The organism is Mycobacterium sp. DL440 (assembly GCF_011745145.1).
Taxonomy (GTDB): domain Bacteria; phylum Actinomycetota; class Actinomycetes; order Mycobacteriales; family Mycobacteriaceae; genus Mycobacterium.
On sequence record NZ_CP050191.1, the window covers coordinates 3,728,651 to 3,781,605 of the forward strand.

Consider the following 52,955-nt stretch of genomic DNA (forward strand, 5'->3'; position numbering starts at 1 on the left):
TCGTACTGCTTGCCGTAGCGCACCGACCCGGTGGGCGGCACCCCGGTCTTCCACGTCCACCGGGCCTCAACGACCTTGTCGCACAGGCTGCACCACGACGGCGGCCGGTGATCCAGGTCCGGTGTCGGAATCTTGGCGTCCCAGAACGCGATGTACAGCCGATCCCTGGACTGAGGCACCCCGAAGAACATCGAATTCAAGTACAGGACACGGCATTTGTAGCCGAGCGACTCGAACTGCTGGAGCCACCACCGGTAGGTCGAACCGTCGCCCACCTTCGCCTTGCCGGGCAGGGCCGGGCCCCACGAGCTGAGCTCAGTGGTGCACTCAATGAGAATCAGCCGCGGGTGATGCTGCGCGGCGTAGTGCAGCACACAGTTCGCCGTGGCGCGGTCACGCTCCGACCGGGTGACCCGCTCATCGAACTCAGGGTCGTCCAGATCGAACAGCGACAGGCCCTGCGCGTACGCCTTCTGTGTGTTGGCCTGGGAGTGGTTGACGCAGGACACCCCAGCGCACAGCAGATCAGCGGCCGGCAGGTCGCGGGCCGAGTGGTAGTCCGACGCTTCCTTGTTGACCAGGTCGGCAATCCAGTGCTCGGCCTCCGGGTGGTTGGCCTCGTGGACCTCGACCTTGTAGCGGTTGTGGTTGGCCGCCATGATCGTCTCAAACCCAGCCCGTTTGATCCCGGTGGTCAGTCCTCCGAATCCGGAGAACAGGTCGACGGCGACCAGGGAATCGTGCCGGAACCGACGCGGCTGCACCGCAGGCCTGTGCTCGGCGACAGCCGCGGTCATGCGCCGGCCTCATCGATCGCGCGGATGGTGGCGCACGGAAAGTTCCAGTGGCAGCAGACGCAGCCGCCCGCTCCGTTCGCCCGATGTAGTTCACGGATCTTGTTGAGCGCCTGGGTTTGCCGTTCCGCGAGCTGCTTGGTGGCCAGGATCTTGTCGCACTCGGACAAGAACCCGGTCACACCGGCATGCTCGATCGCATCCAGGGTGTCGAAGCCGCTCACGATGCCACCTCGAACTCGTGGTCCTCGTGGTCGGCGCACACCAGGTGGTCATCGGACTCGTAGGCGCGATCGGCTCGGCATACCTCGCACTTCTGGCACTCCTCGCACAACAGCTCGGCGAGTTCGGTTTCCGGGTATCCGGTGCAGGTCGTGCGGCCGGTCGGCACGTAGCGGGCGAACCATCCGGCGTCGGTGACCTGTTCGATTGGGGTGCCCGGGTCTCCGTAGGCAGTGAAGTCGCCGTAGTCGTCGCAGATGTGCCCGCACGTAGTGCAGCGCGCCTGGTAGTAGGTGACCTCGTGCACCGGCGCGAACTTCGGCGCCTTCGTGTCGATCGCTGGCGCCTCACCCATCGGCTCGTCGCCGTCCTCGGTTGCGTTCATCGTCACACTCCACTTGCTTGGGATTCAACGGATTTGACTCGGTCCAGCTCGCCGGCCCAGGTTTGCGCCGAGTCGAGCGTGGCGAATGCCTTGCCCTGGAATGGGATCGCCAGCATCGTGAGACCGTCGTGGCCGCGGCCCTGCAGGATCCACTCGGGCCCGACGCGCTGCACGCTGTACTCACCCTTGGCGCCGACCGACACGAGGGTGCCGATCATGTGTTCGTGGCTCGACCAATTCAGCATCAGCACGACTCCGCCCTATGCCCGTGCCTCTGCCCGGTGATCAGGGCCAGGAGGTCATCGACGGTCATGTGGGCCCAGTACTCGCCGGGGTTGGTGGTGCCGCGGCGTTTGGCCACCACCACCCCGACCAGTGCGCCGTCGTTGTTGGCTTCGGTGTGGGCCTCGCGGGTCCAGCCGGGAACATCGGGGCGGGCGCAGTCCTTGACCTCGATCACGACGCGCTGGCCGTGCGCCCGAACGTTGGCGATGTCGCCGCAGTCCTTCGCGCCGGTCTTCACCCTGCGGTCGATCCGGTCATCGTCGAGGGCCTGGGCGAGGTAGTCGGCCACCGCACGCTCGGTGCGGGAACCGGCTGCCCTTGCGCTCACGCGAGAACGGGTCACAGCATGTCTCCTGTCGCCGTGCGGGTTTCGATGTGCGGCCCGTGGATGCGGGCGCGGAGGATGTCGAGCTGGTCGCCGTCCGGGTGCTCGTAGTCGTCGTCGAGCAGGCCGGGCCACCACGGGGATTGGGCGAGGCGGGCGTGGATCTCGGCCAGCCGCAGCTTGAAAGCGACGTGAGGCAGCTTCGGCGCCACCTGCGGGTCGGCCTGCTCCAACTCGGCCAACAGCCGATCAGCCGCGGCATAGTGCTCGCTCGGGGTCCTCACTTCGCCCCGCCCATCACCGCGTCCCACTGCGCCCGCACCCACCGGACGTCACCCATCGCGGTGTGGCGCGGGAACTTGGTGGGATCGACACCGACCGCGGCTGACAGCAGATCCGAGGACAACGGCAGGGTCGTCAATCGGTCGATCTGGTCGCGTGGCGCGCCGTCCTCGTGCCGAACCGATCGCAGGTACCCGAACACGACGTTCTCCACGTCAATCAGGTGGTAATGCCATGGATCCAAAATCCCCCGCGGAGCGAGCAACTGGCGGCTGATTCGCTCTGTGTCGAAGTTCGGCACCGCGCCCACGATGAGCGGTCGGCCACCGAGGAATGAGGCGATGGAATGCGCCGCGCCCTGCCGGCTGAAGGCGTTCCCCTCGTCGAACCGTTCCCGGTAGTCGGCGGCCATGTCGGGCACCTGCTCCTCGAACGGCTCGATCCAGCCGTCGGGGTCGTGCTGGATGAACAGGTGTAATTCCTCTTCGATCCACGGGTCGTCACCGAACATCGACGGTTCGTCGGGATCGTTCATCCGCCGGCGGATCGCCGCGAACTCCCAGATCGGGGCATCCAGGTCGAGGCCCAGAGTTTCGGTGTCCATGAACACGATGTCGGTGGTCACTCGGCGGGCCCGTCGAACAGCGAAATGACCGCGACCGCCTCGTCATATGTCACATCCGCCTGGCGCGTCGCCTTCACCCCGGCCGCGTCACCCAGGTAGGAGAACCACTCGGTGTCGGAGTCGTACTTCTCGGCTTTCTGGATCTGCGCCAGGCGGGTGAGCTGCGCCTTCGTAGCCATGCGGACCTCGGTCGACTGGCCGTCAACGACCTGCTCGTAGTCAGCGGGCGGCGCAGCCGATTCCGCCGGCGACTCGTCCACCTCGCCCTCGATGTAATCGGGGGTCTTCTCGATCGCCGACGGCGATAAGTCCAGGCGCACACCCTCGTCCTGCGCGATCGCGTGCTGCGCCTCCGTCGACTTCGGCAGCAGCTTCATCAGCTTGCGCACCATCGTCTTGTGCGCCATCGCCTCGAAGTGATCGACCCACGGACCGAACACCTTGCCGTCACGGTTCTTCGCCGTGGCGTGCCTGTCCCGGTAATCCTCCATGTCGGCCACCGTCATCGGGTCGGTCATCGAGTAGCCGCCGTCGACGGTGCGGCCCACCGCATAGAACAGGACGGGCTTCCCACGGGGCCCGTCGATGCACGGCCTGTGAATCCACTTGTCCTCGGCGGCACCGTATTCGACCTCGAAGTAGTCGTTCGAGTAGACAGTGCGTGCATGGATGGAGGCGATGCGGCCGGAGCGGTGCGCCAGCTCGACATACCCCTGGTAGCCGATCACCAACTGGGCCTTCTGGCCGCGGGTCTTGGAGTCCCAGAACGGCAGCAGGTACGCCTGGCCCAACGCGCCGACACCAGGCCTGAGCCCGAGCTGGGCGCAGGTCATCAGCGACCCGAGCACCGACTTGGGTTCACACTCGGCGAGTTTCGGATTCACCGACAAGCAGGTCAGTGCGTCCCGGATCAACTGGGTGGCCTCGACACCGCGGGGCATGGCCAGCTGAAACTGCTGCTCCATCTTCTGGATCTGCCGCTGCAGCGACTCATCTTCACCGCTGCCCTGCTGCGCGACGGACTGGCGGGCACGGGTGGCCAAATCTCTTGCCATGAGGGTTACTTGCCTTTCGGGATGTAGATGGATGTGGACTGAAAACGGCGGTACAACTCGGGGTCCTCGGCCTTGAGGCGGTCCTTGTCGATCACCTCGACCTTGTGCAGCCAGGGCGCGTCGTCCTCTTCGTCGCGGAACGCCTTCTCGCGGAAGATGCCCCGCCGGAGCGCGACGAGCTTTCGACCAGACGCGTCGGCCAGCGCATCGGACCCCTGGAGCAGATCAGCCAGCACGTTGACGGCCTGCGACTTCTCCGACTTGGCTGACTTCTCGGCGTCCAACGCGGCCCGGTAGTCGGCGATGGCAGCCTCAACCTGGGGTAGGTGTTCGTCGTCGAGCACCTCGACCTCGTCATACCGGCGCGGCCAGCGCGCGGCGATCGCCTCGGCCGTCGCGTCCGACCCGTCGATCGGCGGCGCCTTATCCGGAACGATGTACGTGTCCCAAAGGTGCTGCTCAGCCTGGTTGATCGTGGCGATCAGTTCGTCGTCGCGTGGCACGTACTCCCACCGCAACCGGTTCCCGCCGACCAGGCCGGCGACGTACGCGCCGTCAGCGCCGGTGACCGCCATGCCGTGCTGGACCTGCAGCTCCGCGTGGTCCGGGACCTCGCCGTCCTCCCAATCGTGAGCGAGCCAGGCAGACGCGTTCTTGATCTCAACCAGGGCGTTCTGCGCCAGGATCAGACCGTCGGGGTTGTAGAGCTGCCATGGCCGCTCCAGTGATCGCAGCGTTGGGCATTCGACGATCTCGACGTTGAGGCGGCGGGCCAGCTCGGCACGGATGACCGGCTCCAGCAGGGTGCCCCACATCATCACCTCGGTCTCGTCGTCCGGCCGGGACTTGCCGGTCTTGTCGGCCCACACGGAGAACGCGGATCCGTACTTGCCTAGGCCCAGGACGGCGGAGCAATCAGACGAGCCGATGCCGGTGCGGCGCAACTCAAGCCACTCGTCGCGGTCTTTGTAGTGGCCGGCCAGTTCGGCGTGCTCGGCCCAGAACGGTGCGATGGTCACCAGCGGCTCATTTCGTCGAGCGCGTCCGTCCGGTCACCACACAGTCCGACCGCTGCGCGGGGAGCCTCGATGGCCTGGGCGCGGTCCGTTTCGGTCATGTCGTTGACGGCGCGCCTCCACTCGTCTGCTTCGTGCTGATACACGGGTGTCCTCCAAGTTGGTTCGGGTTGGACGCGGAAACCCCACGCCAGCCAGGTGAGAGCCGCCAGAATCGCTGTGGCGGCGAGCAGCTCGGCCGGCCCGGTGAACAGGGCTCCGACCGCGGCACCGGTGAAAACCCAAGCGGCCCAATACAGTGCGCTGGTCATGACGCGACGCCCGTCAGTCGGCGACCAACCCGCGTCTCCGTGATGGACTCCACGCGCGCCCACAGCGTGCTGGTCGACGTGTCAGGGTCCAGCCACGCGGCCAGGCACATGGTCACCTGCGCGGCTTTCGCCGGATGCTGCTGCGCCAGCGCCACCAGCTCCGAGTAGAGGCGGGCGGGGTCCTCGTCGCGGATCTTCTCCGCCATCCCGAGTGCGATCTCGGCGACCCTGTCCAGGTTGGAATCTGGGACCAGATCGACCACCGCGCGGCTCACCGGGCACCGCCCATCAGATCCTCGGTGGAGTAGACCAGCGGAGCGAGCGCGTCGAGGACCAGGCGCATTCCGTGCTCGACCTCGGCGTCTTCGTCCAGCGCGCCTGTGCACAGCTCCTGGTGCAGTTCGCGGATCGGCTTCAACGCCTCACGGGCAGCGGTCCGAGCCACCCGTCCACGCGATGCCTGATTCATGCCATCAGTGGTCAACCCAAGCGCCCGTTGCGCGGCGTCGATTACGGGATCGGCCATCATGCACCGCCGATCCACCGGGCGGGGACGACCGGGCCAACGATCGCCGCGACGCGTGCGTCGAACTCCAGTCGCCCGTACACCTCACCGAGCGGAACGGTGCGGGGGTGCCTGCTCGGCTGCACGGCACCGAGGTCAGCGACGCGGCGGCTGAACCTGTTGGCGCGGTGCCTGCCCCGCCTCATTCGTCACCGCCCGGCACCACTGGCCCGTTGGCGTCGTGCACGGTGAGGTTCTTCGCCCCGGTGTCGACGCCCTGCAGCCGTTCGCGGACCTCAGCGCGCACCTGCTCCATCGCGGCCGGATCGCCGGTCAGGTGGCCGCACAGCTTGTCTGCGAGCCGGTCGGCCGCCTCGTCGCTGTAGCCGAGAAGGAATTTCGACGTCGAGGCGACACCGCTGTTGAACCCGTCAAGCCAGATCATGATCAGGACACTGGAATCCAGTCGTTGCACGACCGCCTTTTTCGGGCTCATTCGGCACCGCCTGATACGAGGCGCAGGCCACGCTCACCGCGATGCTGGGCAGCGGCCCGAGCGGCCTGGCGGGCGTCGTGCGGGCACCACACCAGACGGGGCCGGTGCGGTGCCGGGAGCTCGTCGCACAACGCCTCCATCAACTCGCACGCCTCTTCAACCAGGCGGGAGTCGCCCGTCAACAGCAGTGAGATCGCCCGCGTTACACGCGTATCCGTCATCGTCACCGGATCACATCCGATCCCGTTGGCAGCCAACCCGGCTCATCCGGCAACACGTTGCCGTCGTTGACCGGATAGACCTCCTTGGCCTGCAGCGTCTCTTCGCGGTAATAGCCCTGCGAGCAGCTGCTGTAATAGGTGCCGAACGAGCAGTAGCCGCGCACCCATCCCGCTGGTGTCCACACCACCCGGGCACGCATCCATGAACCGTCCGCGAGGCGCGGCGTATCGCAGATGGTGCGGCGTTGCGAGCCGAGGAAACCCCACCGGATCGTTTCGCAGCCCACACCCGGGTCGGCCTTCGCCTCAGTGGCCCACAGGGTTCCAGTGCCTGCCAGGACCGCCCCGGCGGCCATCGCGGCGAGCAGCCGCTTGATGGAGATCATCGGGTCACCGCCGCAACGTGATAGGCGGCGATCGCCTGCACCGCGTACGCAGCTTCAGCGTGGGTGGGGACGAAGAACGGCGCCAGATAGTGCTGGCCGATCTGCCGGTACGCCTCACCCGCCGGGGAGACCATCCAATGCCCGTCGTCACCCATCGGGGTGGCGGACACGATGACCGTGTCTCCGAACGTGGCGCGGATCAGCGGTTTCGGCCTGTCCTCACACTCCAACAGGGTCTCGATCCGGGGTTGAGCTAACATCAGGGTTGACACTGGGTTTCCTCTCTGCGGGGTGTTACTGGTGTCGTGGCCCGCCCCGGCGCACACCGGGCGCGGGCCGCTTACTTTTTGGTGATGTGGGATTCAACTCCCGAGCACCCCTGCGCCCGGAGTTGCGTTGATCCGCTGCTGCACAAACCGGATGCGCTGCTGCAGCGAAAGCATCGGCACACGGCCAAACATCCGTATCGCCACCAACGCACTGAGCGCGACGTCGGCTAGTTCATCGACCACATCAGATTGCTGCGCGCACTTACCTTTACGCGGATTCATGCCGCTGTAATTCAGGTATATCTGTGCGGCTTCCCCGGCCTCCTCGGACACCTTCATGATCTGCGCCCACAAAGGGGTGTTGTGGCTGTCGATCCAGTCGGTTATCTCTGCAATCGCCTCATTGGTAGTGGTCATTCCTCAACACCACCCAGGTAGTTATCCAGCTCGTTTGCGCAGTTCCGGTATGCGTTTCGCACCGAGTTCGGTTGGGCTTCGTCAGCGGCGATCTGATACCACCGCTCCATGAACACCTCTAGTGGCGTGGGGGATTCACCCGCAACCACCGGAGGCACGGGAATGAGCTCGGCAGCGGCTTCGTCCTGGCACTGAACGCACCTGAAGTCGAACGGGCCAAAAGAGCCGGCATAGAAGCCGTGAGCGCAGGTTGGTTGCCCGGGGGGTGCCGACTGGGGAATGTCGGATGCACCCCCCGGGCCTTCATCACCCACCGTTGGCGCGGTTACGGGTGACGGGTCTGCCGCTGCGCTGACGGCGGCAGAGTCTTCAGGGCGGAACCGCCGCCGCATCTCGGCGAAGTAGTCGGCCCACATCGTTGATAACAGGCCCTCGTCCGCTTCGGCTTCGTCGCAGATGTCCTCAGCTTCGAGGGGGCACTGGGAATTCGGGCATGTGCACGAACCATCTATGCCCGCGGTGTCGAGGTAGTCGCCCGCCTCCCGCTCCGAGAACCCTGTGCGCTGCTCACGGATCGCATCCGAGACCGCGTCGATCAAATCGGCTGTGCCACGCAGAATGTTGGCCAGATCGCTCACCGAGTCACCGCCTGGCCCAGGTACGGCTCAACCGGGCGAGCGGCCAACTGTTCCTTCAGCAGCACGACCTCATCGCGCGCCGAATTCCGCTCGTCGGTGACCACCTCGACCTCGTCGCGCAACTCATCGACCCGCACCACCAGCTCGTCCCGCTCGTCGCGGATCCGGTCCTGATCCGACAGCAGATGCTCGAACTCGCGGGACATGGCCGCGTTCGCCTCGCACGCCGTCCTGAGCAGCGGGCCCAAGTTCCCGTGCTCGGCCAGAACGTCGTTCAGCTCCTCACGCGTCGCCTGCAACTCAGCCATCGCCTCGTCGTAGGTCAGTGGCATCGGCCAGTGCTCCGGCGACATACCCACGCGGCGCTGCGCAGGCCCAGTGAAGGCGCGGTCATGCGCGTCGACCGCCGCGGACAGATCAGTCGTGGACATCAGGCGCCCACCTCCGCCAGCTCACGGGGGGTTGACGTCGGCAGACCCGCAATGAAAGTCGCGATCTGCTCATCGGTGGAGAACCGCCGCGTCCCGATCAATTTGGACTCCAGAGCCCCGGACGCCCACAGCGCGAACACCTTCGCGCGGCTGATACCACCGAGCTTGGATGCCGTCGACTGCCAGTTGTTCAACCAGTTGTCGCTCATGCCGGCCTCACCCGGAACTCGGACGGGAATGCCCTGATGTGCGCACCAAGTGCGTTGTGCAGCTTCACGACCTCGGACGAGTCCAACGTGAACGGCCCGATCTCAACGGCAGGCCCGGACACAGCCGACAGGACCGAGCGCACCGGGATCGACACACACTGGTCGGTCCGGTCGTCGTGGGGCTCCAAGATGGTGGGCTGATCCACCACCTGGCGGAAGTCGTCGAACTCGCCGGTGCGATCAACCAACGGAAAGCGATGCAGTGTCCTCACGCGTCGCCGCCTTGCACCAGTCGCAATGCGGAATCAGCAACGACGTTGGCGTAGTGCTTGGCCCAAACCGAGTCGAACAATGGGCGGTCAGACTCGGTGTAGGCGTACACCTTGCGGACGGTGCCGTTCGGGAGCGTCTGGTGATGCTGTTCCGGTGCGCGGTCGTGCTCCACGATGTACCGGGCCTTGAGACGCCGGCCGAACCCGGACGCCTTCGCCTCGATGAGTGACCGCTGCAGGCCCTTGCTGGCGAGGTAGTCCGAGACGTACAGCGGCACGTCGGCCGGCTCAATCTCCGGAGCTTCACCGAGGGCGCGGGCCAGGACGATTCGCGCCTTGGACTCCAGGTGCTTCGGGTCGATCAGACCCTTGGCGAGTTGCAGGACCTCGATTTGGCCGCGAGCTTGCCGGGTGAGTCGGTCGAGCTGGTCCTCGGTGGCGCGCGGGTTGATCGCGCCGCCCTCGTTGAAATAGGCGTCGAGCGCGTCGGCGGCTTCGGCTTGGAAGGCGATCAGCACGGGGCGCGCGTCGGACGAGACCCGATTCTCGTCGATTCCGCCGAGCCACATCGTGAAGGTGCGGCGGTCGATCATTGTCATTTCGCGCGGCTTGCCGTCCTCGGCAACCGACACCTCCTGGGTGACGGTTGCCCAAGACCGAGCATTCAGCTTGCGGCGCTGCGAGTCCGTCGCAAGTCCGATCGCCTCGCAGGCATGGCGCAGGGAGACAATCTCGCGGCCGCTGACGCGCGCCGCCATGACCTTGCGGTCTGTTCCGGGGATTGCGATCTGAACAAGTTCGGCGGTCATCAGGCCACCCGCTCCCGTGACGACTTCAACGGTTCGGGCTGCCACACGTTCAGCGACGACAGTCCGAGCGCCTTGGCCCAGGCGGTCATAAGCGGGTTGCTGGCCCGCTTGTAGCCGAGTTCGACGTTTCGGATGGTGTCGGGGTGGACACCGTCGACTCCGTTTTCGGCGATTCGATCGATGAGTTGGTTCACGCTGAGTCCGTGCGCTTCGCGGAGATCCCGGATTCGAATCTGCGGACCGATTGGCCTGGCGCTGTCTTTATCGGGCATGGCGCTAACTGTAGCGACAGGTTCGGACAGGAGCAAGCATTTGGCGCTAGATCTGTCGATTTCTGTCCATTGACCTGCGGAATGACAGACATGTCATTACATGTCGGAACCGCTACCAAGCGCTAGACCTGTCAAACTGTCGCTAGACCTGTCACACCCTGTTGCGCAACACTGTTCCCATGACCGCAGAAGAGTGGGAACGGCTCGCTGATTTCGTGTCCGCACGAATAGACGAGCTCGACGTAACACAGGCGCAGATACAGCAGCGCGGAGGACCCAGCCCGGCCAAGGTCCGTGAAGTCACCTCACGCAGGGCAACGGCGATGAGCCCAAGTAAGCGACGTGATCTAGAACGCGCGCTCGAATGGGCGCCACGGAGTATCGATGACGTACTTGCCGGCGGTGATCCAACGCCGATGCAGCGCCCCACCGTTGCCGCCGAGGCTGAACCACCTCCAGCTATGGACCTCAGTCGCGGAGTAATCGACGATCTGATCAACACCGTTGGCCGGACCCGGGAATCGCCGCCGATCGACAGGGCCACGGAGATCTTCCGTGTGATCGCCAAGTCGGTGAACATCACCCGGAACACGTTGGTCCACGAGACCGGCGCCTCCGGCCGGGCGAATGCCATCAACTCGATATATGCAGCGACTAACGCGATCCCCTATATGCGGGACGCACTCGAAGAGATCAGAGGAGAAAGCCATGACGTGGAAACTGCGCCGGAATCGGATGCACAAACGGAAGGCCAGCAAGGCCAGGAGGCTGGCGTCGACGAAGCCGCTGATGCGGAGTCAGCCAGGCCGGCCGGAGACCACCACCCGCCATCAGGCACCGAGTCGCCGACGAAGCCGCGGCGACGAGACGCATCCCAGATTCAGGACCGGATTCCGAGATCGGCGAAGGCTGGTAAGCGTGGCAAGGACACGACGGGCTTCGATCAATGACCACTCAGTCGGGGGCATCACGTCCATCTCGGCGTGGATCAAATCGAATGTGGCACTTAGCTCGTCGTCGTCCATCAAGGTTTCCCCTCTTGTCCTGCTCAACTGCTGTGAGGAGGAGAGTAGATGGTTGCGCCGACAAACTTTTGACGACCCAGCAAATTACAGATGTGTCATTTGACCTGCACAAACAGTGAATGCTGGCTACTTAGAAACCCGTTACCCAACAGCCAACCTTCCCGAGTTAGCGGTGCCTTAAAACTGCGGGGGGGGGGCGTCTTTTGCGTAGTTGTTTTTCAAACGAACCCGCGGTGCAGGTATGTTTCGCCGCTTCGACCTGATCGATCGCGACACCCCACTACTGCACGCACCGCCAGTCAGAACACGCGTTGCCAGGTAGTCCACTGGCGAAATCTCAGCCGCGAAACTGAAAACATACTGAGGGAGAAACCGATGCCCCGTCAACGGCTCGCGCCGGGCGAGCACGGCAAGATCACCACGACCCGCAAGGACAGCACTTGGTATGCCACAACCTATGTGCGGCTGCACACCGGGAAGCTGCGCGAGCGAGAGGCCTCCTCAGGGAAGTCGGCAGAGGACGCGCGCCGCACCTTGTTGCGGCGGATCAAGACCGAGCTGGAATCCAACGCGCCGGCCGGGGTCATCGGGAACCGGACCACACTGTCCGAACTGTTCGAGGTGTGGATCGCAGCGAAGATCACCGAGGACGGGCTGAAGCCTCAGACCGAGGCCCAGTATCAGAGGGCGTGGCGGCTGCATGGAAGTGCGCAGCTCGGCGAGCTGCGGATCTCAGAGCTGACGACTAGCCGCGCGGACGCTCACCTCAAGGCATTGCCGGCGGGACCATCGACGCAGCTACGGACCGTGCTGGCCGGCATGTTCAGCCTGGCCGCCCGGTTCGACGTGGTGCGGCATAGCCCGATCGCTGAGGCCCGGGCCACGGCGGCAGAAAAGAAACCTGCCCGATCGTTGACCTCGGCAGAACTGGACCGAGTGCGTGAGGCGGTCAGGGTGTATTGCGAACTGAGTCCAGCTCGGGGCAAGCGCGCGGCGGGAGCGGGACGTCAGAAAGGCCCGATGTTGCGTGCGTTCGTGGAGTTGCTCGCCGCGACGGGTGTCCGCCCGGGTGAGGTGTTGGCTATCCAGTGGCCGGAGGTGGATCTGCTGGGTGACCCGCCGACGGTAACTGTGTCGGGGACGCTGCTCGATCACGGTGCGATTCCGGGCAAGCCCCTGCATCGGCAGGACTCACGGAAGAAGGATGCGCCGTCGCACACGGTGATCTTGCCGAAGTTCAGCGTCGAGGTGTTGACGGAGCTGTTCGGCCGGACGGGCAGTGTGGAGGATGGGCCGGTGTTGGCCAGTTCGTCTGGCGGCTGGGTGTCGCTGTCGAGCATCTCGAAGCAGCTTCGGGCGGCGCTCAAGCCGCACCCTGATCTTGCGTGGGTGACGCCGCACTCGTTCCGGCGGTCGGTAGCCACGGTGGTTCGCGACGGCCTCGGTATCGAGGCGGCACAAGCGCAGTTGTCGCACAGCCAACTGTCGACGACGGAACACCACTATGCGCAGCGGAGAACGATGGGACCCGACGCCCGGGCGGTCCTCGACAAGTGGGCAGGTCAACCAGGGTGATGTCTCAATTTACGGGGAAAATACGGGATTGGGCCGCCGAAGCGGCCCAATCGATCACATTTCCCCAGGTCAGAGACTAGTAGGCCATGAAGAGGATCATTTCCCGGTCGTACTCGCGCCCGGGGTGCTGCTGGGCCAGATGAGCCTGGGCCTTCTCAACAAGGTCGTCCTCATCGGTGCCGCTGATCGCTTCGCCGCACGGGCAGTTCAGATGTGTCTTCGCCATATGTTCACCATCGCATAGGACATCCGGGATTCAACCCCGAGTCTGCGCACAGATCGGAATTTCGCGCCTGAACGCGATCTCACCGCAGCGTCGATGCGGATCAGCTCTTGGCGACCTTGGCTTCTTTGGCTGCAGCCTTCATCTGTTTCTTGTACGTGCGCACCTTCTGCAACGACCCGGGATCGACCACGTCAGCCACCGACATGAAGCTGCCGGCAGTGCCGTAATCCCCCGCAGCCTCCCGCCAGCCCGCAGGCGCCACGCCGTACTGCTTGCCCAACAGCGCCAAGAAGATCCGGGCCTTCTGGTCACCGAACCCGGGCAGCCGCTTGAGCCGGCGCAACACCTCTTTGCCATCGGGGTCGCCACCGGTCCACAGCGCCGTCACGTCGCCGTCGTACTCGTCGACGATGGCGCGCGCGAGGTCCTGCACCCGCTTGCCCATCGACCCCGGAAACCGGTGAATGGCAGGGGTTTGCGATACCAGCGCGATGAAGTTGTCCGGGTTGTAGTCGGCGATCTCGCGAGCGTCGACGTCACCGAGACGGTCGGCGATCTTCTTGGGGCCGCCGAACGCGACCTCCATCGGAATCTGCTGATCCAACAACATGCCCACAAGAAGCGCGAACGGGTTGGACTCCAGCAGGGCGTCGGCCTCCGGATCTTGGACTAGCTGCAGTTTCGCCACGTCGCCAGTTTAGGACTAGACCCGTTTTTGACGTCTGTGTCGGCACAGTGTGCGAATGTGTACGCGATAACCGGTGAATATGCCCATAGGAGTTGGACATGAGACGCGTCGTTGCACCTCTTCTTGCAGCGGTGGTTACCGCGATCGCCTTGGCCGCCACGGCCAACGCCATCCCCGACCAGGGCACGCCGGAATTCGACAACTACATGCAGGGCCTGGACCGCAACGGATTCCACTTGAATCCCGACACCGCGTGGCGCGTCGCCCACCAGGCGTGTATGGGCGGCATCCCGGGATACATCGGATTGGAACTGGCTGCGCAAGGCGTTTTCGGCCCCGGCTCTGAGCAGCGGGTCTACGACGTGGCCAGGAAGTACGCCTGCCCCGTTCAGTAGGTGAGCTAGCTGCGGTTTCGCCGCACAGCAATCTAAAGTTGCCGCACGATGTCCGGTGAGGTTGCAGTCGCGCTGGCCCTTGCGCTGATCTTGGCGGCGGTCGCCGCCGTCGTCGTGGTGCGCACGCGACGGGTGGTGGCCACGCCCACCGAACGCGCCGTGCACACCGCGCTGCACACCGCGGCGCAGGCGGCCCGCGCGCTGCGCCAGGGGCTGGACACCGAATCCGCTCAGACCGCCGCGCCGTATCTACGCGAGTTGACCGGTACCGCGGGTTTGGCCCTGTTCGACGACGACGCGGTACTGCTGGCCCGCGACCACGACGATGAGGCCATCTGGCAGTCCGGGACCGTCGAGGCCTGTGCCGACACGGCGCGGGAGTCGATCAGCGCAGGCCGCCGCGTCTTGCGCACCGCACGGTCGACAGCTGTCGTGGCCCAGCCGCTGCTGACCGAGGGCGGCGAGGTACTCGGCGCGCTGGTGGTGCTGACCCCGGCCGGCCCCGGCCCGGGCATGCTCGGTGCGGTCGGCGAGGTGGCCCGCTACGCCGCCAGCCAGATCGAGCTCGCCGAACTCGACGCGTCACGCGCCCGGCTGGACCGAGCCGAGGTGCTGGCGCTGCGGGCCCAGATCAGCCCGCACTTCATCTACAACGCGCTCAACACGATTGCCTCGTTCGTCCGCACCGACCCGGACCGGGCCCGCGAACTGGTCCTGGAATTCGCCGATTTCACCCGCTACTCGTTCCGCGCGGCCGGGCAGTACACGACGCTCGCGGACGAACTGCGCAACATCGACCGCTACCTGACCCTGGAACGGGCCCGTTTCGGTACCAATCTGCGGGTGCGGCTTCAGGTGGCCCCCGAGGTGCTCAATGTCGTGGTGCCGTTCCTGGCCCTGCAACCCCTGGTGGAGAACGCGGTGCGGCACGGACTGGCCGACAACGGCGGCGGATCGGTGGAGATCGTCGCCCGCGACGCGGGCACCGAGTGCGTGATCACCGTCGAAGACGACGGCGCGGGCATGGATCCCGACACGCTGCGCGCCGGCCACGGCGACGCGCTGGCCGACCGCACCGGTGAATCCGCCCATGTCGGGCTGACAAATGTGGACCATCGTCTGCGCGCGGCATTCGGCAACGATTACGGTCTTGTGGTCGAGACAGCGGTCGGTGCGGGCACCAAAGTGGTGATGCGCGTGCCGAAGTTCCGATCAGGGGTCCGAGCCGGCGGAGGTGCGTTGGGGTGAGCTCCAACCTGACCGTGCTCGCCGTCGACGACGAGGCACCCGCACTCGACGAGCTGGCCTACCTGCTGGGACGGCACCCCGACGTCAGCGAGGTGCACACGGCGTCCGACGCCACCTCGGCACTGCGCGAACTCAACCAGCACACGATCGACGCGGTGTTCCTCGACATCAACATGCCCGGCCTGTCCGGCATCGAATTGGCCGGTGTGCTGGCCAATTACGCGACCCGGCCCGCCGTGGTGTTCGTGACCGCCCACGAGGACAAGGCGGTGGCGGCCTTCGACGTCGGCGCCGTCGACTATCTGCTGAAGCCGATCCGGCAAAACCGCCTGGACGAGGCCGTGCGCCGCGTTGCGGCGGCCGCACCGACGGCCTCGGCCGAGCCGGCCGGCGCGGCTGAGGCCGAGGACCAGGACTGGAATGTGGTCCCCGCCGAACTGGGCGGCATCACCCACCTGGTGCCCCGCGACAGTATCGGCTGGGTCGAAGCCGAGGGTGACTACGCGCGGCTGCACTCGGTCACCGGTGCCCACCTGGTGCGAATCCCGTTGAGCACCTTGGAGGCCCGCTGGCGTGACCACGGGTTCCAGCGCATCCACCGGTCGTACCTGGTGTCACTGCGGCAGGTCACCGGGCTGCGCACGGCGGACGGCGCAACGCTGGTCCGCTTGCGCGCCAACGGAACCTCCCCCGCCGTGGAACTTCCGGTGAGCCGACGCCAGGCCCGTGAATTGCGCGACCGTCTGGTCCGCGATCCGATGCGTTCCCTCAAACCGGCGGGCAGCGATGAGTGAACGACCTCAACGCCAGCGGGTGGTGCTGGCCCACCGCCGCGGTACCCGCATGGTCCGCACCCGCATCGAGGTGGCCGAACAGACACAGGTGGGCGACGCGCTGGTACGCGGTCTCGTGCGCACCCAGTTGGGACTCGCCTTGCGACTGGCCGCGGTGGTGATCACGGTCGTGGTCGCACTCGTGCTGCTCAATGCCGCCGTGCCGGATCTGGCCGCGCTGACGGTGTTCGGGATCCGGCTCAACTGGTTGATCCTGGCCGGCCTGCTCTACCCGCTGTTGTACGGCGTGGGACGGCTGTATGTGCGGCTGGCCGAGCAGGGCGAGCGGGACTTCGTCCGGGTCGTCGACAGCGAACCATGACCGGCGCACCGCTGACCGCCGCCGCACTGCTGGCCGCCGTGGTGGCCACCATCGCCATCGGGGCCTACGGAGTCCGGTTGTCGCGCACCACCTCCGACTTCCTGGTGGCCTCGCGCAGCGTCGGCCCGCAGTGGAATGCCGCCGCGATCTCCGGTGAATACCTCTCCGCTGCCTCATTTCTCGGGGTGGCCGGGTTGATCGCGAAGTACGGCGCCGACGCCCTGTGGTATCCGGTCGGATTCACCGCGGGCTATCTGGGCGTGCTGTTGTTCGTGGCCGCACCGCTGCGGCGTTCGGGGGCCTACACCGTCCCCGACTTCGCCGAGTTCCGGCTCGGCTCGGCCCGTCTGCGCAAGGTGGCGATGCTCGTCGTCGTGGTGATCTGCCTGTTTTATCTGGCCCCGCAGTATCAGGGGGCCGGGCTCGCCCTGAAAACGCTTCTGGGCGTTCCCGTCTGGATCGGGCCGCTGCTGGTCGCCTCGATCGTCATCATCAATGTGGTGGCCGGCGGCATGCGGTCGATCACGTTCGTGCAGGCCTTCCAGTACTGGCTCAAGCTCACCGCCATCGCAGTCCCCGCCCTGGCGCTTCTCGGGTTGTTCATCAGTGACCGCGGCGAATTGGGCGGTCCGCTGCCACCCACCGTGCAACAGCAGACCACCGTGCAGATCGACACCGCCGTCATGGTCCAGGTGATCGACCCGGCCGGCATCACCGTGTCCGGCGATCTGGACGGCCGCCACGTCGAGTCCGCCCGGATCGACGCACCCGGACAACACACCCTCGGCGCGGGCACCACGCTGACGCTGGAGGCCGGCGCCGCCACGCCCGTGGTGGCCGGCACCCCGGGCACCGGCAGTGAGTGGATCGCCTCGGGCGGAGGCCTGGGGGGCGAACATCCGCTCTATCAGGTGTTGTCCATCATCGTCGCGACGTTTCTGGGCACGATGGGCCTGCCGCACGTCCTGGTCCGCTTTTACACCAACCCCGACGGACGCGCCGCCCGGCGCACCGCGCTGGCGGTGGTGGCACTGCTGTCGGTGTTCTACTTCTTCCCAATCCTGCTCGGGGTGTTCTCCCGGTTGTACGTCCCGCAGTTACTCATCACCGGAACTGCCGACGCTGCAGTACTTTTGGCTCCGGGCGCGGCCGTCGGTGGAATCGGCGGCCAACTGCTGGCGGCACTGGTGGCCGCCGGGGCGATCGCGGCCTTTTTGGCCACCTCGTCGGGGCTGCTGATCAGCGTCGCCGGCGCCCTGGCCACCGACGTGCTACGCGGCCGCGTGCGCGATTTCCGGATCGCCGCGGTGGTCGGCGGGGTGATCCCGATTCCGTTGTCGCTGATGGTGTCCGGGCTCGAGTTGTCCCGCAGTGTCGGATTGGCCTTCGCCGTTGCGGCGTCCACGCTGTGCCCATTGCTGGTGCTCGGGATCTGGTGGCGCGGACTGACGGTTGTCGGCGCGGCCTGCGGGCTGGTGGTGGGCGGGTGTGTGTGCGGCGGCGCGGTGCTCGTGGCGATCAGCGGCGGAGTCGACGACGGAGTGCTCGGCGGATGGCCCGCGGTGATGGTGGGCTACCCAGCGGCGGTCAGCGTGCCCATCGCCTTCCTCACGATGATCGTCATCAGCTTGTTCACCCGGCCCACTCCCGGCGTCGCGCAGATCTTCGCGCGCATGCACGTGCCGGAACGCCTGGGCCTGGGCGTCGAGCGGGTCCCCGCCGGCTGACCCCGCTGCCCGACAACCCCTCGGCGAGCAGACGCGGAGGTACCCGAAAACGGCGCCTGCGGGGTACCGCAGCGTCTGCTCGCCGGAGAAACGTGGGACACCGCTCAACGGATGCAGCCGACCGTTCAGCGCAGCGACCGCCGAATTCGGCGTATCGGCGCCGATACGCGTCGCATGTGACCCACCTCTCAATTAGGTTCAGTGCCCAACCCGCACGCACAGCCAACTGTCAGGAGCCCTCGGGTGACCGAAACCGACCTTCCCGAGAGGGTTGCCCCCACCGGGGAGCAGTTCCTCGCCATGCAGGCAAGCCCTGAATTCCAGGAACTGCGTACGCGCCTGCGCCGCTTCGTCTTTCCGATGACCGCGTTCTTCCTGGTCTGGTACGCCCTGTACGTCGCCCTGGGCGCATTCGCCCACGACTTCATGGCCATCCGGGTGTTCGGCAACGTCAATGTCGGCCTGCTGATCGGGCTGGGCCAGTTCCTCACCACGTTCCTCATCACCGGACTGTATGTGCGCTTCGCGAACCGCGAACTCGACCCGCGCGCCACCGCCATCCGCGAAGAACTGGAAGGCGCCTGGTGACCACCACCTACCTCGCCGCCGAGACCGTCGGCAATCCCGCCGCCAACATCGGTATCTTCAGCCTCTTCGTCGTCGTCACGATGATCGTGGTGATCAAGGCCAGCAAGCGCAACGCCACCGCCGACGAGTTCTTCACCGGCGGCCGCGGTTTCTCCGGCCCGCAGAACGGCATCGCCATCGCCGGTGACTACCTGTCGGCGGCCAGCTTCCTGGGCATCGCCGGGGCCATCGCGGTCTACGGCTACGACGGCTTCCTCTACTCGATCGGCTTCCTGGTGGCCTGGCTGGTGGCCCTGCTGCTGGTGGCCGAATTGCTGCGCAACACAGGCAAATTCACCATGGCCGACGTGCTGAGCTTCCGACTCAAGCAGCGGCCCGTTCGCCTGGCCGCGGCCATCTCGACGTTGACGGTGTCACTGTTCTACCTGCTGGCTCAGATGGCCGGGGCCGGCGGCCTGGTCGCGCTGCTGCTCGACGTCAACAGTCGGACCGGGCAGTCGATCGTGATCGCCGCCGTCGGCATCCTGATGATCGTCTACGTCCTGGTCGGCGGGATGAAGGGCACCACCTGGGTACAGATCATCAAGGCGGTCCTGCTGATCGTCGGCGCCGCCCTGATGACGGTGATGGTGCTGAGCAAGTTCGGGCTGAACTTCTCCGAGATCCTCGGCTCGGCGCAATCGGCCATCTCCCAGGCCACCACCAAGGGCGTCTCGAGCCGCGACGTGCTGGCGCCGGGCGCACAGTACGGCGGATCGCTCACCTCGCAGATCAACTTCATCTCACTGGCGCTGGCGTTGGTGCTCGGCACCGCTGGCCTGCCGCATGTGCTGATGCGCTTCTACACCGTGCCCACCGCCAAAGAGGCGCGGCGGTCGGTGGTCTGGGCGATCGCACTGATCGGCGCCTTCTACCTGTTCACTTTGGTGCTCGGGTACGGCGCAGCCGCACTGGTCGGCCCGGACCGGATCCTCGGCGCGGCCGGCGGCGTGAACTCCGCGGCCCCACTGCTGGCGTTCGAACTGGGCGGGGTGATCCTGCTCGGGGTCATCTCGGCGGTGGCGTTCGCGACCATCCTGGCGGTGGTGGCCGGTCTGACCATCACGGCCTCGGCCTCGTTCGCCCACGACATCTATGCCTCAGTGCTCAAGTCCCACAAGGTGACCGAGCAGGAGCAGGTCCGGGTCTCGCGCATCACCGCGGTGGTGCTGGGTGTCTTCGCGATCGGGCTGGGCATCCTGGCCAACGGCCAGAACGTCGCATTCCTGGTGGCTCTGGCCTTCGCGGTAGCGGCCGCGGCCAACCTGCCGACCATCGTGTACTCGCTGTACTGGAAGCGGTTCAACACCCGCGGTGCGCTGTGGAGCATGTACGGCGGGCTGATCTCGACCATCGTGCTGATCGTGTTCTCCCCCGCCGTGTCGGGATCCACGACCGCGATGATCCCCGGTGCGGATTTCGACTTCTTCCCGCTGGCCAATCCGGGCATCGTGTCCATTCCGCTGGCCTTCGCGCTCGGCATCATCGGCACGCTCACCTCGTCCGACACCGGCGACCCGGAGCTCAACGCCGAGATGGAAGTGCGGTCGCTGACCGGGGTGGGTGCCGAGAAGGCGGTCAGCCACTAGACACCACTTCGCCGAAACGGCATTCCGGCAGAAAAGCTGCGAGTAGCGGCCTGCTGGAATGCCGTTTCGGCGGAATACGAAGTTGAGTGCTTCTACCTAGGGACTACGCAGCCGAAGGGCCATAGCGTTCTAGCCATGACCGTTGCTGCTGACCCAGCTTCCAAGACAGCCCCCGCGAAAGCCGGGCTATTCCCCTCCCCTGCAGAGGTCGAGGCGCAGACGCCGCCCGACCGGGACCGTGCCATCGACGTCATCCGGATCGTCTCGCTCGTCGGTGTGGTGTTCGGCCACACCGTGATGGCCACCAGCACGATCCGCGACGACGTGTTCATCTGGAGCAACCTGCTCACCGCGTCTGTCGTCTTCCAGGCGCTGACCTGGGTGTTCCAGATCATGCCGTTGTTCTTCTTTGCCGGCGTAGCCGCCTCTGTGCAGTCCTGGAAACCCGGCTCGTCGTGGGGCGGTTGGCTGCTGCGACGCTGCACCCGGCTCTACCGCCCGGTGTTCTACTACCTGGCCTTCTGGACCGTCACCCTGGCGGTGTTGCGGTTCGTCCTGCCGGAGCATGTCTACGAGCCCATCGCCGGGATCTCCATCCAGCTGCTGTGGTTCCTGGGCGCCTACGTCCTGGTGTTGGCGGCGGTGCCGCTGCTAGCCCGCATCACCACGACCGCGCAGATGGCCGGCACGATCATCGGCACCTACACGTTCATCGCCGTCATCGACGTAGTCCGCATCAACTTGGATGGCTACGCCTCGCTCGGCTACCTCAACACCGTGGTGTGGGTGGTCCCCGGCGTATTCGGTGTCGCCTACCGACGGAACCTGCTGTCCAGCGGCGCCGCGCTCAAGATCGGGATCGGCATGCTCGGGGTCAACCTGGCCTTGCTCTACTTCGGCCCCTACGAGCTGAGCCTGGTCGGCATCGAGACCCAGCACCTGAAGAACATGACGCCGCCGTCACTGCTGCTGGCCGGCCACGCAATCATGATGTGCGCGTTTGCGATTGCGGCCGCGCCCGCCATCAACCGGTGGGCGCAGCGGCCGCGGGTGTGGTGGCTGACGGCGATCGGGAACTCCGGTGCGATGACGCTGTACCTCTGGCACATGCCGCTGCTGCTGGGCCTGCACCTGGTGTTCGACTACGTCGGCTTGGACCGCTACGACCCGTCCGCCCCCGGATTCCTGGCCCTGTCGGTGCTGCAGTTGGCGTTGATGGCTGGATTGGTCGCGATGGCGTTCGTCGCGCTGCGGCCGCTGGAGAACTCACCGCTGCCGCTGTGGGACGGGGGCGCGGTGGCCGGCACCGGCATCCGCAGCGCCGCGGTCGGCTGGCTGCTGTGCCTGGCCGGTGCGGCGACGCTGACCTCGGTCGCTTGGGGCCTGAAGGATCAGGGTGTGTACTGCGTGGCGGTCATGCTGGCCGCCCTCGTCGCGGCCCGCGCGCTGGCCCGCGACTGACACATCGAAACTGCGCACAGATCGCGAATTTCCACCACGGAATCGCGATCTGTGCGCAGTCTCGCTTCAGGTCTACCCGCTGACTATCCGCTCTTGCGACGGAATTCCCGCCGGTTCTCCACCGGGCCGTGTGCCCGCGGTTGGCCGCGGCCGCCGTCCTTGTGCGCAGCGCCCCCGGACGACTGCGCCTTCTTGCGCTCCAGGGCCTCCCGGAATTTGCGCTTGTTGTCGTCTTCCGGTGTGTCGTCAGCCATACGCCGCAGCGTAGTCCCACTCGTACGCAATCGTCACGCGCATTGTCGCCGCGTTACCGACGGCCCGGCGGCATCCCGTATACGTGCGTGATCGGCAGGGTCAACAACACCCGGCGATCATCGACCATGGCGCGCCGGTAATCGTCCCAGTCCGGATGCTCTCCGGCGATGTTGCGGTACAAGCCAATCAGCCCCTCGACCGTATCGTCGTCGGGCGCCGCGGCAGGTGGGGTGAGAATCGCATCGCCCTCGGCGACCGCATACGACCAGCCGTCGTCGGAGCTGACGTGGATGGAGGCGCGTGGATCACGGCGCAGGTTGCGGGTCTTGGCCCGGGGCTCGGTGATGGACACCTGGATCTGCACTGCCCGCGGATCGAAATAGTAGGAGACATTCGACAGCTGCGGACGACCGTCCTGTTTGATCGTCGCGAGAACTCCCATCGAGTTGCCGCCGATCAAGGCCAAAAGCTTGTCGTCGAAAACCTGGCGCCCCATGTGACGAGCGTACGTCTTTACCATCGGTTCGATGAGTGTGATTGACGGCAACACCCTCGACGGTGTCTCGGCGACCTCGTTGTGGACCCTGAGCAACCGCGGACTCGAGGCCAGACGTTCCGACGGCGTGATCCGCGACCCGTGGGCGGTGGCCCTGCGCGACTCGATCGACTACGACTACGACAAGTTCGGCAGGCCCACCCAGGCCCACGCCCTACGGGCCCGCGCGTTCGACGTCGAGACCCGCGACTATCTCTCGACGCATCCGAAGGCTGCGGTGGTGGCATTGGCCGAGGGCCTGCAGACCAGTTTCTGGCGCCTCGATCAAGCCGAAGTGGCCGGCGAATTGACCTGGTATTCGGTCGATCTGCCGCCCGTCATCGCGATCCGGGACAAACTACTGCCTCATGACGACCGCATGGTCGCGCTGGCCCAGTCAGCGCTCGACCGCAGTTGGATGGACCGGGTCGACGCTGAAGGCGGCGTGTGCATCACCGCTGAGGGCCTGCTGATGTACCTGGAGCCCGCTGACGTGCGCACCCTGATCGCCGATTGCGCGGCGCGGTTCCCCGGCGGGCGAATGGTGTTCGACTCGATTCCACACTGGGTCAGCCGGCACACCCTCAAAGGTCTGCACCTGTCCAACCGCTACACCGCGCCGCCGATGCCGTTCGCGCTGACCGCCGACGAGGGCCTGGCCATGGCGGGGACGGGACCGGGCGCCATCGCCGGGGTGAGGTCTGCCCGTGACGTGCCCATGCAGGCCGGCCGCGGCCTGTTCAAGCTGGCCGCCGAACCGTGGCTGGACCGGATCGGCGCAATCCACCGCATCAGGCCGTCCATCACGGCGCTGGACTTCTGACCCGCAGGATCGAGAAAGAGACGACTGTGCTGATTCCTGGACTGCATCGCCGGCCGTACCGGCGGGCGCTGATCGTGCTCACCGTCTTGCTCGTCGCCGGTTTCACGCCGTCGTGCGCGACCCAAGCGACGGAAGCAAAGATGGAGAAGAGGTCTGCTGAAGTCGCGGTGGTTCCCGAGGCACTCACCCTGCACGACGTGACCGTCACCCGCTTGCACTACCTGTCCGACACACGCCCCACCGGCCGGTACCCCGACCAGAACTGGGCCGACCTGTACCTGCCCGCCGGCGCGCATGCGTTCAATTCGGTCCCGCTGGTGGTGCTCATCCACGGCGGCGGATGGCAGAGCACGATGGGCGCGGGGGTGTTCGCAGGATTGGCCCGCGAGCTCACCAGCCGCGGCATGGCCGTCTACAACATCGAGTACCGCAGGCTGGGATCGGGCGGTGGGTGGCCGACCACTTTCGACGACGTGGCGCGCGCCATGGATTACGTTGCCGAGGTGGCCCTGCGGTATCCGCAACTGGCCATTGACGACGCGCTCGTCGTCGGCCACAGTGCGGGAGCTCAGCTCGCAGTATGGGCCGGCACGCGACAGGACCTGCGCGGTGACGAGGTCGGATCCCGGCCTCGCTTCCGGCCCACCAGGGTCATCTCGCTGGCCGGTCCGCTCGACATGGTCTACGCCGCCAACCATGGGGACAAACGCATCGTCGCGGTGCTCGGAGGCCGCCCGGCAGAGGTGCCGCAGCGGTACGCCTCGGTCGATCCAATCCAGAACCTCGACCCGAATGTGCCGGTGATCGCGGTGCACGGGACCCTCGACACTGTTGTGGCACCGGACAATTCGCAGCGCTATGTCGCAGCGCTCAAGAAGCGCGGCGGCCGAGCCAGCCTCGAATTGCTCCCCGGTGAGAATCACACGTCGATCGTGTCGACGCACTCCCCCAGCTTCCGACGGGTGCTGCACCTCATCACCGCCACCGCGAAGGCCCAACTGGACCAGCTGCCGGTGAAGTGACTGATTAGGCTGGAGCTGTGACCCGCTACATCGCGTTTCTGCGTGGCATCAACGTCGGAGGCGTCAATCTCAAGATGGCCGACGTGGCGAAAGCCATGGAGGCGGCCGGGTTCACCGAAGTTCGGACCATTCTGGCAAGCGGAAATGTCCTGCTGGACAGCACTTCCAATGCCGCGAAGGTCCGCACCGCGGCTGAGCGCGCACTGCGCGACGCATTCGGCTATGAGGCATGGGTTTTGGTCTACGACGTGCCCACCCTGCAGAAGATCTCCGGCGGTTATCCGTTCGAGCGGGAGGTCCCCGACCACCACTCCTACGTCACGTTCGTGAGTGACCCTGAATTGCTCGACGAGCTCGCCGCCCTGACCCCGGGAGACGACGAGAAGGTGCAGCGCGGGGACGGGGTGCTCTATTGGCAGGTGCCCCGGGCCGCGACACTCGACAGTGCGATCGGCAAGACCATGGGCAAGAAGCGCTACAAATCCTGTACGACCACCAGAAACCTGCGCACCCTGGACAAGGTGCTGCGTTGACGCGTCACCCGCGCGCTCGTCGCATCCATCCCAACCCTGCACTGGTGCCGGCAGCGGGACGATACTCACAGCCCACCCAGCCCTGGTAAGCGGTCTCATCGATGATGGCGAGCAGGTAATCGATCGCCAGCTCGCCGCTGTCCGGTTCGTGCCGATCGGGGACTCCCGCAATCTGCAGGTGCCCGACGCGACCGGTCGGAATGTCCGAGCGCAGCCGGACCGTCACGTCGCCCTCGGTGATCTGGCAGTGGTAGAGGTCGAGTTGCACCTTGAGGTTCGATGCCCCGATCCCGTCCACGATCTGGTGTGCCTCGTTCTGCCGGCTCAGCAGGTAGCCGGGCATGTCGCGCTGGTTGATCGGCTCGATCAGCACGTCGACGCCACGGCCCGCGGCCTGATCGGCGGCCCAGGTGAGGTTGTCGCGGTACACCGCCAGCCGCGCCTCGCGGTCGGCGCCGGCCGGGAGGAGGCCGGCCATCACGTGGACCCGTGGACAATTCAGCACCTCGGCGTATCCCAGTGCGCGGGCGAAACCGTCCCGGAACTCCGCCTCGCGGCCGGGCATTGAGGCGATACCGCGTTCCCCCGCCTCGAAATCACCGGGAGGAGCGTTGAACAACGCCTGACCCAGACCGTTGGCATCGAGCCGCCCGCGCAGTTGCTCGGCCGGGTAGTCGTACGGGAAGAGGAATTCCACCGCGGTGAACCCGTCCGCCGCCGCGGCGGCGAAGCGGTCGAGAAAGGTGTGCTCGACGTACATCATGGACAGATTGGCCGCAAAGCGTGGCACGGCAGACTCCTTCCAGCTGAGCCGATCAGCGGTTGAGGCCATCTTTGCGCGTGCGGCCGACGGGGTTGGCACCGGCCGACCGAACGCGGGTACATTCGCGCCCATGACGGGAACCTCAGGCAAGGTGAGCGGCAGCGCGCTCACCGGTGTGTCCGAGACAGCACTGATGACCCTGCAGGTGCGCGCGCACGAGGCGCGCCGCCCGGACGCCCTGATCGACGATCCGATGGCAGTGCAACTGGTCGACTCGATCGATTTCGATTTCGCCAAGTTCGGCTACACCCGCCGCCAGGACATGGCCCTGCGGGCGCTGCTTTTCGACAGGATCACCGGCGACTACCTTCGTGAGCATCCGAAGGCCACGGTGGTGGCACTGGCCGAGGGGTTGCAGACCAGCTTCTACCGCCTGGACGCCACGGGTCTGGGCCATGAGTTCCGTTGGCTGTCAGTTGATTTGGAACCGATGATCGAGCTCCGCAATAAACTGCTGCCGAAGCCGGACCGCGTAACGCAGTCCTCCCAGTCGGCACTGGACTTCAGCTGGATGGACCACGTCGACACCAGCAACGGCGTGTTCATCACCGCCGAAGGCCTCCTGATGTACCTGCAGCCCGAGGAGTCCATGTCGCTGATCCGTGCCTGCGCGCAACGCTTTCCGGGCGGACAGATGTTGTTCGACCTGCCGCCGGCGTTCTTCGCCTTCCTCACCCGGAGGGGGATGCCGACGTCGATGCGTTATCGGGTGCCCCCGATGCCGTTCAGCCTGTCGCCGGCCGAGCTCGCCGACCTGGTCAACACCGTCCCCGGAGTGCGGACGGTGCGCGACCTGCCGATGCCGCCCGGTCGCGGCAGGATCTTCAACGCCCTACTGCAGACACAGCACCTGCCGATCTTCGACCCCGTCCGCCCGCTGGTGGGCCTGTTGGAGTTCGGTTAGACCGCCGAGTCAGGCTGTCACCAAAGATTTTTCGAACCTGAGGTGCGCGTCCTCGACGGGCCCGTTACGCAGGGTCTCGGCGTCCACCGTGTAGTTCATCGTCATCTGCCATGGTCCGTCGACGCCCTGGCGGGGGATCTCGTCGATCGAACGCTGCACGTATCCGGCACCGAAGTCCAGGAGCGGACGGGTCTGACCGCCGTCGAACTCCGGCTGGACGGCGTCAAAACCATTGTCGTCCATGTGCTTCAACAGTCGGCAGAAGTGCTCGCAGAGCAACCCGACTTTGAGCGTCCATGACGAGTTGGTGTAGCCGAAGGCGAACGCGAAGTTCGGCACGCCCGAGAGCATGATGCCCTTGTAGGCGACGGTGTCCGAAAGATTCGCCGGCTGACCGTCCACGGTCAACGACATCCCGCCGAACAGCTGAATGTTGAGACCCGTTGCGGTGACGATGATGTCGGCATCGAGCTCGCGCCCGGACTCCAGCAGGATCCCGTTCTCGGTGAACGTCGCGATGCGGTCGGTGACCACCGAGGCGCTCCCGTTGCTGATGGCCTTGAACAGGTCTCCATCGGGCACCGCGCACAGCCGCTGGTCCCACGGGTTGTAGCTGGGCGCGAAGTGCTCGTCGACGGGGTACCCCTCGGGCAACTTGCCGGCGTTGATCTTCTGGATCAGCCAGCGGGCGGCGGTCGGGTACTTCTGGCACAGCGTGTAGACGGAGCGCTGCTTGATGATGTTCTTGCGCCGGGCCGCTGCATAACCCAGGCGATCGCCCAGCACCCGTATGGCCGTATTGGCGAAGGCGTCCTTGGCCGGGACGGGAAGCACATAGGTGGGTGAGCGTTGCAGCATGGTCACGTGCCCGGCGGTCGGTGCCATCGACGGCACCAGCGTCACCGCGGTGGCACCGCTACCGATCACGACGACCTTCTTACCGGTGTAGTCGAGGTCCTCCGGCCAGTGCTGGGGGTGCACGATGCGCCCGGTGAACCGCTCCTGCCCCTCAAAACGCGGGGTGTAGCCCTGGTCGTAGCGGTAGTAGCCACCACCGCAGAACAGCCAGTTCGCCGAGATCTGCACGAGTTCGGGATCCGCGCCGTCACCGCCGGTCCGCTCGGCGTCCACGGTCCAGGTGGCCGTCGCGGAATCCCAGGATGCGCCGAGCACCTTGTGGTGGAACCGGATGTGGCCGTCGATGCCGTTCTCGGAGACGGTCTCACGCAGGTAGGCCAGGATCTTGTCCGCGGTGGCGATGGCGTGCACGTCGCGCCACGGCTTGAATTCGTACCCGAAGGTGTGCAGGTCCGAGTCCGATCGAATGCCCGGGTAACGGAACAGATCCCACGTGCCGCCGGTGGCGCCACGGGCCTCCAGGATCGTGTAGCTGCGGTGCGGGTGCTCGCGCTGCAGGTAGTAGGCGGCACCGATGCCGGAGATGCCGGCGCCGATGATGAGTACGTCGACGTGTTCGGTGTGGGTCATGTCTCAATGGTCGGGGTTAGACAACGGTCTCCCAAGGTCGGAAGTGCCAAACATTGCCGATCCGATGGTGCACTTTGCACCATCGCCCTACCCTGGGGTGATGGTGTGGCAGCCAGCTTCACAGCGGGTGCAGGATCTGATTCGGCAATGCGCGCAGACTGTCCTCAACCCCCGCCCGGAATGGCTCGACGAATTCGACGCCGCAGTGCTGGCCGCCAGTCCGACGATCGCGTCCGACCCCGAACTCGCCGCCGCGGTCGTGCGCAGCAACCACGCCAACCTGTTCTTCTGGGGTACGGCGAATGTGCGCGATCCGGGCGCCCCGGTACCGCCGAATACCGGACCGGAGCCGCTGAGCATTGCGAGAGAGCTGGTGCGCCGCGGCGTCAGCGAGTTCCCCCTCGATGCATACCGGGTTGGCGAGGGAGTGGCGTGGCGTCGCCTCATGGAGATCGCCTTCGAGCTCACGTCCGACCCTGCCGAACTGCACGAGATGTTGGACGTGTGCTCACAGTCCATCAGCGCGTTCGTCGACGCCACGCTGGCCGGGATCGCCGCCCAGATCGACCTGGAACGCGACGACCTGACCCGCGGCACCCACGCCGAGCGGCGCGAGACCGTCGCACTGTTGCTCGAGGGCGCCCCGATCCCCAGGCAGCGTGCCGAGGCGCGCCTGGGCCACGCGCTGACCGGAACCCACACCGCCGCGGTGATCTGGAGCGAGGACTCGGCGGGCGATCTGTCCGGGTTGGACCGGGCCGCCGAGGCCTTCGGCCAGGACTGCGGTGACCCGCGGCCGTTGAGCGTGTTGGCCAGCACCGCCACCCGCTGGGTGTGGGCGACCGGTAGCGCCGACATCCAGCACGGTTTCCAGACGCTGAGCCGTGCCGCCGGAGACCTCGACGGTGTCCGGATCGCCATCGGCCCGGCAGCCGACGGTCTGGATGGGTTCCGACGCAGTCACTTCGATGCGATCACCACACAGCAGATGATGGCGCGGTTGCACTCCACACAGCAGATCGCGCGGTTCGCCGATGTCGAACTGGTGGCACTGACCACCGCTGACCCCGATCGCGCCACCGAGTTCGTCAACCGCAACCTTGGCGACCTCGAGACCGCCGACCCTGAATTACAGGAAACGGTAAGAGTATTCGTCAACGAACAATGCAACGCCTCGCGCGCCGCGGCGCGGCTGTACCTGCATCGCAACACTCTGCTGCGCCGGCTGGCCCGCGCCGACGACCTCCTGCCCCGTCCGCTGGCCGAAAACAGCGTCGCGGTAGCCGTCGCCCTGGATGTGCTCCGCTGGCGCGGCAGCCGGGCCGGTTGAATCCGACACGCCCGATCAGTCGAAGGCAGTGTCCAGATAGCGCAGGGCGTCGGTCTTGCCGATCCCCAGCGCACGGGCGGCCTCGGCGAACGAATGCGCGGCCGCGGCCATCGCGGCATCGGCCGGATCGGCCCGTGCCACGAACGTGCCGTACCGCCCCCGGGTCTCCAACACCCCCGCCGACTCCAGCTCGCGATAGGCCCTGGCCACGGTGTTCACCGCGAGCCCGACCTTTCCCGCCAGTTCACGCACCGTCGGCAGACGGGTTCCCGGCGTCAGGCGCCCCTGCCGAATGCCCTCGATAATCTGGATCCTCAGTTGATCGAACAAGGGCTTGTCCCCGCTCGAATCAACCAGAACCCAATCCCCCAACTCGACCACATGCTCAGTATCACCCAAACCGACTACGTTGGTGATGTGCAAGTGACTGTCCTGTCCGGCGCCGGGATCTCGGCAGAGAGCGGTGTACCCACGTTCCGCGACGTCGAGACGGGCCTGTGGGCAAAGGTAGATCCCTACGAGATCTCCAGTGTCGAAGGCTGGCAGCAGCATCCGGAGAAAGTCTGGGCCTGGTATCTGTGGCGCCACTACATGATGTCCCACGTGCAGCCCAACGACGGGCATCGGGCCGTGGCGGCCTGGCAGGACTTCGCCGACGTCCATGTCATCACCCAGAACGTCGACAACCTGCACGAGCGCGCCGGAAGCAGCAACGTCTACCACCTGCACGGAAATCTGTTCGAGTTCCGTTGCGATGCTTGCGGTTCGAGGTTCGAGGGTGAGCTGCCCGCGATGCCGGAGCCGGTCGAGACGATCGACCCCCCAATGTGCCCGTGCGGCGGCCTGATCCGGCCGAGCGTGGTCTGGTTCGGCGAGCCGCTGCCCGATGACGCTTGGCAACGATCGGTGCTGGCGGTCAGCAACGCCGATGTGGTGATCGTCGTGGGCACCAGCTCGGTGGTCTACCCGGCGGCGGGACTGGCCGAGGCCGCCCTCGCCGCCGGCACCGTGGTGATCGAGGTCAATCCGGAGCGCACGCCACTGTCCGACAGTGCGACGGTTTCCCTGCGTGAGACCGCGGCCGGCTCGCTGCCGAACCTGCTTCAGCGGTTGCCCGCGCTACTCGGTAGTCGCGACGCCGGTTAGGCAGGTCTGACCGCGCGCCCGATCGCGAACTCCGTCACCGGCAGCGGCACCCAGGCCGGCATCGCCAACTCGCGGTGCGCAACCTCAACCTGGAACCCGCTGCCCGCGATGGCCTGCTCGGTGTGCCGATGGGTGTGGCAGTTGCCGAACAACCGCGGCCAGATGGTGGCATCTGCCGCGCGCTGCATCCCGGCCCGCCAGCCACTACCGGCGACATGCTCCAGGTACCGCAGCTCCCCGCCCGGCCGGACAATGGAAAACAGCTGGCGTAGAACCGCATCCGGCTCGTCGATCGAGCACAACACCAATGAGCAGACCACTGCATCGAATGGCTCTGTGCTGCTGAACTGCTCGGCGGTGTCGCTGGTGACGGTCACGGGCACCGGAGCCGTCGCTGCCGCGCTGCGGGCTACTTCGGCAAGGTGACGTTCTGGCTCGATGGCGACGACTTCGGTGACCGTCGACGGATAGAAGGCGAAGTTCGTCCCGGTGCCCGCGCCGATCTCCAGGACCCGCCCGCTGAGTCCGGCGAGGTTGTCACTGCGCAGCCGGCGCAGCGCCTTCGGCTCCGAACTCGACAGCGTCTTCCACACCCGGGCGAAGAACGGATTGTCCACGGTCTTGTCAGTCACTGCTGTTGCCCTTCGTCGGCGTGATCCCCGGCCATTCCCTTCAACCGGGCGATGGTCTCCATGGGTTCGAGGTCGGTTCCGATGATCCCCGAGACGATCTGACCGGTGCACACCGCACGCAGCACGCGATCGGTGAACTCCTCGACATCGCCCCATGGCAGATACGGCTTGGAGATCAGCATCGCGACCACTCCGTGCGCCGCGGCCCACAGTTCGAGGGTCATCGTGGTGGCATCCCCGGGCGGGTAGATCCCGTCGGCCATCAGCCCGGCCACAGAGGCGCGCATGTGCTGGAACGCTGAGCTGTTCAGCGCGGTGTCGACGTCGCTGCCGGGCCGGCCCTCACCCATCGTGGCCAATCGGTACAACTCGGGTGTGCGCCTGGCGAAGTTCACATAGGCGTGGCCCTGCGCGCGCAACACCTCGATGGTCGAGGTGTGATCGGCGGCAGCGCGCTGCATCTCCTCGTCGAGTTTCTCGAAGTACCGCGAGCACACCGCGTCCAGCAACGTGTCCTTGTCGGCGAAGTGCAGGTAGATCGACGGCGGGGTGACCCCGACGCGCTGGGCCACCGACCGGATCGACACGGCCTTGGCATGGCCGGTTTCCAACAGTAATTCGGTTGTGGCGTCAAGGATCTGATCACGCAGCAGCTCTCCGGAACCACGCGGGGCGCGGCGCCGTTTACGCGGTTGGATCACCACGCTAACCGGCGTCCGTCGCACCGGCGTCCGCGCGTTCACGTTTGCCGTCATCCCCGGAAACGTCACCGGGGCCGTCAGGGTCCAGTTCGTCCGGACCCGACTCACTGATGCCGATTCGCTCGTGTAACCGGGCCAACGGTGCTGGCGCCCACCAGTTCCACTGCCCCATCAGATGCATGAATGCCGGCACCAACAGCATCCGCACCAACGTGGCGTCGACGAGAACCGCAATGGTCAGGCCCAGGCCGAACATCCGCATGAAGGCCACCTGCGCGGCGATCAGTGCGGCGAACGAGATCGACATCAGCAGCGCCGCGGCCGTCACCACCCGGCCGGTGCGGGCCAGACCGAGCGCGACGCTCTCGTCGTTCCGCTCGCGCGGGGACATTTCGGTGCCGTCGGGGCGGGCCAGTCCGGGTGTCAGCCAGTACTCCCGGATCCGCGAGACCAGGAACACCTCGTAGTCCATCGACAACCCGAATGCGATGCAGAACAACAACACCGGCAGGTTGGCCACCAAGGTGCCCGTCGATGTGGTGCCGAGTGCACCCAGGTGACCGTCCTGGAAGATCCACACCAGCGCACCGAACGCCGCCGACAGGGACAACACGTTGAGCACCAACGCTTTCAGCGGAAGCACCACGCTGCCGGTGAGCAGGAACAGCAGCACGAAGGTGATCGCGGCAATGATGCCGAGCACCAGCGGCAACCGGGAGGTGATCGCGTGTGAGCTGTCCCGGTTGACCTGCGCGATGCCGGTGAACTTCACCTCGGCCGGCGCAGGCACGGCGTGCAGCGCGTCGAGCTGGGCCTCAGAGGCGTCGCTGAACAACGGCACATGGCTACCGACGGTGAGATATGCGCTGCCGTCGGCTATTCCGGTTCCCGAGGTCGGCGGTCCGACCCGGCGGCCGTCAACGAAGGTGCCTCCGGGTGCCGATACGGAGACACCGTCGGCGGCCCGCGACAGATCTCCCGCGTAGCGGTCGAGGCCGGCGGGCAGCAATCCGTTGACGTCGGGTAGCACCACGGTGACAGCGGTCGAGGAGTCGACGGCGAAATCATTGCGCAGCTCGTCGCCGAGCTGGCGGGCCGACGCCGAGGACGGCAGGACACGGTCGTCGGGGAAGCCCCACTTGATGCCGAGGAAGGGCGCACCCAGCATCAGCAGCAGCGCGATGACCGCAAGCCCGATCGGGACCGAGCGGCGCATGACACGCTTGGTCATGCGGTACCAGAACGTCTGCTCGACGGCCTTGTGCACGGGCTCGGGCCGGCCGAGGACCCGGCGGATGAACCGGCGCACGTCGTAGGCGTCCAGTCGGTCACCCAGCAGCGCGATGGCGGCGGGGGCCACCACGATGGCCGCGAATGCCGCCAGCGCCACCACCGCGATGCCCGCGTAGGCGAACGACTTGAGGAAGTACATCGGGAACAGCACCATCGCCACCATCGACAGCGCCACCGTCATGGCCGAGAACAGCACCGTCCGGCCGGCCGTGACCATGGTGCGCACCAGCGCGCGGTCCGGATCGACGCCATCGGCCAGTTCGTCGCGGTACCGGCTGATGATCAACAGGGTGTAGTCGATGGCCAGCGCCAGCCCCATGGCGACGGTCAGGTTGAGCGCGAAGATCGAGACGTCGGTGACCATGGTGAATCCGCGCAGCACTGCCAGAGATCCGAGGATCGCGAAGCCGCCTACCGCGAGCGGTAGGGCGGCGGCGAGCAATCCGCCGAACACCCACACCAGCACGACGAAGCTCAGCGGAATCGCGATGGATTCCATCATCAAGAGGTCTTTTTCGCTCTGCCCGTTGATCTGGACGTAGATCATCGCCTCGCCACCGGCCCGCACGGTCACGCCGTCACGATCGTGCACGAGTTGGTCGGTGAGTTCCTTGGCATGTTTCTGCGCGCCGCTCTCCCCGCCGGTGATTCCGGCCAGGATGAGCCCGGTCTTGCCGTCCTTACTGATCAGCGTGGCCGCCGCGGGCGCGGGCACCGTCCAGGTCGAGCTGACCTCGGTCACGTATGGCGATGCCTTGAGCTGGGCGGCAATGTCGGTGCCCGTGACCCGTGCCGCGGGACTGTTGACCCCAGCCGCCGAGTCGTCGGTGACGCTGATGAGCAACTGCATGTCGCCGCGGGCGAATTTGTCCGAGAGCAGCCGTGTGGCCTGCGCCGATTCCGAAGTCGGGTCCTGGAATCCGCCGGCTGACAGGCTCTTGGCAACGGGAATGCCGAAGATGCCCGCAGCCACCATCGCCAGCGCGGCCACCACGAGGACACGTCGCGGTGCGGCGAGAGCGAGATGGGCGATTCTGTGCAGCACGTGGTGCCCTTCTGCCGGAGAGTATCGGCGTTAAGTTAACAACGGTAAGTTTCCGGCGTCAACATGTTCCTCGCCGTATACACGGACCCCGGCACCGAAGGGTTCAACTCGACACCACGCGGGACAGAACTGGCCAACCTACCTATTAGTAGGTAGGTTGAGTGGCATGGCCGCACCAGCTTCCACCGCCGACGCGATCCTTCGCTGCGCACGCTCGTCGATCGTCGCCGCCGGCTACAACGGCTTCAGCTACGCCGACATCGCCGCCGTCGTCGGCATCCGCAAAGCGAGCATTCACCACCACTTCCCGACCAAGGTCGACCTCGTACGCACCTTGGTGAGGCAGTACCGCGACGAGGCCGAAGCAGGGCTCGCCGAGATCGAGCGCCACGTCGCCGACCCGCTCGACCAGCTCCGCAGCTACACCGGGTACTGGGAGTCATGCATCAGCGAACCCGAAACCAGTTACTGCGTATGCGCATTGCTCGCCACCCAGATCCCGGTTCTCCCCGAGGAGATCGTGGTCGAGGTGCGGGCATATTTCCGGGCGCTGTCCGCCTGGCTGACATCAGTCCTCGAGCGCGGTGCCAGCGCGGGCACCATCACCCTGACCGGCGAGGCGTATTCCGAGGCTGAGGCATTGATGGCCACGGTTCATGGCGCGATGTTGTCGGCACGGGCATACGGCGACCCGACGATCTTCGCCGCCATCACATGGCCCGCGATCGACCGCCTTCGACCGCCTTCCAACACAACGAACGACCACGACCGACAGATAGGAGCACGCGGTGACGATGACGACGAATAACCAAGCGCGAGAGGATGTTCAGGGCACCAGTTGGTTGAAGCGTTACTACTTCACCCGAGCGGCATTCTCCATCATGTGGGTGTGCGCCGCCGTCGGCCTGGCCGGTAACACGACCGCCGCGGCCGCGCTGCTGCTCGTCTATCCCGCGTGGGACGCGATCGCCAACCTTGTTGATGCACAACGCAATGGCGGGCTTCGTCGCAATCCCACACAGGCCGTCAATGCGGGGGTCAGCCTGGTGACGACGATCGCCGTCGGTGTTGCGCTCACCCAGAGCACGAACGCAGTGCTTGGCGTATTCGGTGTGTGGGCCGTGCTATCGGGCCTTCTCCAGCTCGCGACCGGCGCACGCCGCCGGCGCAGCTACGGCGCGCAATGGCCGATGGTTGTCAGCGGCGTCCAATCGGCCCTCGCTGGTGGCATGTTCCTGATTCAGGCGAACGCGCCCGAAGCGCCACAGGTCACCGCCGTCGCCCCTTACGTGGCCTTCGGCGCGTTCTATTTCCTCATCTCGGCAGTGTGGCTGACCGTAAATGAGGCTCGCCGCCGAACCACCCCACTTTCCCAGCAATGAGTTCTGCGACATGGCAGGGTCTAGATCGCTATGACCACCACCACCGTCACCGGAACCGCGACCACCCGTATGACCGATACCGGGTTACTCATCCTGCGCATCGCTACTGGCGCGACGATGCTGCAGGCAGGCCTGATCAAGGCATTCGACTTCGGCACCGCCGTGGGATTCATGGAATCCAGCGGTTGGCGGCTGCCCGCGTTCGGCGCGTTCATGGTGACCGCGGCCGAAACCCTCGGCGGCATCGGCCTGCTGTTCGGGATCCTCACCCCACTGGCCGCGTGCGCGGTAATCGGCGCGATGGTCGACGCCTGGGCCGTGAACGTCTCGACCGACGCCTTCTGGTCTCAGCCGTTCAACGTCCCGTTCCTCGCCGCATTCGCCGCCGCGGCGCTGCTGTTCACGGGCGCCGGCGCGTTCTCGATCGATGACCGGGTGTTCGGCCGCTCCCGCGTCTCGGCCAAGGCTGCGGTGGGCCTGTTGGTGATCGGTGTTGCCGCGGCGATAGTGACCTGGATCGCGCTGAACCCCAGCAACCCCATCCACATCACACGGCCTACTGGCTGAAACCGTTTCGCTTGGTGGCCAGCTCGTCGATTTCTACGCCAGGGCTGTGGCCAGCGTCGTGCTCAAGCGACCCTGCAGTCGATATCGGCGCAGCCACGCAGTACCCGCCCGCGGGTTACTGGCTAGAAACCTACCGAAAAGTAGGATTGCCATCATTTTCCGAACCGTGACTCAATGATTCCTTAATGGTGACCCATACGCTCAGTGTCATGTGGATCGACGACACCAGTGCCGATGTCATCAAGGTTGACTTCGAGGCTCTCTACCACGGCGATGTCCTGGTCGAGGGTGAGACCTCCGAGCAGTTTGACGACTACCAAGAACTGCCCACCGCTGTATGAGAAAACGCGCGCCTCGCGGCGCGCGTTTCCCATCTTGAGTTTGCCGTGACTTTGCCTGTCACGGGCCGCAGTCCTCGCTTCAGGCGAGGACTGCTTCTTTCTCCGGCTCGGCCTCGTCCGCGCCGATCATGTTCGCCAGGCGCCCGCTGATCAGCAGCGCAGCCTCCGACACCATCCGCGAGACGAGTTCGCCACAGGTGGGGATGTCGTTGATCAGGCCCATCGAAGTACCGACCGACCAGATGCCTGCGTCGAGATCACCGATCTCATAGACCTTCACACCGCGTTTGCCGGCCACCAGATCCTTGACGTCCTCGAACTGGCCGCCGTCCTTGAGGATCTGCACCACCTCACGCGAGACCGTGTTGCTCGCGACCCGCGCGGTATTGCCCAGGCTGCGGAAGATCAGCTCGGTGTCACGCTCGGTGCCGGCCACGATCGCTTCCTTGACCTTCTGATGAATCGCCGATTCGGCCGTGCACATGAACCGCGAGCCCATGTTGATGCCGTCGGCGCCCAGCGCCAGCGCGGCGACCAGGCCACGCGCGTCGGCGAAACCACCCGAGGCGATCATCGGGATGTCGATCTTCTCCGACGCGGCCGGGATCAGCACCAGGCCCGGGATGTCGTCTTCGCCGGGGTGACCGGCGCACTCGAACCCGTCGATGCTGATGCCGTCCACACCGAGGCTCTGCGCCTTGACCGCGTGGCGCACCGAGGTGCACTTGTGCAGCACCTTGATGCCGTTGGCGTGGAACATCGGCAGGTGCGGTGCCGGGTTGGAGCCGGCGGTCTCGACGATCTTGATGCCGGAGTCGACGATCACCTGGCGGTACTCGTCGTATGGCGGCGGGTTGATCGTCGGCAGGATCGTCAGGTTCACCCCGAACGGCTTGTCGGTGAGCTCACGACACCGCTCGATCTCCTTGGCCAGATCGGCCGGAGTGGGCTGGGTGAGCGCGGTGATGAACCCGAGTGCCCCAGCGTTCGCCACGGCCGCAACGAGTTCGGCCCGGCCGACCCACTGCATGCCACCCTGCACGATGGGATGCTCGATCCCGAACGTCTCGGTGAACTTCGTCTTCAATGCCATAATTTTTCCCCCTCGTATCTAACGCGGCGCCATGCGGATCGCGCCATCCAGACGGATGACCTCGCCGTTCAGCATCGGGTTCTCGATGATGTGCACGGCCAGGGCGCCGTACTCGTCGGGATCGCCCAGCCGGGCCGGGTGCGGCACCTGCTGGCCCAGCGACTTCTGTGCCTCTTCGGGCAGCGAGCCCAGCAGCGGGGTCTTGAACAGACCCGGCGCGATGGTGCAGACCCGGATCAGCTCACGCGAGAGGTCACGCGCGATCGGCAGGGTCATGCCGACCACGCCGCCCTTGGATGCCGAGTAGGCGGCCTGGCCGATCTGACCGTCGAACGCCGCCACCGAGGCGGTGTTGATGATGACGCCGCGCTCTTCATTCTTGAGGGGCTCGGTCTTGGCGATGCGCTCGGCACTCAGCCGGATCACATTGAACGTGCCGATCAGGTTGACCTCGACCACCTTGCGGAACCCGTCGAGCGGGAAGGCGCCGTTCTTGCTCAAGGTCTTGATCGCATTGCCGATACCGGCGCAGTTGACGTTGATACGCACCGGGCCAAGCGACTCCGCGACGTCGAGCGCCTCGGACACCCCCGCCTCGTCGGTGACATCGGTGGCGACGAACTTGGCCCGGTCACCCAGCTCGGCCACCACCTCTTCACCCTTGAGGTCGATCACGACCACCTGAGCACCCGCGTCCAACAGGCGCTTGGTGGTGGCCAGGCCCAGGCCGGAGGCACCGCCGGTGACGACTGCTACCGCGTCTTTGATCTCCACTTACCGCATTCCTTTCCGGCCGGCGTTGCGCCGGCCCACTGATGTGGTTGAACTGAACGGTGAACTAAACCCAGTCCCGCAGAACGGCTTCCGTATCGGCCCCACGCGGACGCGGCGGAGTCGGCTCGGCCGTCGTGCTGCGCGAGAACCGCGGTGCCGGCATCGGCTGCAGGTTGCCCTCATCGTCGAAGAACGTGTCCCGCTCGGCGATGTGCGGTTCGGTGAGCACCTCGGCGAAGGACAGCACCGGCGTCGCACACGCATCGGTACCGGCGAACACCTTGGCCCAGTGGTCCCGGTCCTGGGCGGCGAACGCCTTGGTGAAGGCCTCACGCAACTCGGGCCAGCGAGCCATGTCGTTCTGGGCCGGCAGATCGGCGGTGTCCAGGCCCAGCCCCTTGAGCAGCTCGGCGTAGAACTGCGGCTCGATCGCCCCGATGGCCATGTAGCGACCGTCGGCGCAGGTGTAAGTGTCGTAGTAGGGCGCGCCGGTGTCGAGCATGTTCGTGCCCCGCTCGTCGGACCAGAGGCCGTTGGCGCGGAATCCCCACATCATCTGCATCAGCACCGACGAGCCGTCGACCATCGCCGCGTCAATTACCTGGCCCTTGCCCGAGGTCTGACGCTCGAACAGAGCCGAGAGGACGCCGACGAGCAGGAACATCGACCCGCCGCCGAAATCACCGGCAAGGTTCAGCGGTGGCACCGGGCGCTCGCCCGCGCGACCCACGGCATGCAGCAGGCCGTTGAGGGAGATGTAGTTGATGTCGTGTCCGGCCTGCAGGGCCCGCGGACCCTCCTGACCCCACCCCGTCATCCGGGCGTAGATCAGCCGGTCGTTGATCTTGGCGCAGTCCTCGGGGCCCAGTCCCAGGCGTTCGGTGACACCGGGCCGGTAGCCCTCGATCAGCACGTCGGCCTTGGAGATCAGGCTGAGCACGAGCTCGCGGCCCTCGTCGCTCTTGAGGTTGGCTGCCACCGAGCGGCGGTTGCGGAGCATCGAATCCCGGTCACCCGCGGGTACTCCCCCGCTGCGGCCCGGACGCTCGACGCGCACCACGTCGGCGCCCAAGTCGCCGAGGATCATCGCCGCGTGCGGGCCTGGGCCGATCCCGGCCAGCTCCACAACGCGTAAACCTTGCAGTGGTCCTGCCATGCTCTTCCGCCCTTCGCGTGTTAGGCCTTGGTTGACCGGTGACATAGCTTACTTGTATAACCTTCTCGACCCGGTATGGCCATAGCCGCCCCCGCCCGGAGCGGGCCTCTGGCCCGCCAGACTTAAGGTGCATAGATGACCGTGACCCGCGAATACCCCGACCTCAAAGATGTATCCGTGTCCCGCGAGCAGGGCGTGCTGTCGGTGACGCTGAACCGGCCCGACAGCCTCAACTCCCTGACCCAGGGCATGCTGGTCGCGATCGCCGACGCCATGGAACTGGCCGCCACCGACCCCGAGGTCCGAGTGGTACGCCTGGGTGGAGCGGGCCGCGGATTCAGCTCGGGCGCGGGCATCAGCGAGGAAGACCAGAACGCCGACAGCCACGACGCCGAAGGGGTGCTCGACGCCGCCAACCGCGCCGTCGCCTCCATCGTCGCGCTGCCCAAGCCGGTCGTGGCCGCGGTGCAGGGACCCGCCGCGGGCGTCGGGGTGTCACTGGCCCTTGCGTGCGACGTGGTGCTCGCCTCGGAAGCGGCCTTCTTCTTGTTGGCCTTCACCAAGATCGGGCTGATGCCCGACGGCGGCGCGTCGGCTCTCGTCGCCGCGAACATCGGGCGGATCCGGGCCATGCGCCTGGCGTTGCTGGCCGACCGCCTCACCGCCGCCGACGCCTACGACTGGGGTCTGATCAGCGCCGTGTACCCGGCCGACGAGTTCGACGCCGCGGTGGACAAGATCGTCGGCAAGTTGCGCTCCGGTCCGGCAGTCGCCCTGCGTGAGACCAAGCAGGCCGTCAACGCGGCCACGCTCACCGAGCTCGAGGGCGCCTTCGCCCGCGAGCGCAAGGGGCAGCTGCAGCTGCTGGTGTCCAACGACTTCCGTGAGGGCACCAAGGCCTTCCAGCAGAACCGGCGCCCGGAGTTCACCCAGCAGTAGGCGCACGCTCGGGCCCCGCAGCGAAAATCGTTGGACTCAACCCACTCCGGGTAGGCACCATCGAATGTTGTGAGCATGCAGCCCGATATCACGACGCCGGTTGGTCAAACCGACGGCTGGCGTGTGCTCGCCCCCTTCCGCATCCGCGAATACCGGTTGCTGATCGCCGCGGTCACGTTGTCGATCTTCGCCGAAGGTATGTGGTCGGTGGTGATGGCGTTGCAGGTCATCGCGATCGACAACAATCCGACCTCGCTGTCACTGGTGGCCACCTGCATGGGCGTCGGCTTGGTGGCGTTCGTCCTCGTCGGCGGTATTGCCGCTGACCGGATCAACCAGCGCACGATCATCATCGCGGTGGAGACGGTCAATCTGGTGACGGTCTCGACGGTCGCGGTGCTGGGTCTGCTCGACGCGCTCAAGATCTGGCATCTGGCCGTCGCGGCAGGCATTCTCGGCATCGCGGCGGCGTTCTTCTTCCCGGCTTACAGCGCGCTGCTGCCGCGCATCCTGCCGCCCGAACAACTGTTGGCAGCCAACGGCGTTGAGGGCGTGGTGCGCCCGGTGTTCCAGCGTTCGGTAGGTCCGGCGGTAGCAGGCATGGTGATCGCCGCGACTTTCCCCTCACTGGGCGCGGTCGTGGTGGCGGCGTTGTTCGGCCTGGGCCTGGCCCTGCTGGTCGCCACCCGCGGAACCACGGATCTGGTTGCGGCACAGGATGACAGCCAGCGACCGCACGTATTACGTGATCTGCGTGACGGTTTCGCTTTTATGGTGCGCACCCCATGGCTGCTGTCGACGCTGCTGTTCGCCAGCATGTTCGTCCTCGTCGTTCTCGGACCGATCGAGGTCCTGCTGCCGTTCATCGCCCAGGACCGGTTCGCCGACGGGGCCAGGGCCTACGGATTCATTCTGGCGTTCTTCGGATTCGGCAGCGCGCTGGGAGCATTGACGGTGTCTTCACGCCGGATGCCGCGGCGCTACCTGACCACGATGATGTTGATGTGGGGACTGGGCTCGGTCCCGCTCGTGGTCGTCGGCGTCACCTCGTCGTTCCCGTTGATGGCGGCGGCGACGTTCTGCATCGGCGTCACCGACGGTGCCGGGATGGTGATTTGGGGAACGCTGCTGCAGCGGCGGGTGCCGACGGAGATGCTGGGCCGGGTCTCAAGCCTGGACTTCTTCGTGTCGCTGGCCTTCATGCCGCTGTCGTTCGCGATCGTCGGCCCGCTGTCGAAGGTGGTTTCGATGGAGTCCATCTTCCTGGTGGCCGGGCTGCTGCCGGCCGTGCTGGCCGCAGTGGCCGTGACAGCAGCCCGGATGCCGCGCGACGAGCTGGCGCACCCGCTGCGTTAGGCGGCGGGTTACTCCGCCTCTCGGTGCAACCCGGTGAGGTGCGTGTAGGCCGCGGCATTGAGCTGGTTGTGGCCGACCTCGTCATCGCTGAGCTCTCGGCGCACCTTGGCGGGCACACCGGCCACCAGCGAGCGCGGCGGCACCACCATGCCCTGCGGCACCACCGCGCCGGCCGCCACCAGCGAGCCGGCGCCGATCACCGCACCGTTGAGCACCACCGCGCCCATGCCGACCAGGCTGTCCTGCTCGACGGTGCAGCCGTGCAGCACCACGTTGTGGCCCACCGTCACCCCGGTGGCGATCCGGCATGGGAAACCCGGGTCGACGTGGACGGTCACCCCGTCCTGGATGTTGCTGCCCTCACCGACCTCGATGGGCTCGACCTCGGCGCGCAGCGTGGCGCCGTACCAGACGCTGGTACCGGCGGCCAGCGAAACCTGGCCGATCACACTGGCATTGGGTGCAACCCAGGCGTCCGGGTCGATCTGCGGGGTATGACCGGCGACGGAGACGATCAGCGGCTCTGGCATGCCGGTCATGGTAGACAGCCGACCGGTCGGCTCGCGCGCCCTGGTACACCTTGCGGTAGCTCGACGGGACATGCCGATCCCCGGATTCCAGCAGTTCGCGGGCCAGGCCCAGCCTGCGGCTGCGGGATCTGAACGACGATTACGACCTGGCCTTCCAGCTGGCCGCCGGGCTGTGTTTCGTCGCCACAGCACTTTGCCTCAGTATCCGAAAAGCCCCGGTCAAAGGCCCCGCGTCGGCCCGGGTAGACACTTCGGCTTTGCCGTAACCGCTTCGTTACGCATACCATCCGATGCGGCGCCGCGGGGAACGCTGAGGTTGTTGTGTTCGTGGTTGCTCGCCATCGTCGCGCCGGGAACCGTGTAACGCGTCACCGGCAGCCGACGACTACAGGCTAGGCATGAGCGGGAGGAAAGACCCACCGATGAAAACTCGCACGAAGACTCTGGGCGTTGCTGCGGCCGTCGCCGCGATCACGGCGTCGCTGCCGTTGGCGGTCACCGCCTACGCCGACCCAGCGCCGACGACGACCGCCGCTCCGGTGGTGGAGATCCCCGACCCGCAGGGCTCGGGCTGCGACAACTTCAAGAAGGCCATGCCGGATTGGAAGAGCCTCGCAGATCTGCCGACAGGCAAGGTTCTGGCCAGCATCCCGGACATCAGCACGTTCAACGCGGCGCTGTCGGGCGGGCTGAACCCGGACGTCAACATCGTGCCGGTGCTCGACAACGGCCCGTACGTGATCTTCGCGCCGACCAATGACGCGTTCGCCGCCATGGAGCCCGGCAAGCTCGACGCATTGAAGGCCGACCCTGCCGCACTGACGAGTGTGGATTACTACCATGCGTTTCTCGGCCAGCTCGGCCCCGACGACGTGAAGGGCCAGCGGCCCACCCAGCAGGGCGCCGAGGTCAAGGTGACCGGCAAGGGTGGCGACATCAAGGTCAACGACACCGCCAAGCTGGTCTGCGGCCCCATCCAGTCCCAGACCGCCCGGATCTACCTGATCGACACCGTGCTCGATCCCAACGCCCCGCCGGAAGCCATCGTGCCGTCGGGCTCCAGCACCACCACGACCACGACGAAGGCCCCGGAAGCCACCCCGGCCGCTGACGCGCCGATCGGCTGATTTCTTTCTGCGCGAGCAGTCCCCCGCAAGCGGGAGGTGCGCGAGCACACGCAAAACTGCCTCTTTCCACGTGGAAAGAGGCAGTTTTGCGTCTGGTCGACGTGATTACACGCCGAGCTCGCGGCCGATGATCTCCTTCATGATCTCGGTGGTGCCACCGAAGATCGTCTGGATACGACCGTCCACGTAGGCACGTGCCACGCGGTACTCCATCATGTAGCCGTAGCCGCCGTGCAGCTGCACGCAGTTGTCGATGACCTTCTTGGCGACCTCGGTGGCCCACCACTTGGCCTTGGCCGCCTCGACCGCGGTCAGCTCACCGTCGACCACGCCCTGCAGGCAGCGGTCGAGGTAGTTCTCGGTGACCTCCAGCTCGGTGTCCATCTCGGCGAGCAGGAACCGATTGTGCTGGAAGCTGCCGATCGGTTGGCCGAAAGCCTTGCGGTCCTTGGCGTACTGCAGCGTCTCCTGGAAGACCGCCCGCGCACCGTAGATCGCCGAGATGGCGATCGAGAGCCGCTCCGAGGGCAGGTTGGTCATCAGGTGGTAGAAACCACGACCTTCCTTGCCGAGCAGGTTGGCGTTGGGCACCCGGACGTTCTCGAAGTTCAGCTCTGAGGTGTCCTGGCTGTGCAGGCCCATCTTGTCGAGCTTGCGGCCGCGAGTGAAGCCCTCCATGCCGCGCTCCACCACGAACAGGGTGAAGCCCTTGTGGCCGGCCTCGGGGTCGGTGCGGGCCACCACGACGCACAGGTCGCAGTTGATGCCCGAGGAGATGAACGTCTTGGAGCCGTTGATGATCCAGTCGTCACCGTCGCGCACCGCCGAGGTGCGGATACCGGCGAGGTCACTGCCCGCGCCCGGTTCGGTCATCGCGACCGCGATGATCGTCTCGCCGCTGGCGATGCCGGGCAGCCAGCGCTGCTTCTGCTCGTCGTTGGTGAGGTCCTTGAAGTACGGGCCGACGACGTCGTTGTGCAGGCTCAGCGCCGGGCCGTGCACGCCGGCCTTGGCGACCTCCTCGTCGATGATGGCGTTGAATCGGAAGTCATCCGAGCCCCCGCCACCGAACTCCTCGGGCATGTTGAAGCCGATGACGCCGTACTTGCCGGCGGCCGTGTAGGCCGACCGGTCGACGATGCGCTCGGTTTCCCACTTCTCGGAGTTGGGCACGAGCTCACGCTCGATGTATTCCTTCACCGTCTCGCGAAACGCCTCGTGTTCCCCGGTATAGATCGTTCGCTTCATGGCTTATTTCGCCTTCCAAACAGGTTCACGCTTCTGCGCGAAGGCCAGCGGTCCTTCCATGGCATCCTCGGTCTTCAGCAGCGTGCTGAATTCGCGGTTGGTGCGCTTCCAGCCGTCCTTGTCACCGGTGATGACGCCCTCGTCGACGCCGTAGGCGACCCGCTTGCTGGCCTGCACGGCCAGCGGCGCATTGCCGGTGATCCGCTCGGCCAGCTTGAGTGCCGCGTCGACGACGGTGCCGTCGGGCACCACCTGGTTGATCAGGCCCCACCGCAGCGCGTCGGCCGAGGACATCGGCTCACCGGTGAACAGCAGCTCGTTCGCCACCTTGCGCGGCAGCTGCTCGGCGATCCGGAACACGCCACCGGCACCGGCGATCAAGCCCCGCTTCACCTCGGGCAGACCGAACTTCGCGCCCTCCTCGGCGATGATCAGATCACTGGCCAGGGCCAACTCCGTGCCACCGCCCAGGGCAGTGCCGTTGACCGCGGCGATCGTCGGCTTGTCGATGAAATGGCTGACGTAGCCGGCGAATCCGTATTCCGGGTGCTCGGGGTGAAAGAGGTTCTCACCCCGCGAGATCGCCTTGAGGTCGGCACCGGCACAGAACGACTTGTCCCCCGAACCCGTGATGACCACGGCCCGGATCTCGGGATCGTTCTGTGCCTGCTCCAACGCGTCGCCGACGGCGATGCTGACCGAGCCGTTGATCGCGTTGCGCGCCTCGGGCCGATTGATCGTGATGAGCAGTACGTTGCCGCGCTTTTCTACCAGCGCGCCGGGCTGGGCATCGGTGTCGGTCACAGGAGCTCCAGGATGGTCGCGTTGGCCTGGCCGCCACCCTCGCACATGGTCTGCAGGCCGTACTGAATGTTGTTGTCCCGCATGTGGTACAGCAGGGTGGTCAGGATACGGGCACCGGAGCCGCCGAGCGGGTGACCCAGCGCGATCGCGCCGCCGTTGGGGTTGAGACGCTCCTCATCGGCGCCGATGTCCTTGAGCCAGGCCATCGGAACCGGGGCGAACGCCTCGTTGACCTCGAACGCGCCGATCTGGTCGACCGTCAAACCGGACTTGGCCAGCGCCTTCTGGGTGGCCGGGATCGGCGCGGTCAGCATGATGACCGGGTCGGCGCCGGCGAGCACTGCGGTGTGCACCTTGGCAAGCGGCTTGAGCCCCAGGTCTTTTGCCTTTTCGGCCGACATGACCAGCAGCGCGGCCGACCCGTCGGAGATCTGGCTGGAGTTGCCGGCGTGGATCACGCCGTCCTCCCGGAAGGCCGGCTTGATGGCGGCCATGGACTCGACCGTGCCACCGCGGCGGATGCCGCCGTCCTCCAGCACGACGTTTCCATCCTGGTCCTTGATCCCGACGATCTGGTCCTTGAAGGCGCCCGCATCCTGTGCGGCGGCGGCCTTCTCATGCGACCGCAGCGAGAACTCGTCGAGCTGGGTGCGCGACAGGCCCCACTGCTCGGCGATCATCTCGGCGCCGACACCCTGGTTGGGGGTCTTGTTGTCGTAACGCTCCCGGAACGCCTCCGGGTAGGGGTGCCCGCCGCTGGCCAGCGAGGAGCCCATGGGAGTGCGCGACATCGACTCGACGCCACCGGCGACGACGACGTCGTAATGCCCGGCGACCACGCCGGCGACGGCGAAGTGCAGAGATTGCTGGCTGGAACCGCACTGACGGTCGACAGTCACGCCGGGAACGGTCTCGGGCCACCCGGCGGTCAGCAGGGCGGTGCGGGCGATGTCGAGGGCCTGCTCACCCGCCTGCATGACGCAGCCCCAGATGACGTCGTCGACGAGGGCGGGGTCGATGCCTGCGCGCTGCACCAGCCCGTTGAGCACCTGAGCCGACAGCTCCGACGGATGCACACCAGACAGGGCGCCGTTGCGCTTCCCGACAGGTGACCGGACGGCCTCGACGATGACGGCTTCAGCCATGACTTCTCCTTTGAAGGGGGGCGCTACCCCGGTTGGACCCGATGGGGCACTCGAGGTGAAAATAACCCAGTAGGTTTACTAGGTCAACCTACTGGTTGGTAGAGCCTGATATACCGTTCCCGCGGTCAGCAGATGGTTTACTGAGTTGTACAGCTGACCACCCGGCCAGCGCAAAGTTGTCTCACCTGGGAGTGTCTGGTGGCTCGAACCACACCGCTGGCGCCGATGATCGGCCCGGACGCGATCGCACCGCAGGCACCGGTCCGTTCCCCGAAGACGGCCGAACTCGTCGCAGGCACGCTACGGCGCATGGTGGTCGACGGCCAGCTCAAAGAGGGCGACTTCCTGCCCAACGAGGCCGAGCTCATGGAACATTTCGGGGTCAGCAGGCCGACGTTGCGCGAGGCCGTGCGGGTGTTGGAATCCGAGCGTCTGGTCGAGGTCCGGCGCGGCTCACGCACCGGAGCCCGGGTTCGAGTTCCCGGCCCCGAGATCGTCGCCCGCCCGGCCGGACTACTGCTCGAGCTCTCCGGTGCCGACATCGCCGACCTCCTGGTGGGGCGTGCAGCGATCGAGCCGATGGCCGCACGCCTGCTTGCCGAGAAGGGTGATGAGGCCGCGTTCGCCGAACTTGAGCGCATGCTCGACGAGCACATCCCCAAGGACCATCAGTCAGACCAACTGGCGGCCACCACCGGCGACTTTCACCGCCGGGTGGTCGAACTATCGGGCAATGCCACGCTGGGCATCATCGCCGGCATGCTGCACGAGATCACCGTGCGCCACCACGCCTTCCTGTTCAAGGAGCGCAGGCCGGTGTCGAAGGCCGACTACGACAAGCTCATGCGGTCCTACCGCAAGCTGATCCAGATCATCCGTTCCGGTGACGGAGACGCCGCCGAGGCGCACTGGCGCAAGCACCTCGACACCGCGCGCATTCTCATGCTGCGGGACATCGAGAGCGTCAAGGTGCGCGACGTCATGCGCTGAGCCGTTCACGGCTCCTTTGTCATTGCCCTCATCTCCTGGCAACCCGCTCTCCGTATAGCTGGGTGGCGTTGCCGCCGAGGATGTCTCGGATCGCCTCGTCTGGCAGTCCGGCCTCCCGGATGTAGGTGAACGCGCGGATGTACTTCTCGTCCTGAAAGTACGGATAGTCCGAACCGGCGAGGATCCTGCGCGGATCGTAGACCTCCGCAGATAGCCGCAGCGCGCCAGCGGAGAAGTTTGCGGCGTCGAACCACATGCGGCGCAACGTCTCTCGCGGTGAGGCCGGGAATGCGCCCCAGTCCTCATAGTTGTCCTCGATGCGCTGGGCCAGGAACGGGATGTCGCCGCCCAGGTGTGCGACATGGAATCTCAGATCGGGATAGATGTTGGGGTAGTTGCCCTTGAGCAGGTGCAGCACCGCGATGGAGTCCTCGGTCGGCGCACCGTTGACCCAGGTGAGCCCGTGGTCGGAGATGGGCCGCGAGTAGGCTCCGTTGCCGGTCGGATGGATGTAGACGATGGACGCCCGACGGTTGAGTTCGGCGAAGACAGGCGCGAAGCGCTTGTCGGTGATCGCCGCGCCCGGATCGGGCAACAGCGTATTGATCGCCACCCCGACGAAGCCCAACTCGTCGAGGCAGTAGGAGATCGCCTCAAGCGCCTCGTCCGGATGGTTGAACTGGACCGCGCCGTAGGCGAGGAACCGGCCGGGGTGGTCGGCGAGGATCTGGGCGTAGATGTCGTTGACCATCCGGGCGGCCTCGGCAGCGGCGTCGGCGTCGACCACCAACGGAACCTGCGGGGTGGCCGAGAGCACCTGGATGCCAACACCGGCGGCGTCCATCATGGCCAGGCGGGCTCGCATGTCCTCAGGTTCGTCACTGGCCCGCAGGTTCCTGGCGATGGCGGTGGAGTGGGGCGCAACCCCGATCACCTCCAGCTTGTCCAAGTATCGGGCCGGATAGACGTGGGCGTGGGTGTCGATGACGGGGCGGGCGGTGGTCATGGTGTCCTCCTGCGGCACGTTACCGGCCATACCCAGTGCGCCCATCCTCGAACCGGGCGCTGGTTCACCGAGCTCACTGCGTCGCGCCGGAGCCTCCGTAGACCGGCAGTTCGTCGTCCCAGGGTTGCCTCGTCACCATGTCGGCAACCTTGACGTATCCCCGCTCGAATTCTCCGGTGGCCGCGTCGACGAGCCGGTACTGCTGGGTCTGATGCTGGATCGGCTGAGCGTCGAGCATCACGATGCGCACCTCCCCCGGCTCGAAATGGCACCGCTTCTGTAGAGCCGCCACGAGTTGCTCGTTGCTCATGTGCCCGTCGCCGAAGTTCCAGCCGATGGCCGTCGAGACGATCCGCTCCCCGTCGGTCAACACGTAGTCGTCCTCGTTGTACCCGGCCATCGCCCGGTGCGCCAGGGTAAACAGGGCCCGGCCGTGAGAGTTGAAGCCGCGGAACGCATATCCCATATACAGATACATCTGCGCGGTCTCCGGGCTGCCGTAGTACCGCTCCATCTGAGCGGCCGGCATGCTGGCGATCGCCACGATGCCCTTATCGATCTTCTCGGCGGCCGAGGGCTTGACGCACCACAGCGAGGTATCCCAGTTGCCCGCGTAATACCGCATGCCGGGCAGGAAGGAGATCTTGCGCGGGAAGAGGTTTCCCAGCACGACGGTGCCTGCGACCACGGCGAACAACACGATCGGCCACGGGCTGTTCAGGTCGCCCAGGCCAACGCCGGCGTGGCCGACGAACAACGCCAGCACCGAGAACATCATGAAGACGTTCCACTCCAGCGGCACGCCCATCGGAATGGAGCTCAGGATGCCGAAGTGGAACACGAGCATGACGAATGCCGCGATCGCCGTCGGCCAGCCCCCGTGGGAGAAGAACAACACCAACGGGACCAAACCTTCGATGGCAGTGGAGAAATGGGCCAGGAACCGCGACGGCGGGCCCGGGCGGAGATCGTCCGGGAAATGCTCGAAGAACCTGCGCTTGATCCAGCGCGGCCGGAACACCGGGTTGTTGCTCATCATCGTCGAGATGACGAACGGGAAGTGCTTGTTGAGCTTGGAGGTCGCCGCGCCGATCCAGATCACCAGACAGATCAGCTTGGCGGCGATGACGATGTCGGCACCGCTGAACAGGAAGCAGACCGCCAGTGATCCGTACACCTCGCCGCGGGCGGCCAGGAAGATCACCTTGTCACGCAGGCCGGCCACGGCCAGCAGGCCGACGATCGCCGCGGTCTGCCACACCGGCAGCACACCGACCTGACTTCCGAGCGCCGGGATGGGGCCGGTGCCTTGAGAGAACAGTGCCACCACCAACATCGCCAGCAGCGCCCCGTACAGCGCCACGTCGACGACGGTGCGGCTGTCCCCCTTGGTCAGCGGTACCCGGTTCGGCCACGGTGGCAGCCGAATCGTTTTGGGACGCAACCAGTACAGGATCGATCCCATGGGCGGGAAGAACCGGTTGTTGAGTGGGCCGAAGCCGCAACCGAGGCCCACGAGCTCGAACAGCATCGTGTAGAACACGACCTTCTGGTAGACGATCGGCTCGGCGTACCAGGAGGCGACGTTGGTGAACCCGTCGATCCCCGAGGTCGTCAGCGCGATCAGCCAGGCACCCAAGATGTAGGCCAGGATCTTGACGACATAGAACAGGTGCAGGACCACCGGGGTTCCGAAGCCGACCTCGGCCCAGTGCCGGGCCATCGGCTGAATCTTCTCGGCCCGACTGCCCTTGCTCCACTCCTCGAAGTTGATCTGAGGAGATTCCTGTTTGAGAAAACCCATGCCGGTCAGACTAGAACGTGTTCTATTCCGCCCTCACGCGAACAGACGCAAACTCGCACATTTTCATCCGAAAATGGGCGAGTTTGTGTCTGCTGGCGAGCAGAGGTCAAGACTCCTTGACCGGCGGACGGAAGAAGACCACCAGCTGGCCGATGCCACCGACCAAGCCGAGAACGATCGCAATGGTCAGCCCGCACCAACCGTGCAGCAGGTGGTAGAAGCCGGAGTCGGAGAACAACAGGTGATCCAGGCTGTAGCGGCCGGCGCCGAGGCCCGCGATCGCCACCGCCGCGACCGCCAGGATCAGGTTGTACTCCCAGCCCTCTTTGACGATGAAGAAACCGTTGGCCCGGTGCACGGTCCAGGCCGCCACCAGCATCAGCGCCACGAACCCGGCCGCAGGCACCGGGGTCAGCAGACCCAAAGCCAAGCCCAGCCCAGCCGCCACTTCCGTGCTGGCCGCGACCCGGGCGTGGAACATGCCCGGCTTCATGCCGATGCTGTCGAACCATCCGGCGGTGCCGGGGATGCGCCCGCCACCGAAGAACTTGTTGTAGCCGTGGGCGGCCATGGTCAGACCGAGGACCACGCGCAGGAGCAGGATCGCCGTGTCGTAAGCGGAGGAAGCCATGTAACAGAATGTAGGACATCTGTTAAGCCGCCGCCCAGCCCCCATCCACACTGAGGATCGCTCCGTGGATATTGCCGGCGTCTTCACCGGCCAGGAACACGACAGTCGCAGCGACCTCTTCGGGGGTACTCATGCGCCGGGACGGGATGCGCGCCAGCACCGGTGCGATTTCATCGGCCACGTCGGCCGCGCGCTCTGTGGCGATCGGCCCGGGAGCCACCGCGTTCACCCGCACCCCGAACGGCCCGTATTCGACCGCCCAGGACTTGGTCAGCGAGTGCACGGCCGCCTTGGTCGACGAGTACAGAGCTGATTTGTCTCCCCCGATCAACCCGGTGATCGAACCGACGTTGATCACCGCGCCGTGGCCACGCTCGGCCATCGCCGGCACCAGTGCCCCGGTCAGCAGGAACGGGGCGATGACGTTGGTCTGATATGACTCCAGCAGTGCCTGTTCGGAGACCACGCCGGTGGGTTCTGGTCGCCCCCACACACCCGCGTTGTTGACCAGGATGTCGATCTGACCGCCGGCAGCCTCGGCGGCCCGTTGTGCGAGGCGCCGCACCTCGTCTGCCCCGGCGCCCAGGTCGGCGGCGACGAATTCGGCCTGCCCTCCGGCAGCGCGGATGTCGGCGACGACGGCATCACCGCGCTCCTGGTTGCGGCCGCTGACGATGACTAGGGCGCCGTGGGCGGCAAGGGCCTTGGCGATGGCGACGCCGAGGCCGCCGGTGGATCCCGTGACGAGTGCTGTGCGGCCTTGCAGGCGCGTAGTGTTTGGACTCATGAGTCCAGGTATAAGCCGTTAAAAATGGACCTGCAAGTCCAGAAACTGACCGCTAAAGGTGAGGCCACCCGCCGCCGCATCATCGAGGGCGCCACCGCGGTGATCCGTAACAGCGGCGTGGCCGCCACCACGCTCGACGATATCCGAGCCCAGACCCAGACCTCGAAAAGCCAGCTGTTCCACTACTTCCCCGACGGCAAGGACCAGCTGTTGCTCGCGGTCGCCGAACGCGAAGCCCAGATGGTCCTGGAGGACCAACAGCCCTACCTCGGCGAGTTGACCTCATGGGCGGCCTGGCAGCGTTGGCGTGACGCCGTGGTCGAGCGGTACCGCCGACAGGGCCAAAGCTGCCCGCTGAGCCTGCTGATGTCGGAGATCGGCCGCGCCACTCCCGGCGCGCAGGCGGTCACCAAAGCCTTGCTGCGACAATGGCATGACGAAATCACCGCAGGCATCCGGCACATGCAGTCGCAGGGAAAGATGGCCTCCGATCTGGACGCTGACCAGGTGGGCGCCGCGCTGCTGGCCGGAATCCAGGGTGGCGTCAGCGTGATGCTGGCCTCCGGCGACCTCAGCTATCTGGAGTCCGCGCTGGACGTCGGCATCGCGATGTTGCGCCGCGGCTAGCTCGGCAGACGAGTCATAAGGCGGCTTCGAGCCGGTCGAGGTACCCGTCGACGTCCCCGATCGCCGACTCCGCCGCGAACACGCTGATCGAGATGGTGTCTCCCACGCCCGTCACGCAGTGGGTGAGCCCCACCATCGGCGACAACCCGGGAAACGCGGCTGCCATCCGCACCGGCA

71 protein-coding genes (2 of these 71 running past the window's edge) are annotated in these 52,955 nt (G+C 66.1%); 25 read left to right on the plus strand and 46 right to left on the minus strand.

Annotated features, from left to right (window positions below; translation table 11 throughout):
* The 24 genes from HBE63_RS18015 to HBE63_RS18125 form a co-directional block, all read right to left on the minus strand.
* Window positions 1-797 carry the 5' end (the start) of a DNA cytosine methyltransferase gene (locus tag HBE63_RS18015; RefSeq protein ID WP_166905957.1) on the minus strand. It extends 1,018 nt beyond the left edge of the window, so only the first 797 of its 1,815 coding nucleotides appear in the window; the start codon lies at window positions 795-797; its stop codon lies beyond the left edge, outside the window.
* The gene (locus HBE63_RS18020) at window positions 794-1,018 is read right to left on the minus strand and encodes a hypothetical protein (protein WP_166905958.1); all 225 of its coding nucleotides are present in this window, start codon (window positions 1,016-1,018) and stop codon (window positions 794-796) included. Before HBE63_RS18020 ends, HBE63_RS18015 begins: the two co-directional genes overlap by 4 nt.
* Window positions 1,015-1,401: a hypothetical protein gene (locus HBE63_RS18025; RefSeq protein ID WP_166905959.1), complete on the minus strand. Its 387-nt coding sequence runs from the start codon at window positions 1,399-1,401 to the stop codon at window positions 1,015-1,017. The genes HBE63_RS18020 and HBE63_RS18025 overlap by 4 nt, the downstream gene beginning before the upstream one ends.
* 2 nt (window positions 1,402-1,403) lie before the next feature.
* A complete protein-coding gene (locus HBE63_RS18030; RefSeq protein WP_166905960.1) occupies window positions 1,404-1,646 on the minus strand; it encodes a hypothetical protein in 243 nt (80 codons plus the stop codon).
* Window positions 1,646-2,029 carry a hypothetical protein gene (locus tag HBE63_RS18035; RefSeq protein WP_166905961.1) on the minus strand — a complete coding sequence of 128 codons (384 nt, stop codon included), beginning with the start codon at window positions 2,027-2,029 and terminating at the stop codon, window positions 1,646-1,648. The genes HBE63_RS18030 and HBE63_RS18035 overlap by 1 nt, the downstream gene beginning before the upstream one ends.
* Entirely contained in the window at window positions 2,026-2,295 is a 270-nt protein-coding gene (locus tag HBE63_RS18040) for a hypothetical protein (RefSeq protein WP_166902195.1), read from the minus strand. Before HBE63_RS18040 ends, HBE63_RS18035 begins: the two co-directional genes overlap by 4 nt.
* Complete coding sequence (locus HBE63_RS18045) at window positions 2,292-2,918, minus strand: hypothetical protein (RefSeq protein WP_243858127.1); 627 nt, start codon at window positions 2,916-2,918, stop codon at window positions 2,292-2,294. The genes HBE63_RS18040 and HBE63_RS18045 overlap by 4 nt, the downstream gene beginning before the upstream one ends.
* Window positions 2,915-3,973 carry a recombination protein RecT gene (recT, locus tag HBE63_RS18050; protein WP_166905962.1) on the minus strand — a complete coding sequence of 353 codons (1,059 nt, stop codon included), beginning with the start codon at window positions 3,971-3,973 and terminating at the stop codon, window positions 2,915-2,917. The genes HBE63_RS18045 and recT overlap by 4 nt, the downstream gene beginning before the upstream one ends.
* A 5-nt stretch (window positions 3,974-3,978) precedes the next feature.
* Entirely contained in the window at window positions 3,979-4,992 is a 1,014-nt protein-coding gene (locus tag HBE63_RS18055; RefSeq protein ID WP_166905963.1) for a YqaJ viral recombinase family protein, read from the minus strand.
* On the minus strand, window positions 4,989-5,300 hold the full coding sequence (locus HBE63_RS18060) for a hypothetical protein (RefSeq protein ID WP_166902197.1): 312 nt from the start codon (window positions 5,298-5,300) through the stop codon (window positions 4,989-4,991). The genes HBE63_RS18055 and HBE63_RS18060 overlap by 4 nt, the downstream gene beginning before the upstream one ends.
* A complete protein-coding gene (locus HBE63_RS18065) occupies window positions 5,297-5,575 on the minus strand; it encodes a hypothetical protein (RefSeq protein ID WP_166905964.1) in 279 nt (92 codons plus the stop codon). The genes HBE63_RS18060 and HBE63_RS18065 overlap by 4 nt, the downstream gene beginning before the upstream one ends.
* Window positions 5,572-5,826, minus strand: a complete 255-nt coding sequence (locus tag HBE63_RS18070; RefSeq protein ID WP_243858128.1) for a hypothetical protein — start codon at window positions 5,824-5,826, stop codon at window positions 5,572-5,574. The genes HBE63_RS18065 and HBE63_RS18070 overlap by 4 nt, the downstream gene beginning before the upstream one ends.
* The gene (locus HBE63_RS31165; RefSeq protein WP_208301156.1) at window positions 5,826-6,011 is read right to left on the minus strand and encodes a hypothetical protein; all 186 of its coding nucleotides are present in this window, start codon (window positions 6,009-6,011) and stop codon (window positions 5,826-5,828) included. The genes HBE63_RS18070 and HBE63_RS31165 overlap by 1 nt, the downstream gene beginning before the upstream one ends.
* Window positions 6,008-6,301 (minus strand): hypothetical protein, encoded by a 294-nt coding sequence (locus tag HBE63_RS18075; RefSeq protein WP_166905965.1) that lies wholly within the window; start codon window positions 6,299-6,301, stop codon window positions 6,008-6,010. The genes HBE63_RS31165 and HBE63_RS18075 overlap by 4 nt, the downstream gene beginning before the upstream one ends.
* Window positions 6,298-6,522 (minus strand): hypothetical protein, encoded by a 225-nt coding sequence (locus HBE63_RS18080; protein ID WP_166905966.1) that lies wholly within the window; start codon window positions 6,520-6,522, stop codon window positions 6,298-6,300. The genes HBE63_RS18075 and HBE63_RS18080 overlap by 4 nt, the downstream gene beginning before the upstream one ends.
* Window positions 6,523-6,524: 2 nt before the next feature.
* Window positions 6,525-6,908: a hypothetical protein gene (locus HBE63_RS18085; RefSeq protein ID WP_243858130.1), complete on the minus strand. Its 384-nt coding sequence runs from the start codon at window positions 6,906-6,908 to the stop codon at window positions 6,525-6,527.
* Window positions 6,905-7,168, minus strand: a complete 264-nt coding sequence (locus HBE63_RS18090; RefSeq protein WP_166905967.1) for a hypothetical protein — start codon at window positions 7,166-7,168, stop codon at window positions 6,905-6,907. Before HBE63_RS18090 ends, HBE63_RS18085 begins: the two co-directional genes overlap by 4 nt.
* A gap of 102 nt (window positions 7,169-7,270) precedes the next feature.
* Window positions 7,271-7,594, minus strand: coding sequence for a MazG-like family protein (locus HBE63_RS18095; protein ID WP_166905968.1), 324 nt, complete (start codon window positions 7,592-7,594; stop codon window positions 7,271-7,273).
* Window positions 7,591-8,232 carry a hypothetical protein gene (locus tag HBE63_RS18100; RefSeq protein WP_166905969.1) on the minus strand — a complete coding sequence of 214 codons (642 nt, stop codon included), beginning with the start codon at window positions 8,230-8,232 and terminating at the stop codon, window positions 7,591-7,593. Before HBE63_RS18100 ends, HBE63_RS18095 begins: the two co-directional genes overlap by 4 nt.
* The gene (locus HBE63_RS18105) at window positions 8,229-8,663 is read right to left on the minus strand and encodes a hypothetical protein (RefSeq protein ID WP_166905970.1); all 435 of its coding nucleotides are present in this window, start codon (window positions 8,661-8,663) and stop codon (window positions 8,229-8,231) included. Before HBE63_RS18105 ends, HBE63_RS18100 begins: the two co-directional genes overlap by 4 nt.
* Entirely contained in the window at window positions 8,663-8,872 is a 210-nt protein-coding gene (locus HBE63_RS18110; RefSeq protein ID WP_371814775.1) for a hypothetical protein, read from the minus strand. The genes HBE63_RS18105 and HBE63_RS18110 overlap by 1 nt, the downstream gene beginning before the upstream one ends.
* Window positions 8,869-9,144: a hypothetical protein gene (locus HBE63_RS18115; RefSeq protein ID WP_166905971.1), complete on the minus strand. Its 276-nt coding sequence runs from the start codon at window positions 9,142-9,144 to the stop codon at window positions 8,869-8,871. Before HBE63_RS18115 ends, HBE63_RS18110 begins: the two co-directional genes overlap by 4 nt.
* A complete protein-coding gene (locus tag HBE63_RS18120) occupies window positions 9,141-9,953 on the minus strand; it encodes a phage antirepressor N-terminal domain-containing protein (protein WP_166905972.1) in 813 nt (270 codons plus the stop codon). Before HBE63_RS18120 ends, HBE63_RS18115 begins: the two co-directional genes overlap by 4 nt.
* Window positions 9,953-10,225 carry a helix-turn-helix domain-containing protein gene (locus HBE63_RS18125; protein ID WP_166905973.1) on the minus strand — a complete coding sequence of 91 codons (273 nt, stop codon included), beginning with the start codon at window positions 10,223-10,225 and terminating at the stop codon, window positions 9,953-9,955. The genes HBE63_RS18120 and HBE63_RS18125 overlap by 1 nt, the downstream gene beginning before the upstream one ends.
* A gap of 179 nt (window positions 10,226-10,404) precedes the next feature.
* Between HBE63_RS18125 and HBE63_RS18130 the strand changes: the two genes are divergently transcribed.
* Together HBE63_RS18130 and HBE63_RS18135 are read left to right on the plus strand one after the other, a co-directional pair.
* Complete coding sequence (locus HBE63_RS18130; protein ID WP_166905974.1) at window positions 10,405-11,175, plus strand: hypothetical protein; 771 nt, start codon at window positions 10,405-10,407, stop codon at window positions 11,173-11,175.
* A 450-nt stretch (window positions 11,176-11,625) separates the two neighbouring features.
* Entirely contained in the window at window positions 11,626-12,825 is a 1,200-nt protein-coding gene (locus tag HBE63_RS18135) for a tyrosine-type recombinase/integrase (protein WP_166905975.1), read from the plus strand.
* Between the two features lie 76 nt (window positions 12,826-12,901).
* Here the strand turns inward: HBE63_RS18135 and HBE63_RS18140 are convergent, their stop codons facing one another.
* Entirely contained in the window at window positions 12,902-13,051 is a 150-nt protein-coding gene (locus HBE63_RS18140) for a DUF1059 domain-containing protein (protein ID WP_003882209.1), read from the minus strand.
* Window positions 13,052-13,151: 100 nt separating this feature from the next.
* A complete protein-coding gene (locus tag HBE63_RS18145; RefSeq protein ID WP_166905976.1) occupies window positions 13,152-13,739 on the minus strand; it encodes an HhH-GPD-type base excision DNA repair protein in 588 nt (195 codons plus the stop codon).
* 98 nt (window positions 13,740-13,837) lie between these two features.
* Between HBE63_RS18145 and HBE63_RS18150 the strand changes: the two genes are divergently transcribed.
* From HBE63_RS18150 to HBE63_RS18185, 8 genes are all read left to right on the plus strand, one after another.
* Complete coding sequence (locus HBE63_RS18150) at window positions 13,838-14,134, plus strand: DUF732 domain-containing protein (RefSeq protein WP_208301157.1); 297 nt, start codon at window positions 13,838-13,840, stop codon at window positions 14,132-14,134.
* A gap of 48 nt (window positions 14,135-14,182) precedes the next feature.
* Entirely contained in the window at window positions 14,183-15,382 is a 1,200-nt protein-coding gene (locus HBE63_RS18155; RefSeq protein ID WP_166905978.1) for a sensor histidine kinase, read from the plus strand.
* The gene (locus tag HBE63_RS18160) at window positions 15,379-16,176 is read left to right on the plus strand and encodes a LytTR family DNA-binding domain-containing protein (RefSeq protein WP_166905979.1); all 798 of its coding nucleotides are present in this window, start codon (window positions 15,379-15,381) and stop codon (window positions 16,174-16,176) included. Before HBE63_RS18155 ends, HBE63_RS18160 begins: the two co-directional genes overlap by 4 nt.
* The gene (locus tag HBE63_RS18165; RefSeq protein ID WP_166905980.1) at window positions 16,169-16,537 is read left to right on the plus strand and encodes a hypothetical protein; all 369 of its coding nucleotides are present in this window, start codon (window positions 16,169-16,171) and stop codon (window positions 16,535-16,537) included. The genes HBE63_RS18160 and HBE63_RS18165 overlap by 8 nt, the downstream gene beginning before the upstream one ends.
* The gene (locus HBE63_RS18170; RefSeq protein ID WP_166905981.1) at window positions 16,534-18,264 is read left to right on the plus strand and encodes a cation acetate symporter; all 1,731 of its coding nucleotides are present in this window, start codon (window positions 16,534-16,536) and stop codon (window positions 18,262-18,264) included. The genes HBE63_RS18165 and HBE63_RS18170 overlap by 4 nt, the downstream gene beginning before the upstream one ends.
* A 243-nt stretch (window positions 18,265-18,507) precedes the next feature.
* Window positions 18,508-18,852 carry a DUF485 domain-containing protein gene (locus tag HBE63_RS18175; RefSeq protein ID WP_166905982.1) on the plus strand — a complete coding sequence of 115 codons (345 nt, stop codon included), beginning with the start codon at window positions 18,508-18,510 and terminating at the stop codon, window positions 18,850-18,852.
* A complete protein-coding gene (locus HBE63_RS18180; protein ID WP_166905983.1) occupies window positions 18,849-20,480 on the plus strand; it encodes a cation acetate symporter in 1,632 nt (543 codons plus the stop codon). The genes HBE63_RS18175 and HBE63_RS18180 overlap by 4 nt, the downstream gene beginning before the upstream one ends.
* A gap of 135 nt (window positions 20,481-20,615) precedes the next feature.
* Window positions 20,616-21,941, plus strand: coding sequence for an acyltransferase (locus HBE63_RS18185; protein ID WP_166905984.1), 1,326 nt, complete (start codon window positions 20,616-20,618; stop codon window positions 21,939-21,941).
* 83 nt (window positions 21,942-22,024) lie between these two features.
* On the opposite strand, the gene HBE63_RS18190 is transcribed toward HBE63_RS18185, so the two are convergent.
* Window positions 22,025-22,195 (minus strand): DUF5302 domain-containing protein, encoded by a 171-nt coding sequence (locus tag HBE63_RS18190; protein ID WP_166905985.1) that lies wholly within the window; start codon window positions 22,193-22,195, stop codon window positions 22,025-22,027.
* Window positions 22,196-22,248: 53 nt separating this feature from the next.
* Window positions 22,249-22,692: a PPOX class F420-dependent oxidoreductase gene (locus tag HBE63_RS18195; protein WP_166905986.1), complete on the minus strand. Its 444-nt coding sequence runs from the start codon at window positions 22,690-22,692 to the stop codon at window positions 22,249-22,251.
* 31 nt (window positions 22,693-22,723) lie between these two features.
* Here HBE63_RS18195 and HBE63_RS18200 point away from each other — a divergent pair, with 31 nt between their 5' ends.
* From HBE63_RS18200 to HBE63_RS18210, 3 genes are read left to right on the plus strand one after another with little or no spacing between them, the layout of a single operon-like run.
* Complete coding sequence (locus tag HBE63_RS18200) at window positions 22,724-23,554, plus strand: class I SAM-dependent methyltransferase (RefSeq protein ID WP_166905987.1); 831 nt, start codon at window positions 22,724-22,726, stop codon at window positions 23,552-23,554.
* Between the two features lie 26 nt (window positions 23,555-23,580).
* Window positions 23,581-24,576, plus strand: coding sequence for a S9 family peptidase (locus HBE63_RS18205; RefSeq protein ID WP_243858131.1), 996 nt, complete (start codon window positions 23,581-23,583; stop codon window positions 24,574-24,576).
* Window positions 24,577-24,593: 17 nt separating this feature from the next.
* Window positions 24,594-25,109, plus strand: a complete 516-nt coding sequence (locus HBE63_RS18210) for a DUF1697 domain-containing protein (protein ID WP_166905988.1) — start codon at window positions 24,594-24,596, stop codon at window positions 25,107-25,109.
* A gap of 4 nt (window positions 25,110-25,113) precedes the next feature.
* On the opposite strand, the gene otnI is transcribed toward HBE63_RS18210, so the two are convergent.
* Complete coding sequence (gene otnI / locus HBE63_RS18215; protein ID WP_166905989.1) at window positions 25,114-25,899, minus strand: 2-oxo-tetronate isomerase; 786 nt, start codon at window positions 25,897-25,899, stop codon at window positions 25,114-25,116.
* 103 nt (window positions 25,900-26,002) lie between these two features.
* Between otnI and HBE63_RS18220 the strand changes: the two genes are divergently transcribed.
* Complete coding sequence (locus HBE63_RS18220) at window positions 26,003-26,836, plus strand: class I SAM-dependent methyltransferase (RefSeq protein ID WP_166905990.1); 834 nt, start codon at window positions 26,003-26,005, stop codon at window positions 26,834-26,836.
* A 9-nt stretch (window positions 26,837-26,845) separates the two neighbouring features.
* Here the strand turns inward: HBE63_RS18220 and HBE63_RS18225 are convergent, their stop codons facing one another.
* Window positions 26,846-28,324 (minus strand): NAD(P)/FAD-dependent oxidoreductase, encoded by a 1,479-nt coding sequence (locus tag HBE63_RS18225; protein ID WP_166905991.1) that lies wholly within the window; start codon window positions 28,322-28,324, stop codon window positions 26,846-26,848.
* 100 nt (window positions 28,325-28,424) lie between these two features.
* Between HBE63_RS18225 and HBE63_RS18230 the strand changes: the two genes are divergently transcribed.
* Window positions 28,425-29,654 (plus strand): CdaR family transcriptional regulator, encoded by a 1,230-nt coding sequence (locus HBE63_RS18230; protein WP_166905992.1) that lies wholly within the window; start codon window positions 28,425-28,427, stop codon window positions 29,652-29,654.
* Between the two features lie 15 nt (window positions 29,655-29,669).
* Here HBE63_RS18230 and HBE63_RS18235 read toward each other — a convergent pair whose 3' ends face one another.
* Complete coding sequence (locus HBE63_RS18235) at window positions 29,670-30,035, minus strand: GntR family transcriptional regulator (RefSeq protein ID WP_166909944.1); 366 nt, start codon at window positions 30,033-30,035, stop codon at window positions 29,670-29,672.
* A 36-nt stretch (window positions 30,036-30,071) separates the two neighbouring features.
* Between HBE63_RS18235 and HBE63_RS18240 the strand changes: the two genes are divergently transcribed.
* Window positions 30,072-30,800, plus strand: a complete 729-nt coding sequence (locus tag HBE63_RS18240) for an NAD-dependent deacylase (RefSeq protein WP_166905993.1) — start codon at window positions 30,072-30,074, stop codon at window positions 30,798-30,800.
* On the opposite strand, the gene HBE63_RS18245 is transcribed toward HBE63_RS18240, so the two are convergent.
* Genes HBE63_RS18245 through HBE63_RS18255 form a run of 3 tightly spaced genes read right to left on the minus strand, consistent with a single transcriptional unit; the run spans window position 30,797 to window position 34,471 of the window.
* Window positions 30,797-31,432, minus strand: coding sequence for a class I SAM-dependent methyltransferase (locus HBE63_RS18245; RefSeq protein WP_166905994.1), 636 nt, complete (start codon window positions 31,430-31,432; stop codon window positions 30,797-30,799). The genes HBE63_RS18240 and HBE63_RS18245 overlap by 4 nt on opposite strands.
* Window positions 31,429-32,136 (minus strand): TetR/AcrR family transcriptional regulator, encoded by a 708-nt coding sequence (locus tag HBE63_RS18250; RefSeq protein WP_243858133.1) that lies wholly within the window; start codon window positions 32,134-32,136, stop codon window positions 31,429-31,431. Before HBE63_RS18250 ends, HBE63_RS18245 begins: the two co-directional genes overlap by 4 nt.
* A 1-nt stretch (window position 32,137) precedes the next feature.
* Window positions 32,138-34,471: an MMPL family transporter gene (locus HBE63_RS18255; protein WP_243858135.1), complete on the minus strand. Its 2,334-nt coding sequence runs from the start codon at window positions 34,469-34,471 to the stop codon at window positions 32,138-32,140.
* A gap of 166 nt (window positions 34,472-34,637) precedes the next feature.
* On the opposite strand from HBE63_RS18255, the gene HBE63_RS18260 reads away from it, so the two are divergent.
* The 4 genes from HBE63_RS18260 (at window position 34,638) to HBE63_RS31730 (ending at window position 36,761) form a co-directional block, all read left to right on the plus strand.
* Complete coding sequence (locus tag HBE63_RS18260) at window positions 34,638-35,279, plus strand: TetR/AcrR family transcriptional regulator (protein ID WP_166905996.1); 642 nt, start codon at window positions 34,638-34,640, stop codon at window positions 35,277-35,279.
* Window positions 35,266-35,853, plus strand: coding sequence for a DUF308 domain-containing protein (locus HBE63_RS18265; protein WP_166909946.1), 588 nt, complete (start codon window positions 35,266-35,268; stop codon window positions 35,851-35,853). Before HBE63_RS18260 ends, HBE63_RS18265 begins: the two co-directional genes overlap by 14 nt.
* Window positions 35,854-35,883: 30 nt before the next feature.
* Window positions 35,884-36,420, plus strand: coding sequence for a DoxX family protein (locus HBE63_RS18270; protein ID WP_166905997.1), 537 nt, complete (start codon window positions 35,884-35,886; stop codon window positions 36,418-36,420).
* 209 nt (window positions 36,421-36,629) lie between these two features.
* The gene (locus HBE63_RS31730) at window positions 36,630-36,761 is read left to right on the plus strand and encodes a hypothetical protein (protein WP_155915856.1); all 132 of its coding nucleotides are present in this window, start codon (window positions 36,630-36,632) and stop codon (window positions 36,759-36,761) included.
* Between the two features lie 79 nt (window positions 36,762-36,840).
* Here the strand turns inward: HBE63_RS31730 and HBE63_RS18275 are convergent, their stop codons facing one another.
* The 3 genes from HBE63_RS18275 to HBE63_RS18285 all read right to left on the minus strand — a co-directional run bounded on the left by HBE63_RS18275 (window position 36,841) and on the right by HBE63_RS18285 (window position 39,784).
* Window positions 36,841-37,854: a nitronate monooxygenase family protein gene (locus tag HBE63_RS18275; RefSeq protein ID WP_166905998.1), complete on the minus strand. Its 1,014-nt coding sequence runs from the start codon at window positions 37,852-37,854 to the stop codon at window positions 36,841-36,843.
* An 18-nt stretch (window positions 37,855-37,872) separates the two neighbouring features.
* Window positions 37,873-38,628, minus strand: coding sequence for a 3-hydroxyacyl-CoA dehydrogenase (locus HBE63_RS18280; RefSeq protein ID WP_166905999.1), 756 nt, complete (start codon window positions 38,626-38,628; stop codon window positions 37,873-37,875).
* A gap of 64 nt (window positions 38,629-38,692) precedes the next feature.
* Window positions 38,693-39,784 (minus strand): CaiB/BaiF CoA-transferase family protein, encoded by a 1,092-nt coding sequence (locus HBE63_RS18285; RefSeq protein ID WP_166906000.1) that lies wholly within the window; start codon window positions 39,782-39,784, stop codon window positions 38,693-38,695.
* Between the two features lie 135 nt (window positions 39,785-39,919).
* Between HBE63_RS18285 and HBE63_RS18290 the strand changes: the two genes are divergently transcribed.
* A complete protein-coding gene (locus HBE63_RS18290) occupies window positions 39,920-40,723 on the plus strand; it encodes an enoyl-CoA hydratase (protein ID WP_166906001.1) in 804 nt (267 codons plus the stop codon).
* Between the two features lie 75 nt (window positions 40,724-40,798).
* Window positions 40,799-42,079: a tetracycline efflux MFS transporter Tet(V) gene (gene tet(V) / locus HBE63_RS18295; RefSeq protein ID WP_166906002.1), complete on the plus strand. Its 1,281-nt coding sequence runs from the start codon at window positions 40,799-40,801 to the stop codon at window positions 42,077-42,079.
* Window positions 42,080-42,087: 8 nt separating this feature from the next.
* Here tet(V) and HBE63_RS18300 read toward each other — a convergent pair whose 3' ends face one another.
* Window positions 42,088-42,609, minus strand: a complete 522-nt coding sequence (locus tag HBE63_RS18300) for a gamma carbonic anhydrase family protein (protein ID WP_166906003.1) — start codon at window positions 42,607-42,609, stop codon at window positions 42,088-42,090.
* A gap of 422 nt (window positions 42,610-43,031) precedes the next feature.
* On the opposite strand from HBE63_RS18300, the gene HBE63_RS18305 reads away from it, so the two are divergent.
* Window positions 43,032-43,736 (plus strand): fasciclin domain-containing protein, encoded by a 705-nt coding sequence (locus HBE63_RS18305; protein ID WP_166906004.1) that lies wholly within the window; start codon window positions 43,032-43,034, stop codon window positions 43,734-43,736.
* Between the two features lie 105 nt (window positions 43,737-43,841).
* Here HBE63_RS18305 and HBE63_RS18310 read toward each other — a convergent pair whose 3' ends face one another.
* Genes HBE63_RS18310 through HBE63_RS18320 form a run of 3 tightly spaced genes read right to left on the minus strand, consistent with a single transcriptional unit; the run spans window position 43,842 to window position 46,933 of the window.
* Window positions 43,842-44,984 (minus strand): acyl-CoA dehydrogenase family protein, encoded by a 1,143-nt coding sequence (locus HBE63_RS18310; protein ID WP_166906005.1) that lies wholly within the window; start codon window positions 44,982-44,984, stop codon window positions 43,842-43,844.
* Between the two features lie 3 nt (window positions 44,985-44,987).
* Window positions 44,988-45,788, minus strand: coding sequence for an enoyl-CoA hydratase-related protein (locus tag HBE63_RS18315; RefSeq protein ID WP_166906006.1), 801 nt, complete (start codon window positions 45,786-45,788; stop codon window positions 44,988-44,990).
* Window positions 45,785-46,933 (minus strand): thiolase family protein, encoded by a 1,149-nt coding sequence (locus HBE63_RS18320; protein ID WP_166906007.1) that lies wholly within the window; start codon window positions 46,931-46,933, stop codon window positions 45,785-45,787. The genes HBE63_RS18315 and HBE63_RS18320 overlap by 4 nt, the downstream gene beginning before the upstream one ends.
* A gap of 198 nt (window positions 46,934-47,131) precedes the next feature.
* Between HBE63_RS18320 and HBE63_RS18325 the strand changes: the two genes are divergently transcribed.
* Window positions 47,132-47,923, plus strand: coding sequence for a FadR/GntR family transcriptional regulator (locus HBE63_RS18325; RefSeq protein WP_166906008.1), 792 nt, complete (start codon window positions 47,132-47,134; stop codon window positions 47,921-47,923).
* Window positions 47,924-47,951: 28 nt separating this feature from the next.
* Here the strand turns inward: HBE63_RS18325 and HBE63_RS18330 are convergent, their stop codons facing one another.
* The 4 genes from HBE63_RS18330 to HBE63_RS18345 form a co-directional block, all read right to left on the minus strand.
* Complete coding sequence (locus HBE63_RS18330; RefSeq protein WP_166906009.1) at window positions 47,952-48,929, minus strand: amidohydrolase family protein; 978 nt, start codon at window positions 48,927-48,929, stop codon at window positions 47,952-47,954.
* A gap of 73 nt (window positions 48,930-49,002) precedes the next feature.
* Window positions 49,003-50,733, minus strand: a complete 1,731-nt coding sequence (locus HBE63_RS18335; RefSeq protein WP_166906010.1) for a DUF3556 domain-containing protein — start codon at window positions 50,731-50,733, stop codon at window positions 49,003-49,005.
* A gap of 106 nt (window positions 50,734-50,839) precedes the next feature.
* Entirely contained in the window at window positions 50,840-51,364 is a 525-nt protein-coding gene (locus tag HBE63_RS18340) for a DoxX family protein (RefSeq protein ID WP_166906011.1), read from the minus strand.
* Window positions 51,365-51,386: 22 nt separating this feature from the next.
* Window positions 51,387-52,151: an SDR family NAD(P)-dependent oxidoreductase gene (locus tag HBE63_RS18345; RefSeq protein ID WP_166906012.1), complete on the minus strand. Its 765-nt coding sequence runs from the start codon at window positions 52,149-52,151 to the stop codon at window positions 51,387-51,389.
* A gap of 24 nt (window positions 52,152-52,175) precedes the next feature.
* On the opposite strand from HBE63_RS18345, the gene HBE63_RS18350 reads away from it, so the two are divergent.
* The gene (locus HBE63_RS18350; RefSeq protein WP_166906013.1) at window positions 52,176-52,778 is read left to right on the plus strand and encodes a TetR/AcrR family transcriptional regulator; all 603 of its coding nucleotides are present in this window, start codon (window positions 52,176-52,178) and stop codon (window positions 52,776-52,778) included.
* A 13-nt stretch (window positions 52,779-52,791) separates the two neighbouring features.
* Here HBE63_RS18350 and HBE63_RS18355 read toward each other — a convergent pair whose 3' ends face one another.
* Window positions 52,792-52,955 carry the 3' portion of a WS/DGAT domain-containing protein gene (locus HBE63_RS18355; RefSeq protein WP_371815042.1) on the minus strand. It continues 1,057 nt past the right edge of the window, so 164 of the gene's 1,221 nt are visible here — the last part of the coding sequence; its start codon lies beyond the right edge, outside the window; the stop codon is at window positions 52,792-52,794.

What these genes read in the sequence shown, in the direction of transcription:
- HBE63_RS18110 (WP_371814775.1), bottom strand. Translation starts at nt 8,872, where the DNA reads ATGAGCGACAACTGGTTGAACAACTGGCAGTCGACGGCATCCAAGCTC.
- HBE63_RS31165 (WP_208301156.1), bottom strand. Translation starts at nt 6,011, where the DNA reads ATGAGGCGGGGCAGGCACCGCGCCAACAGGTTCAGCCGCCGCGTCGCT.
- HBE63_RS18150 (WP_208301157.1), top strand. Translation starts at nt 13,838, where the DNA reads ATGAGACGCGTCGTTGCACCTCTTCTTGCAGCGGTGGTTACCGCGATC.
- HBE63_RS18095 (WP_166905968.1), bottom strand. Translation starts at nt 7,594, where the DNA reads ATGACCACTACCAATGAGGCGATTGCAGAGATAACCGACTGGATCGAC.
- HBE63_RS18105 (WP_166905970.1), bottom strand. Translation starts at nt 8,663, where the DNA reads ATGTCCACGACTGATCTGTCCGCGGCGGTCGACGCGCATGACCGCGCC.
- HBE63_RS18305 (WP_166906004.1), top strand. Translation starts at nt 43,032, where the DNA reads ATGAAAACTCGCACGAAGACTCTGGGCGTTGCTGCGGCCGTCGCCGCG.
- HBE63_RS18085 (WP_243858130.1), bottom strand. Translation starts at nt 6,908, where the DNA reads ATGATCTCCATCAAGCGGCTGCTCGCCGCGATGGCCGCCGGGGCGGTC.
- HBE63_RS18190 (WP_166905985.1), bottom strand. Translation starts at nt 22,195, where the DNA reads ATGGCTGACGACACACCGGAAGACGACAACAAGCGCAAATTCCGGGAG.
- HBE63_RS18025 (WP_166905959.1), bottom strand. Translation starts at nt 1,401, where the DNA reads ATGAACGCAACCGAGGACGGCGACGAGCCGATGGGTGAGGCGCCAGCG.
- HBE63_RS18330 (WP_166906009.1), bottom strand. Translation starts at nt 48,929, where the DNA reads ATGACCACCGCCCGCCCCGTCATCGACACCCACGCCCACGTCTATCCG.
- HBE63_RS18155 (WP_166905978.1), top strand. Translation starts at nt 14,183, where the DNA reads ATGTCCGGTGAGGTTGCAGTCGCGCTGGCCCTTGCGCTGATCTTGGCG.
- HBE63_RS18090 (WP_166905967.1), bottom strand. Translation starts at nt 7,168, where the DNA reads ATGTTAGCTCAACCCCGGATCGAGACCCTGTTGGAGTGTGAGGACAGG.
- HBE63_RS18275 (WP_166905998.1), bottom strand. Translation starts at nt 37,854, where the DNA reads ATGGCATTGAAGACGAAGTTCACCGAGACGTTCGGGATCGAGCATCCC.
- HBE63_RS18300 (WP_166906003.1), bottom strand. Translation starts at nt 42,609, where the DNA reads ATGCCAGAGCCGCTGATCGTCTCCGTCGCCGGTCATACCCCGCAGATC.
- HBE63_RS18270 (WP_166905997.1), top strand. Translation starts at nt 35,884, where the DNA reads ATGACCACCACCACCGTCACCGGAACCGCGACCACCCGTATGACCGAT.
- HBE63_RS18125 (WP_166905973.1), bottom strand. Translation starts at nt 10,225, where the DNA reads ATGCCCGATAAAGACAGCGCCAGGCCAATCGGTCCGCAGATTCGAATC.
- HBE63_RS18335 (WP_166906010.1), bottom strand. Translation starts at nt 50,733, where the DNA reads ATGGGTTTTCTCAAACAGGAATCTCCTCAGATCAACTTCGAGGAGTGG.
- HBE63_RS18170 (WP_166905981.1), top strand. Translation starts at nt 16,534, where the DNA reads ATGACCGGCGCACCGCTGACCGCCGCCGCACTGCTGGCCGCCGTGGTG.
- HBE63_RS18345 (WP_166906012.1), bottom strand. Translation starts at nt 52,151, where the DNA reads ATGAGTCCAAACACTACGCGCCTGCAAGGCCGCACAGCACTCGTCACG.
- HBE63_RS18290 (WP_166906001.1), top strand. Translation starts at nt 39,920, where the DNA reads ATGACCGTGACCCGCGAATACCCCGACCTCAAAGATGTATCCGTGTCC.
- HBE63_RS18225 (WP_166905991.1), bottom strand. Translation starts at nt 28,324, where the DNA reads ATGACCCACACCGAACACGTCGACGTACTCATCATCGGCGCCGGCATC.
- HBE63_RS18060 (WP_166902197.1), bottom strand. Translation starts at nt 5,300, where the DNA reads ATGACCAGCGCACTGTATTGGGCCGCTTGGGTTTTCACCGGTGCCGCG.
- HBE63_RS18310 (WP_166906005.1), bottom strand. Translation starts at nt 44,984, where the DNA reads ATGAAGCGAACGATCTATACCGGGGAACACGAGGCGTTTCGCGAGACG.
- HBE63_RS18350 (WP_166906013.1), top strand. Translation starts at nt 52,176, where the DNA reads ATGGACCTGCAAGTCCAGAAACTGACCGCTAAAGGTGAGGCCACCCGC.
- HBE63_RS31730 (WP_155915856.1), top strand. Translation starts at nt 36,630, where the DNA reads ATGTGGATCGACGACACCAGTGCCGATGTCATCAAGGTTGACTTCGAG.
- HBE63_RS18320 (WP_166906007.1), bottom strand. Translation starts at nt 46,933, where the DNA reads ATGGCTGAAGCCGTCATCGTCGAGGCCGTCCGGTCACCTGTCGGGAAG.
- HBE63_RS18220 (WP_166905990.1), top strand. Translation starts at nt 26,003, where the DNA reads ATGACGGGAACCTCAGGCAAGGTGAGCGGCAGCGCGCTCACCGGTGTG.
- HBE63_RS18200 (WP_166905987.1), top strand. Translation starts at nt 22,724, where the DNA reads ATGAGTGTGATTGACGGCAACACCCTCGACGGTGTCTCGGCGACCTCG.
- HBE63_RS18230 (WP_166905992.1), top strand. Translation starts at nt 28,425, where the DNA reads ATGGTGTGGCAGCCAGCTTCACAGCGGGTGCAGGATCTGATTCGGCAA.
- recT (WP_166905962.1), bottom strand. Translation starts at nt 3,973, where the DNA reads ATGGCAAGAGATTTGGCCACCCGTGCCCGCCAGTCCGTCGCGCAGCAG.
- HBE63_RS18260 (WP_166905996.1), top strand. Translation starts at nt 34,638, where the DNA reads ATGGCCGCACCAGCTTCCACCGCCGACGCGATCCTTCGCTGCGCACGC.
- HBE63_RS18130 (WP_166905974.1), top strand. Translation starts at nt 10,405, where the DNA reads ATGACCGCAGAAGAGTGGGAACGGCTCGCTGATTTCGTGTCCGCACGA.
- HBE63_RS18070 (WP_243858128.1), bottom strand. Translation starts at nt 5,826, where the DNA reads ATGGCCGATCCCGTAATCGACGCCGCGCAACGGGCGCTTGGGTTGACC.
- HBE63_RS18080 (WP_166905966.1), bottom strand. Translation starts at nt 6,522, where the DNA reads ATGACGGATACGCGTGTAACGCGGGCGATCTCACTGCTGTTGACGGGC.
- HBE63_RS18075 (WP_166905965.1), bottom strand. Translation starts at nt 6,301, where the DNA reads ATGAGCCCGAAAAAGGCGGTCGTGCAACGACTGGATTCCAGTGTCCTG.
- HBE63_RS18340 (WP_166906011.1), bottom strand. Translation starts at nt 51,364, where the DNA reads ATGGCTTCCTCCGCTTACGACACGGCGATCCTGCTCCTGCGCGTGGTC.
- HBE63_RS18030 (WP_166905960.1), bottom strand. Translation starts at nt 1,646, where the DNA reads ATGCTGAATTGGTCGAGCCACGAACACATGATCGGCACCCTCGTGTCG.
- HBE63_RS18120 (WP_166905972.1), bottom strand. Translation starts at nt 9,953, where the DNA reads ATGACCGCCGAACTTGTTCAGATCGCAATCCCCGGAACAGACCGCAAG.
- HBE63_RS18135 (WP_166905975.1), top strand. Translation starts at nt 11,626, where the DNA reads ATGCCCCGTCAACGGCTCGCGCCGGGCGAGCACGGCAAGATCACCACG.
- HBE63_RS18140 (WP_003882209.1), bottom strand. Translation starts at nt 13,051, where the DNA reads ATGGCGAAGACACATCTGAACTGCCCGTGCGGCGAAGCGATCAGCGGC.
- HBE63_RS18285 (WP_166906000.1), bottom strand. Translation starts at nt 39,784, where the DNA reads ATGGCAGGACCACTGCAAGGTTTACGCGTTGTGGAGCTGGCCGGGATC.
- HBE63_RS18265 (WP_166909946.1), top strand. Translation starts at nt 35,266, where the DNA reads ATGACGACGAATAACCAAGCGCGAGAGGATGTTCAGGGCACCAGTTGG.
- HBE63_RS18165 (WP_166905980.1), top strand. Translation starts at nt 16,169, where the DNA reads ATGAGTGAACGACCTCAACGCCAGCGGGTGGTGCTGGCCCACCGCCGC.
- HBE63_RS18185 (WP_166905984.1), top strand. Translation starts at nt 20,616, where the DNA reads ATGACCGTTGCTGCTGACCCAGCTTCCAAGACAGCCCCCGCGAAAGCC.
- HBE63_RS18195 (WP_166905986.1), bottom strand. Translation starts at nt 22,692, where the DNA reads ATGGGGCGCCAGGTTTTCGACGACAAGCTTTTGGCCTTGATCGGCGGC.